We start from the raw sequence: 55,419 nt of genomic DNA, 5'->3' as shown, positions 1-55,419 counted from the left end.
GAGTGCATGCTGCCGAGCTGAACCGGCGGCACGCGTTGTGAGGAGGGACGATTGCCTCACCACAACAAAAGCAATCACCGCCTCAAAGCTCAAGGCCGGATAGTAAGGTTTTGTCGCGAGAGAGCAGACCTAGTGTCTGCAACACGTCATTGACTGCGCCGACAACGCCCACATTTTTAGGCTGGGGCTTCCCATCGACAACATCCTTCAACGCTGTCAAAAACTCCACCCGGCCCGAATCGACCTTATCGGACTTGCTGTCCTTGGATGAGATACGGCCCTGGGCAGTATTAATCTCTTTATCAAGGTAAGCGCTAAATTCAGACTTTTTCATTGTCAGTTTCCTTCTTCAACAATGCGTGAGGGCACACGCAACAGCTTAAGAAGCTCACTGCATCCTGCCTACTGTCAGAGTTCACAGGTCTGTACCAGTCGCCGGGTGTCGTTCTCACAACCAATGCTAGTGCATGTCGATCCAATTTCGCTGGGACCGAAAGACCTGACCTCTCTCCACGAATAGGGGCAGCGAACTATCAAGAGCCCACTGACACCTCAACCGGAAGCGCCCGATTTTCTCCCGCCCGTCAGATCACCTCTTATGGAGCGCCAGCCACTTCGGCGGTAACCATCCAAAGAGATCACCCACAATGAACCAAGCCACAAGCCCTGTACGTGTTTCTGTTGTGCAATTCGATCCCCAGGTCGGTGTGGACCACCGTACCGCAAACCTGCGACGTAGCCTGGAGCTGGCAGCCGCGGCAGCGAACGGCGGCGCCAATCTGATCGTGCTGCCGGAGCTTTCCAACTGCGGTTACTTCTTTTCCAGCCGCAAAGATGCGTTCGATCACGCCGAAGCGGTGCCAGACGGTCCGAGTCTGCGGGCATGGATCGACTTTGCCGGCCGGTACCAGGTCTATCTGGCGGCGGGCCTGAACGAAATCGACGGAGCGCAATTATTCAATACAGCGGTGCTGCTCGGCCCGGACGGTTTTATCGGCAAGTACCGCAAGGCCCATCTATGGAACCTGGAGAAGCTGTGGTTCACCCCGGGAAACACGGGATTTCCAGTCTTCGAGACACCGATCGGGCGGATCGGCATGCTGATCTGTTGGGACATCTGGTTTCCCGAAGTCCCGCGCATTCTCAGCCAGCAGGGTGCCGATATCATTTGCAGCCTGAACAACTGGGTCTGGACGCCGCCCCCGCTGTTCGACGACGCCGGGCGGTGCATGGCGTCCTACCTGACGATGACGGCAGCACACGTCAATAACGTGTTTATTGCCGCCGCCAGTCGAATCGGCGAAGAGCGCGATGCCCGTTACCTGGGGTGTTCGCTGATTGCCGGGACCAATGGGTGGCCTATCGGCAAGGTGGCGTCGGCCAATCGCCAGGAAATCCTGTTCGCCGATATCGACCTGAGCAGCGCGCGCAGTGCGCCCATCTGGAACAGCCTCAATGATCTGCAAAGGGATCGGCGGGTTGACCTGTACGATCAGATGCTGGGCTATATGCAGCATCGAGCATTGCCGCGTTGAGCACGAGCGGCCTCACAACCAATGCCAAAACCGGCTCCAGAACCCACGCCCCAAATCATTCTTGCAACCCGCATATTGCTGCGCATACAGCTGCGAGCGGGCCTGCACTTTGCTGGCCACGGGGGGTAGCCAGGCTTTACTGGCGTAGGTGCGCTGGCGATAGCCGCCCCAGCCTTCGTGGTAATTCAGGTATTGGCCGTAGGCGTCGTACTTGTAAACGCCGTTGATGGTGTAGGTCTTGTCCATGTACCAACCGACGAAGTCGATGGCGTCGTCGAAGTCCTGACGGCTGGCGCCGCTGCGGCCGGTGCTTTTGCGGTAGTCGTTCCACACTTCATCCTTGGCCTGGGCATAGCCGGCGGCGGTGGAGACGCGGCCCCAGGGGATGATCCACAACAGGTAGTTACGCGGAGCCTTGGCGTCCTGCCGGAAGGCCGATTCCTGGTACATGATGGCGAACGGCAACTGGATCGGCACGCCCCAGCGCTTTTGGGTGACTTGGGCGGCGTCGTACCAGTCGGCCTTTTCGCGAAAGATGCCGCAGAGGTCGTTGGGCGTGCGGGGTGGCGAGGTGCCGCAGGCCGCCAGCAGCGAAGTGAGTAATAACAAGCCGACGAATTTGCCTGCGTTCAAGATGCACCTTTGCGGGATACGCGTAAAAAGCCGGCATTTTACCCATTCAACGCGGCAGGTGAAGAAAGGAAACGCTCAGCGCCGTGCGCAACAGCAGCGTGCGCCAGATCGCACGGGGCAGTTGCGCTGCACTATCGCGCAGCCTGGGTGTCGTAACTCGCATGCGCCCATTCCCAGGAGAAACCATGAGCCAGGACGTCCTCGCCAAAGAAACCAACCGCCGCCAATTGCAGCAGATCATCTCCGGGTTGTCCGACGGGGTGATTTTGGCCGAGCTCGACCAAACCATCCTCTGGGCCAACGAGGCCGCGCTGACCATGCACGGGGTCAGCGCGGTCGAACACCTGGGCGCCAACAATCAGGCCTATGCCGAGCGGTTCGCCTTGCGCTATCGCAATAACCACCCGCTGTTGCCGGACAACTACCCGCTCAGCCGGGTGGCGGCCGGCGAAGCGTTCAGCGACGTGATCGTGGAAGTCAGCCCCACCGGCGACGACGAGCGCAGTTGGGTCCATCGCCTGCGCAGCCTGGTGCTGACCGATTCACGCGGCGAACCGGAGCTTTTGGTGTTGATCCTCAGCGACGCCACCGAATGGGCGAGTGCCGAGCAGCGCTTCGAAAAAACCTTCAACGCCAACCCCGCGCCCGCCGTGATCTGTCGCCTCAGCGACCTGCGCTATATCAAGGTCAACCAGGGCTTTCTGGAGATGACCGGCTATAACCGCGACCAAGTGATCGGCCGCTCGGTGTATGAACTGGACGTGCTGGAACACGCCGAGCGCAAGGACCTGGCCATCCAGCGCCTGGCCGAAGGCGCGACCATCCCGCAGATGCAGGCCGAATTGCGATTGCCCGAGGGCAGCAGCAAGTTGGTGATCGTGGCCGGCCAGCCGTTGGACATGAACGAGGAAGACTGCATGTTGTTTTCCTTCACCGACCTGGAACCGCGGCGCAAGGCAGAAATCGCCCTGCGCCAGAGTGAGGAGCGCTTCGCCAAGTCGTTCCGACTGACGCCGGTGCCAACCCTGGTGTGCAACGCCGACAACCGTCAGGTGGTGGATATCAACGAAGCCTTCATGAGCATTACCGGCTACACCAGTGAAGAACTGATCGGCAAAGCCATCGAAGACATCGACTTCATCGACAGCGCCCAAGCCTGTGCGCAGTTGTTCGCCACTCTGGAAAAAGCCGGCAACCTCGACGGGCTGGATCTGAAGGTGCGCAAGAAAGGCGCTGAGGTGATCGACTGCGTGGTGTCCGCCGATACCGTGAGCATCCAGGACGTGCCCTGCTACCTGCTGGTGCTGATGAACATCACCGAACGCAAGCGCTCGGAGCTGGAGCTGGTGGCGGCCATCGAAGAAGTGATGCAGGACGCCTCCTGGTTCAGCCAGACCCTGATCGAAAAGCTGGCCAACGCCAAAGGCGCCAACCGACCCAATGTGCCGGGAATTGCCTTCACCGACCTCACCACCCGCGAGCGCGATGTGCTGGGTTTGATTTGCGAAGGCCTGGCCGACAAAGAGATCGCCTCGCGCCTGAAGCTGGCGCCCAACACGGTGCGTAACCATGTGGCCACGGTGTATTCCAAACTGGGGGTGCATAGCCGTAGTGCAGCGATCGTCTGGGCCCGTGAGCGCGGGCTGTTCGCCGGTGAACTGCGTCTGAAAAACAAGCGCTGAAAGTGCAAATGCACTAGTGCGGCTAGTGCGAATTCGCCTTATTGCGCCTAGGTGTAATGCTTAACCTTCCTGAGGTGGGCACAGGCTTTCGATCCTGTGTCGTCGTATTCCACACCCGGAAGGAATTAGCATGTTTACCCTGTCTCAATTGCGAAATTGCATCGAAGAAGGCCTGTCGCCGCTGACGTGCGAATTCACCCTGTGCCGGGACGCGTCGCTGACCCTCAAAGTCTTCGACGCCGAAACCGGCCGGGTCGACCTGGTGGTCACCGGGATCAGCACCAATCGGCTGCAGACCCCGCAAGAAGTGGACAAGATGGTCGAAGAATTACGCTACGAGCTGCACAGCAACCACCTGGGCAAACTCACTCTGGATGACTTGCCTTCAGCCTCGCACCCATGAAATAGAACACCCCGCCACCGACGATAAACGCCCCCAGCATGTAGAACATGTAATGCGCCGGCAGGCTGGCCAACACCAACCCGCACAGCACCGGCCCCAGTGCGGCGCCGAGGTTGGACAGGTTTTGCGCGCCGTAATACATGCCGCGCAGGTGGTCCGGGGCAATGCGGTCGATAAACATGTACTCGGCCGGGAACACGACGATTTCCCCCACGGTAAACACCGCCATCGCCAGCACCCACCACAGTACGCTGGTGGACAGCGCAAAGCCGATCAACCCCAGCATGAACATGCTCAAGCCGAAGATCAGCCACTGGCTCAGGTAACGGTGCGAGATGCGCCGACCGATCACGTATTGCAAGGCAATCACCAACACGGCGTTCGTCGTAAGCACCGCGCTGATGACCTTGTAGGTGTATTCAGCTGTGGTGGTGGTCACCAGGTATTGCGACAGGTAAGCCGTGAACTGGCCGAACACCACCGCACTGAGCACGCCGCCAACGGTGAAGCACACCAGGCGCCGATCCTTCAACAGCACGCGGCCGACAGCCAGGAATGACACCGGCTTTTGCGTGGCATCGACAGTGGCCAGCGCACGATCACCCCAGCGCCAGTACAGCAGGAAAAAACCCGCCCCCAACAGCGCCGACAGCATAAACGGCAAGCTGATATCCAGCCTGGCCACCATCGCACCAAAGAACGGCCCCACCGCATAGCCGATATTGGTCAGGGTGTACTTGATGGAAAACACCTCACTGCGCGCGTCTTCCGGCAACAGGCTGGCAAAGCCGGCTTTGATCGCAATATCGATGACCGCGTAAGCCAGGTTGATCAGGATCAGGCAGCCATAGAACGCCCAGATAGTCTGCGCGAGCACCGTACCGATAAAGCCCACGACAAACAGCGCACTCAAGCCCAGCAGTAACCGATAGCTGCTGATGCGATCGACGAGAAACCCGCCATACACGCTGAGCAACGAACCGACGATCAGCGAACTGCCGATCACCAGGCCGACCTGGGTGATGTCCAGGGCAAAGTGCCGGGTGAGGTAGATAACCAGGTACGGAAAGGTGATCGCCTTGGCCAGCGTCAACATCAACGTGGCGGACAGCAACAGCTTCACTGTGCGGGGGTAGTGTCTTAGGGTGGCAAGCATCCTGCTCTCATTCCATGAAGGTAACGCGGCCATTGCAGCCGGTCACCTTACCTCAGTAACCCGAAAAAAAGCAGACGTTGCCAGCGGATTATCGCTTGACCGGGGTGATCTCGAGGATGGTGCCGTTAGTGGTTTTGAGCAGCACAAACCTATTGCCCTCGTGAAATTTATCCTGTAATTTTTCATGAAATTTAACGAAATAAATTTCATGAACCAACAAGAAGAACTCGAAGCCCTGGCAATCCTGATCCACGACCTGCGCAAGTACAAGAAACTCACCCTCGCGCAATTGGCGCAAAAGATCGAGCGTTCGGTGGGTTTCCTGTCTCAGGTCGAACGAGGCCTGTCACGCCCGACCGTGGCGGACCTGACCGCGATCAGCCACGCCCTTGACGTGCCCACCACCTATTTCTACAGCCTGAGCAAACCCAAGGCCATCAACTGGGTGACGCGCCCCAACGAGCGGCGCACGGTGTATTACGCCAATGGCATCACCGACATCCTGGTCTCCCCCAACATGAACGGTGCGTTTTCGATGCTCGACAGCCTGCTGGCCCCCGGAGCCAATAGCGGTGAGCAGACCATGAGCGACCGCGCCGAGCAGGCCGGGTTTGTGCTGGAGGGGGAGTTGACGCTGTGGGTGGAAGGGGAAGCCGACTCGGTCACCCTGCACCAAGGCGACAGCTTCCACCTGGCCAGTTTCGCCCGTTGCCGCTACGCCAACCTGACCGAACTGCCCGCCCGCGTGCTGTGGGTTTACAACTAGGAGCTACACCCGTGAAAAGCCATTCCTCCACGCTGCTGGCCGAAGTACGGAGCTTTCGCCAGAACCACCCCGACGTGCGTTATGTCGACCTGATCGCCCTGGACATCCCCGGGCATTTCTACGGCAAGCGCTACCCGGTGGAGATGCTGGAAAAAGTCGCCGCCGGCGGCCCCTTGAAGCTGCCGCAGAACGCCGTGCTGCTGGGGGTTCAGGGCGGGTTGTTCAAGATCGGTGATTACTGCTTCAACGACGGCGACCCCGACGCCAACCGCCGCCTGGTACCGGGCACGCTCAAGCCGGTGAGCTGGGAGTCGCAGCCGCTGGGCCAGATGCTGATCACCTCGGACGGTACGCAAGCGCCGATCGAATTCGAACCGCGGGAAGTATTGGCCAAGGTCCTGGAACGCCTGCACCACAAAGGCATTCACCCGGTGGTGGCCTTTGAACTGGAGTTTTACCTGTTCGACAAGCAGCTCGACAACGGCCTGCCGCAATTCGCCCGCGACCCGCTGAGTAACGACGCCGACGACCAGCCCAACCTGCATATCGAGCGACTGTCGCGCTTCAGCGAGGTGCTCGACGATATGGCGCAAACCGCCAAAGACCAAGGCATCGACATCACGGTGATCACCGCAGAACTCGGCCCCGGCCAGTTCGAGATCAACTTCGGCCACTTGGACGATGGCCTGCGCGCTGCCGACTGGGCCGCCCTGTTCTGCCGCAGCACCCGTGGCGTGGCGCTCAAGCACGGCTACCGCGCCAGCTTCATGGCCAAGCCCTATCTGCAATTCCCCGGCAGCGGCATGCATGTGCATGTCAGCCTGTACGACGGCGCCGGCAACAACATACTCGCGGCCCATCAACAGCAACCCCTGCGCCACGCCGTGGCCGGTTGCCTGGAGTTGCTGCCGCACTGCATGCCGATCTTCTCGCCGAACCACAACGCCTTCCGCCGCCTGGGCGGTACGGTCAACGCCGCCACCCGTGCCAGCTGGGGCTTCGAAGACCGCGATGCGTGCGTACGCATCCCCGAGTCCGACCCGCGCAACCTGCGTATCGAACACCGCCTGGCCAGCGCCGATGCCAACCCGTACCTGGTGTTGGCGGCGATTCTGGTGGGGTTGGAGCATGGGCTTGACGCCAAGCGCGAACCCATCGCCCCACTGAACGACGACCGCAACAGCGGCACCGACTTCCCCCTGGAAATGCTCGAGGCCGTGCGCGCCATGCAACATCAAGCGGTATTGCGCGATAAGCTGGGCGCGGAATTTGTCGACGTGTACTGCGAGAACAAACGCCAGGACCACTTGGCGTTTCAGCAGGAGATCAACGCGCGGGAATACCGCTGGTTTCTCTAACCCCCCCATGGAATCACCGATGACCGACCAAAGCGCCCCGGCCCTCAAGGAAATCTTCAACGCCGAACGCCTGCAACACATCGCCACCGAGACGACGGCGGTGTACCCGGCGTTCGACGCCCAGGGCTTTCTCCAGCACGCCAAGGCCGGGCTGGCCGAGTTGTCGGTGATGCAGCGCGTGGCGCGGGTCAGCGACAGCCTGCATGCGGTGATCCCGCTGGATTACCCACAGACTCTCACGCTGCTCTATGCCCTCGCGCCGCGCTTGAACAGCGGCTTTGTCAGCCTGTTCCTGCCGCACTACGTGGCGAGTCATGGCCGGGATGACTTCGAGCGCTCCATGGCCGCGCTCAAATATTTCACCACCTTTGGCTCCGCCGAATTCGCGATCCGGCACTTCTTGCTGCACGACTTCCAACGCACCCTGGCGGTGATGCAACAGTGGTCGCTGGATGACAACGAACACGTGCGCCGCCTCGCCAGCGAAGGCTCGCGACCGCGCCTGCCGTGGTCATTCCGCCTGGCCGACGTGCAGGCCACCCCCGCGCTGTGCGCGTCGATCCTCGACAACCTCAAGGCCGACAGCAGCCTCTACGTGCGCAAGTCCGTGGCCAACCACCTCAACGACATCACCAAGGACCACCCCGATTGGGTCCTCAGCCTGATCGAAGGCTGGTCGCTGGATAACCCGCACACCGCCTGGATCGCCCGCCATGCACTGCGCAGCCTGATCAAGCAGGGCAACACCCGCGCGCTGACGATCATCGGCGCGGGAGCCAAGGCCGAGGTCAAGATTCATCACCTGCGCGTCACGCCGGCGGTGATCACACTGGGGGAGCGGATCAACCTGACCTTCAGCCTCGAATCCACCGCCGCCGCACCACAAAAACTGGTGGTGGACTACGCCATCGACTACGTAAAAAGCGCCGGCCACCGTGCGGCCAAAGTGTTCAAGCTAAAGGCCTTTACCCTTGGCGCAGGCGAGCAGCAGCACATCAGCCGCGAACAACATATCCGTGAACTGACCACGCGCAAGCACTACCCGGGCAAGCACGCGGTGCATGTGCTGGTGAATGGAGAACGGCTGGGCAGCGCGGAGTTCGTCTTGCGCGATTGACTCAGTTCAAGCAACACCACAGATCCAATGTGGGAGGGGGCTTGCCCCCGATAGCGCTGCTTCAGTCATGCATGTTTGGGCTGACACACTGCTATCGGGGGCAAGCCCCCTCCCACATTTGGATCTCCATAGATCAGATAGACCCTGAGCTGCTTTTGCTCTGCTCTTGCTCTTGCTTGGCCTTATAGCCAACCTGATCTTGGAAGCTGAATCCGGTCAAAAGTGTGGGAGGGGGCTTGCCCCCGATAGCGCTGCTTCAGTCATGCATGTTTTGGCTGACACACTGCTATCGGGGGCAAGCCCCCTCCCACATTTGGATCTCCATAGATCAGATAGACCCTGAGCTGCTTTTGCTCTGCTCTTGCTCTTGCTTGGCCTTATAGCCGACCTGATCTTGGAAGCTGAATCCGGTCAAAAATGTGGGAGGGGGCTTGCCCCCGATAGCGCTGCTTCAGTCATGCATGTTTTGGCTGACACACTGCTATCGGGGGCAAGCCCCCTCCCACATTTGGATCTCCATAGATCAGATAGACCCTGAGCTGCTTTTGCTCTGCTCTTGCTCTTGCTTGGCCTTATAGCCGACCTGATCTTGGAAGCTGAATCCGGTCAAAAGTGTGGGAGGAGGCAAGCCCCCTCCCACATTTTTGATCCAGGTTCTTCAGGTGGACCCGCCGAGCAACAGTGCCTGCTCCCGCGCGCACAACTCCACCACGTAATCCCACAACACCCGCAGCCGCACCGACTTGTGCAGTTCCCGGCGCGAGCTGATCCAATAGCTGCGCTGAATCCCCTCCCCCGGCAACAACGCCACCAGGTCCGGATCACCGGCCGCCATGAAGCACGGCAACACCGCAATCCCCAGCCCGGAACGCGCCGCCTGGTGCTGGGCGATCACGCTGGTGCTGTGAAACACCACTTTGGGGTTGCGGCAGAAGCTGCTGAGCAGTTTCAGTTCCTGGCTGAACAGCAGATCGTCGACGTAATCGATCCAGGCATGGGCGGCGAGGTCTTCGCGTTTTTCAATCGGCGGGGTGCGCGCCAGATACGCGCGGCTGGCATAGAGCGCCAGGCGGTAGTCGGTGAGCTTGCGCGTGACCAGTTGATCGACGCTGGGGCGTTCGAGGTGGATGCTGATTTCGGCTTCGCGGTTGAGGATACTGACGAAACGCGGCACGGCCACCAGCTCCACTTCCAACCCCGGATAGCGCTCGAACAGCCCGCCCATGCGGCTGGCGAGGAACATCACCCCCAGCCCTTCGGCCACGCCCAGGCGGATCTTGCCCAGGGGCGCGGCGGTGTGGGTCAGTTCGTCTTCGGCCAGCAGCGCGACGTTTTCCATGGCTTCGGCGTGTTTGAGCAGGGCCTCGCCGGACGGCGTCAACTCATAGCCGTGGGCGTGCTGCACAAACAACGCGGTGCCGAGGCTTTTCTCGATCGCCTCGATATGCCGCGCCACGGTGGCGTGGGTGGTTTTCAGGCGTTGCGCGGCGGTGAGCAGGCGGCCGCTGCGCTGCAACTCAAGAAAAAACCGCAGGTCATTCCAGTCGAACATAGCGCCTCCAATCCGTGAGCCTGGGCCGCGCTGTTTAAAAACGCACAGCCGCTGGGTAAAAACTAACATTTTTAAGACGAAAACTAACAACTAGGATGGAGCCAATAAGAAAAACAAGCGAGACCTCAGATGCCCACTGCAACTGCTGAATACGATTACATCGTCGTAGGCGCCGGCCCCGCAGGCTGCCTGCTGGCCAATCGACTGTCCGCCAACCCCGCCCACCGTGTGCTGTTGCTTGAAGCCGGTGGTCGCGACAATTACCCCTGGATTCACATCCCCGTCGGCTACCTGTTCTGCATCGGCAACCCACGCACCGACTGGTGCTTCAAGACCGAAGCCCAGGCCGGCCTGCAAGGCCGCGCCCTGAGTTACCCGCGGGGCAAGGTGCTCGGCGGTTGTTCGTCGATCAACGGCATGATCTACATGCGCGGCCAGGCTCAGGACTACGACGGCTGGGCGGCGGCAGGCAACCCGGGCTGGGCGTGGGAAGACGTGCTGCCGCTGTTCAAGCACAGCGAAAACCATTTTGCTGGCGGTTCGGCATTTCACGGCGACGGCGGCGAGTGGCGCGTCGAGCAACAGCGATTGCATTGGCCGATCCTGGATGCGTTTCGCGAGGCCGCGGCGCAAAGCGGCATCGCCAACGTCAGCGACTTCAACCAGGGCGATAACGAAGGCTGCGGTTACTTTCAGGTCAACCAGAAGGCCGGCGTCCGCTGGAATGCGGCCAAGGCGTTCCTCAAACCGATCCGCCATCGGCCGAACCTGACGGTATTGACCGAAGTCGAAGTCGACCGCGTGTTGCTGGAAAACGGCCGCGCATCGGCAGTGGTCGGGCGTCAGCACGGCCAGTCGCTCCGTTGGAAGGCCCGTAAGGAAATCGTGTTGTGTGCTGGCGCCGTGGGTTCGCCCGGCATTTTGCAGCGTTCGGGGATTGGCCCCGCCAACGTGCTCAAGTCGCTCGGCATCAATGTGTTGCATGAACTGCCGGGGGTTGGCGGCAACCTGCAGGACCACCTGCAACTGCGGCTGATCTACAAGCTGGAAAACGCGCGCACCCTGAACCAGATCGCGGGCAGCGTGTGGGGCAAAATGGGCATGGGCCTGCGTTACCTGTATGACCGCAGCGGCCCGCTGTCGATGGCGCCCAGCCAGCTCGGTGCGTTTGCCCGCTCGGGCCCGGAACAAACCTCGGCCAACCTTGAATACCATGTGCAGCCGCTGTCCCTGGAGCGCTTCGGCGAGCCGTTGCACGCGTTCCCGGCGTTTACCGCGTCGGTCTGTGACCTGCGCCCGCAAAGCCGCGGGCGTATCGATATTCGCTCGGCCAACCCGGCGGATGCGCCGTTGATCCAGCCCAATTACCTCAGCCATCCGCAAGACCTGCGGGTGGCCGCCGACGCGATTCGCCTGACTCGACGGATCGTCGCCGCGCCGGCCCTGAGCCCGTTCAAACCGGTGGAATACTTGCCCGGCGATGCGCTGCAAACCGAAGAGCAACTGCACGAAGCCGCGGCGCGCATCGGCACAACGATCTTCCATCCGGTGGGCACCTGCCGCATGGGCAGTGACCAGGACGCGGTGGTCGACGCGCAGTTGCGGGTGCATGGCGTGCCGGGGCTGCGCATCGCCGATGCCTCGATCATGCCCCGCATCACATCCGGCAATACCTGCTCACCGACGCTGATGATCGCGGAGAAAGCCGCGCAACTGATCCTTTCACCGAACACTGTAGGAGCGAGCTTGCCCGCGAAAAACACAAAGGCGCCGCGTTCATCCAGATTTCCCGCGTAATCGTTGGCGATTTTCGCGAGCAAGCGCGCGCCTACAGAGGAACGGAAAACAGACCGGCGCTGAGGTTGGCGTCGACAGTGGAACAACAATAAATAATCACTGTGAGGGATACCCGATGTCAGAACATGCTCAAACCCTGGGCTCGGCGGTCAGCACGAGCACCGTCAGCGAATCGAGAAAAGTCATCTTCGCCTCGTCCCTGGGGACGGTATTCGAGTGGTATGACTTCTTCCTCTATGGCGCCCTCGCGGCGGTGATCAGCAAACAGTTCTTTGCCGGGGTCAACGACACCACGGCGTTTATCTTTGCCTTGATGGCCTTCGCGGCCGGCTTTGTGGTGCGCCCGTTCGGCGCGCTGGTGTTTGGCCGCCTGGGCGACATGATCGGGCGCAAGTACACCTTCCTCGTGACCATTATCCTGATGGGTGTGGCGACGTTCTGTGTCGGCCTGCTGCCGACGTATGCCAGCATCGGCATTGCCGCGCCGGTCATCCTGATCGCCCTGCGCATGCTGCAAGGCCTGGCGTTGGGCGGCGAGTACGGCGGCGCGGCGACCTATGTCGCCGAACACGCCCCCGCCGGCAAGCGCGGCCTGCACACCAGTTGGATTCAATCCACCGCCACCCTGGGGCTGCTGTTGTCATTGCTGGTGGTGCTGGCCTGCCGCTACTTCACTGGCGATCAGTTCGAAGTGTGGGGCTGGCGCATTCCGTTCCTGTTTTCCATCGTGCTGCTGGGCATTTCCACCTGGATCCGCATGAGCCTGCATGAATCGCCGGCGTTCCTGAAAATGAAGGAGGAAGGCAAGGCCAGCAAGGCGCCGATCCGCGAGTCCTTCGGCAAGTGGGAAAACCTCAAGGTGGTGCTGATTGCGCTGTTCAGCATCAACGGCGGGCAAGCGGTGACCTTTTACGCGGCGCAGTTCTATGTGCTGTTCTTCCTCACGCAGTTCCTGAAGATGGACCCGGCCCTGGCCAATATGCTGCTGATCATCAGCGTGGTGATTGGCGCACCGTTCTTTATCTTCTTCGGCTGGCTGTCGGACAAGATCGGGCGCAAACCGGTGCTGATGCTCGGCCTGCTGCTGGCGACCGCGCTGTACTTCCCGATCTTCAAGGGCCTGGCGCACTACACCAACCCGGCGATGGACCAGGCCAGTCGCCAGGCGCCGATCACCGTGCTGGCCGACCCGGCCACCTGCACCTTCCAGTTCGACCCGGTGGGCAAGGCGCGTTTTGACAGCCCCTGCGACAAGGTCAAGACCTTCCTGGTCAAGCAAGGCCTGCCCTACAGCAGCTCCGCCGCCCCCGCGGGCAGCCCGGTGCAGGTGAGCGTGGGCGACGTGCACATCGATGGCTTTGACGAGTCGGCCCTGCGCGCCGCCGTGACCCTGGCCGGCTACCCGACATCGGCGGATGTGGCGCAGGTCAACAAGGTGATGGTGGTGGTGCTGATCGTGGTGCTGATCCTGATCGCGGCCATGTGCTACGGCCCGCTGGCGGCGTTGATGGTGGAACTGTTCCCGACACGCATCCGCTACACCTCGATGTCCCTGCCCTATCACATCGGCAACGGCTGGTTTGGCGGCTTCCTGCCGACCGTGTCGTTTGCCCTGGTGGTGTACACCGGCGATATCTTCTATGGCTTGTGGTATCCGGTGGTCGTGACCGGGGTGAGCCTGGTTGTCGGGATGTTCTGCCTCAAGGAAACGCGGCATGTGGATATCGACAACAACTGACCCGACCACCTGAACACCGCAGGTCCCCTGTGGGAGGGAGCAAGCCCCCTCCCACATCTGCTCTGTGGCGCCACACAAATTGCTGTACATCCATACAGATAATGGTTGCTCAAATCCCTCGGACTACGCATCCTGCAAGGCATCAACCCGATCTGATGTGATGACCATGCGGCTGTTCCTCTGTGAAAAACCCTCCCAGGCCAAGGATATTGCGGCCGTGCTCGGCGCCACGCGCCGTGGCGACGGTTGCTGGCTGGGCAACGGGGTGACCGTCACCTGGTGCATCGGCCACCTGCTGGAAACCGCCCCGCCCGACGCCTACGACGCCAAGTACAAGCGCTGGGTGCTCGCCGACCTGCCGATCGTCCCGGACAAATGGAAGATGCGGGTCAAGCCCAAGACCGCCGCCCAGTTCAAGGCGGTCAAGCGCCTGCTGGGGGAAGCCTTGGAACTGGTGATCGCCACCGACGCCGACCGCGAGGGCGAAATGATCGCCCGCGAGCTGGTGGAACATTGCCGCTATCGCGGGCCGATCCAACGCCTGTGGCTGTCGGCGCTGGACGACGCCTCCATCCGCAAGGCCCTGGCCGCGCTCAAACCCGGCGCCGAGACCTTCAGCCTGTACCACTCGGCCCTCGGCCGTTCCCGCGCCGACTGGCTGATCGGCATGAACATGAGCCGCCTGTTTACCTTGCTCGGCCGCCAATCCGGTTACCAAGGCGTGCTGCCGGTGGGCCGGGTGCAAACCCCGACCCTGCGCCTGGTGGTCGACCGCGACCGCAGCATCGCCGATTTCGTACCGGTGGCCTACTGGGCCATCGACGTCGACCTGCGCCACGCGCACATGACCTTCACCGCCCAATGGCGCGCCGTCGACGATGCCTGTGACGACCAAGGCCGCTGCCTCAACCCGCAACTCGCCCGGGACGCCGCCGACGCCATGACCCACGCCGCCAGTGCGCGGCTGGTGAAGTTGCGCACCGAACGCATGCGCGAGGTCGCGCCCCTGCCCTTCGACCTGGGGACGTTGCAGGAAATCTGCTCGAAGAAGCTCGGTCTCGGCGCCCAGGAAACCCTGGACATCGCCCAATCGCTGTACGAAACCCACAAGGCCATCACCTACCCGCGCAGCGATTGCGGCTACCTGCCATTGAGTCAGCATGGCGACGCGGCGAAGATCCTTGCCGCCCTGGGCCGGGCCGACGCGGCCGTCAACGAACTGATGCCGCATCTCGATCCCCAGCGCCGCTCGCGGGCGTGGAACGACGCCAAGGTCAGCGCCCACCACGGCATCATTCCCACCGGCGCCGGCAAGGATGCCGGGCAGCTCACCGGCAAGCATCGGGCGGTCTATACACTGATTCGCGCGCGCTACCTGGCGCAGTTTCTGCCCAACCATGAATACGACCGCACCCAGGCGGATTTCGACTGCGCCGGCCAAGCGCTGCGCGCGGTGGGCAAAGTCGTCATCGAGCAGGGCTGGAAACGCGCGCTGCCCGAAGCCCTTGCACCCGCCAAAGGCCGTGAGGCGCCGGCACCGCAAGCCCTGCCGGCGTTGGTGCAGGGCCAGGATTACGCCGTTGCCAAGGTCAACCTCAAGGACCTGTGGACCCAGCCGCCCAAACCCTTCACCGAGGGTGACCTGATCAAGGCGATGAAAAACGTCGCCAAGCTGGTGGAAGACCCGTTGCTCAAGCAAAAGCTCAAGGACACCACCGGCATCGGCACCGAAGCCACCCGCGCCGGGATCATCCAGGGCCTGCTGGACCGAGGCTACCTGGTGAAAAACGGCAAGGCCCTCTCGGCCACCCCGGCGGCGTTCAGCCTGATCGATGCGGTGCCGCGCGCCATCGCCGACCCGGGCACCACGGCGATCTGGGAACAGGCGCTGGACATGGTGCAAAGCGGCGAAATGAGCCTGGAAGAATTCGTCGCCAAGCAAGCGGCCTGGATGAGCAAGCAAATCGCCCGCTGCAACGGTATGCGTATGACCATCACCGGCCCCGCCAGCCCGGCAGGCCGCGGCGCCACTCCGTGGAAGAAGAAACGCACGGCCGCGCCCCGCAAGACGGCGGCCAGCCCAAAGCGGGCGAAAAAGCCGACAAGTACCGGGTAAACCATGAATAAATCCGGCGGATGACGTTTTTCGACAGCTTTAACGCCGCTTTGGTCCTTGCTCCGGCGCCGGCCGTCTAGGATTCTGTAGGGGATTGCTGACTTCCTAACAACAACACCGGAGTGGCCACCATGAAAACCGTCTCAGAAGTACTCAAAGCCAAAGACAAGCAAAACCAGGAAGTCCACACCATTGAATGGGACCACACCGTATTCGAAGCGTTGGTGGTGATGTCATCGAAAAATGTCGGGGCCTTGCCGGTCGTCAAGCAGGGTGAGGTGGTTGGCATCATCAGCGAGCGCGATTACGCACGGAAGCTGATACTCAAAGGCCTTTCTTCCGTCACCACCAAAGTCCACGAGGTCATGAGCTCTCCAGTCATCACGGTCGATGCCCACAAGACGGTCGAAGCCTGCATGAACATCATGACCGACAGTCACCTGCGCCACTTGCCGGTGGTCGTCGACGGAAAACTGCTGGGCCTGCTCTCCATCGGTGACCTGGTCAAGGAAGCCATTGCCGAACAAGCCAACCTGATCAAGCAACTGGAGCAATACATTCGCGGCGAATAGGAGAGCCCATGCTCGACATGCTCGAACATCAAGAAGCTCACCTCGAGACCCTGCACCGGGCCATGGCCGCACGGCGTTTTCTGGTGCTGACCGGGGCGGGGATCAGCACGTCATCAGGTATCCCGGATTATCGGGACAGCGAAGGCGTGCGCCGAGGCAAGGCGCCGATGATGTACCAGGAGTTCCTGGCCACCCCGCAAGCGCGGTGCCGTTATTGGGCACGGGCGATGCTGGGCTGGCCACGGGTACGGATTGCGCAGCCGAACCAGGCCCACCTGGCGCTGGCCGCCTTGCAACATCGCCAGCGTATCAGCGGGCTGATCACACAAAACGTCGACACGCTGCATGACCAGGCCGGTAGTGAGGATGTGATCGAGCTGCATGGCAGCTTGCATCGCGTGCTATGCCTGGATTGCCATCGGCCCAGCGCACGCGATGTGATCCAACGGTTGATGGAGGCCGAGAACCCGTACCTGGCGGGCGTCGACGCCGTGCAGGCACCCGACGGCGATACGCTGCTCGACGCAGCGTTTGAACAACGTTTTCGCGTGCCCCGCTGCCCCCATTGCGACGGTGAACGGCTCAAACCGGACGTCGTGTTCTTCGGCGAAAACGTTGCCCAGGCCACCGCCGCCAGGGCGATGGCGGCGGTGGAACACGCCGAGGGGCTGTTAGTGGTGGGGTCGTCGCTGATGGCCTATTCGGCGTTTCGCCTGTGCAAGGCGATGGTCGAGCAAGGCAAACCGGTGATTGCCATCAATCTGGGCAAGACCCGTGGGGATGAGTTGTTGCAGCTGAAGATCGCGGCATCCTGCGAGCGGTTGTTGCCGCTATTGGCAGAGCACCTGGGATAGCCAGGGCACCGCCCCTCAAAAATCAGCGGGAGACCCGGGCAGGCCAACGAACTGCAGCGACCCACCGCACAAAAAATGACGCCTGAGTCACACCTCCTCGCATGCCCCCATCCCCACGGCGATTTATGTAGTGATCAAAAATAATCACTACATAACCGTTGACGTAACCTTTTTGTCCTTGCATGATCTAGACGTCTCCCGGATCGGGAGCGTTGGTAACAAGCGTTTTGAACAAGCTCGTCTGACCGCCGAGCTGTTTCTTCCGGATGTGCACTGCCCACAAGGCAGATTGATGAAGCTGACCGACCCGAAGGGTTCGGTACAAGGAGCTCAAACGCTGCTTGTCTTCGTTATGAAACCATTGCGTAGCAGTTCATCAGCAAGACTACATGCATCAGGTTCAAGACCCTGCCCGTATTCGGCAGACCGTCACTGACGCCCGGTTTTCGGAACCGGAGACAACTAAGCAGTTTTAACGAATCAATTGATAGATCGCCAACTGGTCAAGGGGCTTACACATGAATCTGAACAACCAACCAACTATCGAAGAATTGGCTGAGATGTTCGCAGCGCAGAAAGACACACTCGACGACCATATCCTGTGGATTGGCAAATCGGGCAAAGTCCAAATTGACTGCCTGGCGCCCCACACCGAAGAAGCCGAGTTCGACAAAAACAACCGTGAACTGGCGGCGCGCCTGAAGATGTACCGCCGTGGCCAGGGTTATGTCGGCAAGAAAGCGGCGGCCGATCGCAATTTCATCGAGCAAGTGTTCGACACACTTAACCACGCGTGGGAGTCTTTCAAAGACAACTCGCAAGTTAAAGTAATCGACCGCTACTACTAAGTACTTCTCAACTAATGTGGGAACTGGCTTGCCAGTTCCCACATTTTTTATGCAACTTCAAAAGTTGGGGTAACGCCCTTTCCCTGCTTCATCGCGGAAAATATCAAACAACACCTGTGCCGCCGCCGACAGTTCATGCCCCGGTTTGGTCAACACACCAATCGGCCGCTCGATCACCGGATCGGTCAAGGTGATGCAATGGGCGCCCGCCTCCTGCATCTGCTGCGCACATAATGCCGGTACGGCGCTGACCCCCAGGCCACTGGCAACCATCTTGCCCACCGTCGCCAATTGATGACTCTCCAGCGCCACCGGCAATTTCATCTGCAAGGCGCCCAGATGCTCCTCCAGCATCACCCGTACCGTCGAGGGTCGTTGCAGGGCAATGAACGGTTGTTCCAACAGGCTTTTCCAGTCGATTTCAGCGCGCAGTGCCAAGGGTGAATCCATGGGCACCACGGCAATGAAGCGGTCCAGGTATAACGGCGTAAACGCCAGCGACGACCCCTCGGACGGTTCGAACGCCACGCCCAACTCGACCTGGCGATCACGGACCATTTCCAGCACCTGTTCGTTGATCAGGTCATGCACCGTCACGTTCACATGGGGGTAACGCGCGCGGAATATCTTCAGGATCGGCGGCAGCAGGTTGCCCGCAAACGACGGCATCGCCGCCACCGTTACGCGCCCGCGCTGCAGGGTGAAGCGCTGGCGCAGTTCATCCTCGGCGTTGTCCCAATCGGCAATCAGCCGACGCGCCAGCGGCAATAAGGATTCCCCTTCAGGGGTCAGCGCGACATTCCGTGTATTGCGGCTGAACAAGCGCCCGCCCAGCCCTTCTTCCAGACCTTTGATGGTCAGGCTCAGCGCCGACTGAGAGAGGTGCAGGCGCTCGCAGGCGGCGGCAAAACTCAGGCTTTGCGCCACAGCCAAAAAGGCACGCATCTGTTTGACGGTCATAACATTACTCCGGACGACGGCTCGACTATGCAGTTTTTTAAATCAATCAACCTTAAAAAACAACTTAACAAATCAATCCGTCGGCGCAACACTCGAGGCATTGGCTGGCCCACTAACAATAAAAGAGGTGCATATGGCAGGTTTCGATAAACGCGTGGCGTCCTATGAAGAAGCCCTCGCAGGCCTGGAAGATGGCATGACCGTACTCGCTGGCGGCTTTGGCCTGTGCGGCATTCCGGAAAACCTCATCGCCGAGATCAAGCGCAAAGGCACCCGCGACCTGACCGTGGTTTCCAATAACTGCGGCGTCGACGGCTTTGGCCTGGGCGTGCTGCTGGAACAAAAGCAGATCCGCAAAGTGATCGCGTCTTATGTGGGCGAAAACGCCCTGTTCGAGAAGCAACTGCTCAGCGGCGAAATCGAAGTGGTGCTCACCCCCCAAGGCACCCTGGCGGAAAAAATGCGCGCCGGCGGTGCTGGCATTCCGGCCTTCTTCACCGCCACCGGCGTCGGCACCCCGGTGGCCGAAGGCAAGGAAACCCGCGAATTCAACGGTCGCCCGTACCTGATGGAAGAATCCATCACCGGTGACTTCGCCATCGTCAAAGGCTGGAAAGCCGACCACTTCGGCAACGTCATCTACCGCCACACCGCCCAGAACTTCAACCCGCTGGCCGCCACCGCCGGCAAGATCACCGTGGTCGAAGTCGAGGAAATCGTCGAACCGGGCGAGCTGGAACCGTCGCAGATCCACACCCCTGGCATCTACGTCGACCGGATCATCTGCGGCACCTTCGAGAAGCGCATCGAACAGCGCACCGTCCGCAAATAATCCCTCCAGCCCGAAGAGAACAAGAGGAACAGCACAATGGCTCTCACCCGCGAACAAATGGCTCAACGCGTCGCCCGCGAAATGCAGGACGGTTTCTACGTCAACCTGGGCATCGGCATTCCGACCCTGGTGGCCAACTACATCCCGGAAGGCATGGAAGTGATGCTGCAATCGGAAAACGGCCTGCTCGGCATGGGCCCGTTTCCCACCGAAGACACCATCGATGCCGACATGATCAACGCCGGCAAACAAACCGTGACCGCGCGCATCGGCGCCTCGATCTTCTCCTCCGCCGAGTCCTTCGCAATGATTCGCGGCGGCCATGTCGACCTCACCGTGCTCGGCGCGTTTGAAGTGGACGTACAGGGCAACATCGCCTCGTGGATGATCCCGGGCAAGCTGGTCAAGGGCATGGGCGGCGCCATGGACCTGGTGGCCGGCGCGGAAAACATCATCGTGATCATGACCCACGCCTCCAAGGACGGTGAGTCCAAATTGCTCAGCCAATGCACCCTGCCGCTGACCGGTGCCCACTGCATCAAGCGTGTGCTGACGGACCTTGCATACCTGGAAATCGACAACGGCGCCTTTATCCTAAAGGAGCGTGCCCCAGGGGTCAGTATTGAAGAGATTGTCAGCAAGACAGCCGGTAAACTAATCGTCCCCGACCACGTTCCAGAAATGCAATTCCAGTGAGGACACATTCCATGCAAGACGTTGTGATTGTTGCTGCCACACGTACCGCCGTAGGCAGTTTTCAAGGATCGCTCGCGAGCATCCCGGCACCGGAGTTGGGCGCTGCCGTAATCCGTCGCCTGCTGGAGCAGACCGGCCTCGACCCGGCCCAGGTGGATGAAGTGATCCTCGGCCACGTACTCACCGCAGGCTCAGGCCAGAACCCGGCGCGCCAGGCGTCGATCCTCGCCGGCTTGCCCCATGCCGTACCCGCGATGACCTTGAACAAGGTCTGCGGTTCGGGCCTCAAGGCCCTGCACCTGGGCGCCCAGGCCATCCGTTGTGGCGATGCCGACGTGATCATCGCCGGCGGCATGGAGAACATGAGCCTGGCCCCCTACGTATTACCTGGTGCGCGCACCGGTTTGCGCATGGGCCACGCCAAGATGATCGACAGCATGATCACCGACGGCCTGTGGGATGCATTCAATGACTACCACATGGGCATCACCGCCGAGAACCTGGTGGACAAGTACGGCATCAGCCGTGAAGCCCAGGACGCCTTCGCCGCCGCGTCCCAGCAAAAAGCCGCCGCCGCCATCGAAGCCGGCCGCTTTGCCGATGAGATCACGCCGATTCTGATCCCGCAGCGCAAGGGCGACCCGGTGGCCTTCGCCGTGGATGAACAACCGCGCGCCGGCACCACCGCCGAGTCGTTGGCCAAACTCAAACCCGCGTTCAAGAAAGACGGCAGCGTCACTGCGGGCAACGCGTCCAGCCTCAACGACGGCGCCGCCGCGGTGCTGCTGATGAGCGCCGACAAGGCCAAGGCCCTTGGCCTGCCCGTTCTGGCGCGTATCGCCAGCTACGCCAATGCCGGCGTCGACCCGGCCATCATGGGCATCGGCCCGGTCGCGGCCACCCGCCGCTGCCTGGACAAAGCCGGCTGGAGCGTCGGCGACCTGGACCTGGTCGAAGCCAACGAAGCCTTTGCCGCGCAATCCCTGGCGGTGGCCAAAGAGCTGGAATGGGACGCCGACAAAGTCAACGTCAACGGCGGCGCGATTGCCATTGGCCACCCGATCGGCGCATCAGGCTGCCGCATACTGGTGACCCTGCTGCACGAAATGATCAAGCGCGACGCCAAAAAAGGCCTGGCGACACTGTGCATCGGTGGCGGCCAAGGCGTAGCCCTGGCCCTTGAGCGCAGCTGATTCAAGAGCAACACACGAAAAGGCCCGGTTCCACGAAAAACCGGGCTTTTTTTCGTCTGTCAGTCCGCACGCGGCACCGCAAACACCGCGTTCGCCCGCGCCACGACTTTCTCCCCCACCTGCAGACTCACCGTGGCAAACGCCATTTGCCGGCCACGCTTGTGATGCTCCAGTCGTACCACGATCCACTCCCCCACTTGCACCGCGCCCAGGTAATCGACAGTCATGCTCGCGGTAATCAACGGCAATGGCGGCTCACTGGAAAACGCCATCGCGTAGCCCATGCCGATATCCGCCAGAGTCGCCAACACCCCGCCATGCACCGTGCCGCGGCCATTGGCATGACGGTTGTCGGCGCGCAGGCCGATTTCCAGTTGCAGACCTTCACCCCGGCAATACGCCGGGCCCAACAAGTCGAGCAGCGGGCTGCTGCGCGGCAGTGAGACAAAACCTTCGGGCACGGCGTGAGCAATCATCGCGGAGTCTTCCTTGGAGTCAGGCATGAGGTGTACCCCAGGCCCCACACGGCGACCATTACCATCAGCCGCACATATCCTCTGCAATGCCTGGGGCTGATTCGCCAACCCCGCTCAGGACCGGCCTCAGCGCTTCATACAGCGCTGATAACGCTCATCCACCCGCTGGGCGAACCAGGCAGTGGTCAGGTTGCGGGTGATCTTCGGACTCTTGAGCACGATGCCCGGCAGGATCGCCCGCGGCAGCGGTTTGCCGGCCGCCGTGTCGGCCAGGGCAAACACGCGTGTGTAGAGCGTGGTCTGCTCAAAATCCAACTGTTCGCCCTGCTCCAGCTGACTGCGGATGCTGGGGTTGCGCATGTCCAGCCGGGCGCCGAGGGAACGCACTGCCAATTCGGTGCTGCCGGGCAGCAGCGAGCCGTAGCGGATCAAATCCCCGTCCAGCGCCAACTCGGTGCCTGAGACGCGGCTGACGGCGGCCTGGAACGCGGCGTTGCGGCTGGCGTACCAACCGGCGTTGAAGTCGGCAAACCGGTACAGCGGCCGGTCATAACTCACTGGGTAACCAAGCAAATGGGCGATGCCAAAGTACATGCCGCCACGTCGCGTGAACACTTCCCGACGGATCGTGCCGTCTACCGTGTAGGGATAACCCCGCGCCTGCTTCTGCGCAAAGTCGATGCTGACTTGCATCGGGCCGGCGGTGTGTACCGGGTTGAAGCCGCCAAACAGCGTATTGCCCAAGGGCACCATGCTGATGAAGTCATCGAAGATCCCGCTCAAGTCTTTCTCCGTGCGGGCGGCATTCAAGCGATCGGCGTAGGACTTACCAGTGGGCGAACGCAGTTGCAGTGCCGTGCGGACCAACACCGCCGGCACATGCACCTTACCGGCACGGCGCAGGATTTCATCCTGGGCGATCTTGCCCATGTTCGGCACAGGTGGGTCGACCTGGTAAGTGGACTCTTGCTCAGTCACCGCCAGCACGGCGCAGATGTTTTCGGTACTCGGGTAGATGTGCTGGGTGTCGAAAGCGGTGTAGATATCCTGGGCCCAACCGTTGCGATCGGCGACCTTGGCGGGCAGCAAACGCACGATCTGCGCCTTGACCTCAGCTTCACTGCGCTCCGGCTGTTGCGGGCCACGTGCGGTCGAGCAACCGGCCAGCACCAGCAAGGGCGTGAGACACAGGATCAGGCGGCGTAGGTGCATGGGCTTCCTTGAGGGGCGATGGGCCGGGCGATGCAGATATCGACCGATAAGTCTAACGCGGGTTCGCCCTGTGGCCCCCTCGCCAACACAATGCGAATATGACAGGATCTTTCACCGACCATTCGTACAAGGAGTTTGAATGCCATGCTCAGCATGAACTTTCTCATCACCTGCCTGATCGTTGTGCTGATTCCCGGCACCGGCGTGATCTTTACCGTGTCCACGGGGCTCATGGCCGGCAAGCGCGCCAGCGTGTTCGCCGCGCTGGGCTGTACCGCTGGGATCATCCCGCACTTATTGGCATCCATACTCGGCCTTTCCGCCCTGCTGCACACCAGCGCATTGGCATTCGAAGCGCTGAAATTCGCCGGAGCCGCCTACTTGCTGTACCTGGCCTACGCCACTTGGCGCGATCGTTCGGCCTTCGCGGTGAATGACACACCAACGGCAACCACGGCCCGGGGCCTGATGCTGCGCGGTTTTTTGCTGAATATTCTCAACCCCAAGCTGACGATTTTCTTCCTGGCCTTCCTGCCTCAGTTCGTCACACCGGCCAGCACGGCGCCGGCCTTGCAAATGCTGGTGCTGAGCGGCGTGTTCATGGCCATGACGTTTGCGGTGTTTGTGGTGTATGGCCTGCTGGCCAATGTGTTTCGCCGCGCAGTGATCGAGTCACCACGGGTACAGAACTGGCTGCGGCGCAGTTTTGCGGCGGCCTTTGCGGGGTTGGGCTTGAACCTGGCGCTCGCACAGCGCTGAAAAACGCTGCAACCCACTGTGGGGACGGGCTTACCCGCCCCACAGGTTGGGCGCTTTAGATCCCTGCCAGCGCCAGGTCCATGGCGAAGTAAGTGAAGATCAGGTCCGCGCCGGCGCGCTTGATCGAACCCAGGGTTTCCCGCACCACGCGGTCCTCATCGATCGCGCCTGCCTGAGCACCGAATTTGATCATCGCGTACTCGCCGCTGACCTGATACGCCGCCACCGGCAGGCGCGAGGCTTCGCGGATGTCGCGGATGATGTCGAGGTAGGCACCGGCCGGTTTGACCATCAGCGCATCCGCGCCTTCCTGCTCGTCCAGCAGCGATTCACGCACGGCTTCGCGGCGGTTCATCGGGTTCATCTGATAGCTTTTGCGGTCTCCCTTGAGCGCGCTGCCACCCGCTTCACGGAACGGGCCGTAGAGGGCCGAAGCGAATTTGGTGGAGTAGGCCATGATCGGAATATGGGTAAAACCGGCGTCATCCAACGCCCGGCGAATCGCCTGAACCTGGCCGTCCATCGCCGCCGACGGCGCGATCACATCGGCACCGGCACGAGCCGCCGCCACGGCTTGCTTGCCGAGGTTGACCAAGGTCGCGTCGTTGTCGACATGGGCGCCATGCATCACACCGCAATGGCCATGATCGGTGTATTCGCAGAAACAGGTGTCGGACATCACGATCATTTCCGGCACGGCATCCTTGATGATCGAGGACATGCGCGAGACCAGGCCGCGCTCCTTCCAGGTGTCGCTGCCACTGGCGTCCAGGTGGTGGGACACGCCAAAGGTCATCACCGATTTGATCCCGGCGCGGGCATAGCGCTCGATTTCCCCGGCCAGCTTTTTCTCAGGGATGCGCAACACACCCGGCATGCTGGTGATCGGTACGAAGTCGTCGATTTCTTCTTCGACGAAAATCGGCAGCACCAGATCGTTGAGGGTGAACTCGGTTTCCTGGAACAAGCTACGCAACTCCGGGGAGCGGCGCAGACGGCGTGGGCGGGCTTGAGGGAACTGGCTGGTCATGGCTGTCCTGAATAAGGCTAAAAACGTTGGGGCGAAAGCGTATGCCCCCCGACCCCGGCAGCGCAAATGCCAGGCAGGCAATAGTTTATGGCAAGGCCCACAACAATTGCATTGATCTAGAGCTGTAGACGCCCTTCGATGCACACCGCCACAGCACCGCCGACCCAGATCTCATCGCCCTGGCGCTCGATGCGGATACGCCCCGCGCGCCCCATGGCCGTGCCCTGGCTGACCACGTAACAGTTCGGTGCCAGGCCTTCGCCCAACAACCATTGGGCCACCCCGGCATTCAAGCTGCCGGTGGCCGGGTCTTCCGGGGACCCGTCGCCGGCGATGAACGCGCGCACTTCAAAGTGCGTGTCTACAGCGTCGCGTTCGGGATCGCAGGGGGCAATCACGCCCACCGCCAGACCGAGCAACTGCGAGTAATCGGGCTGCAGATCGAGCACCGCCTGGCGGTCGGCCAGCATCACCGCCAGCCAACCTGCGCCGTTGTCCACCCACTGACTGCGCACAATAGCCTCCGGCGCCAGGCCCAACCCCAGCCGCACGCGCTCCAGCAACGCCGCCTCCAGCGGGCCCGAGCGCAACAACGGCGGCGCGATGAACGCCAGCTCATCGCCTTGGCGACGGATACGCACCAGGCCGATTTCGCACTCCTGGATAATTTCCTCCCCTCGCGCAATGCCCCCCGCCTGCAACCATGCATGGCAACTGCCCAGCGTCGGGTGCCCGGCGAACGGTAGCTCCTGCAAGGTGGTGAAGATTCTTACCCGGTAGTCAGCCCGTGGATCGCGGGGCGTGAGTAAAAACGTGGTTTCGCTGAGGTTGGTCCATTTGGCGAAGTCGGCCATCTGTTGCTCGCTGAGGCTGTCGGCCCCCAGCACTACTGCCAGCGGGTTGCCTTTGAGCGACACACTGCTGAAGACATCCAGTTGTTTGAAATCGAAAGTCGGCATGGGCTCAGCTCGGAATGTTCAGGCCACGGATCACTGCCGGACGTGCGACAAAGCCGTCCAGCGCGCGCAGCACATTGGGGAAATCGGCGATGCCGACCAAGTCACCGGATTCGTAGAAACCGATCAGGTTACGGATCCACGGAAACGTCGCGATGTCCGCGATGCTGTAGTCGTCGCCCATGATCCAGGTGCGGCCCAGCAGGCGTTTTTCCAAGACTTCCAGCAAGCGCCGCGACTCGGCGACGTAGCGGTCACGCGGGCGCTTGTCTTCGTAGGCCTTGCCGGCGAACTTGTTGAAGAACCCCACCTGGCCAAACATCGGGCCGATGCCGGACATCTGGAACATCAGCCACTGAATGGTTTCATAACGTGTCGCCGGGTCTTCGGAAAGCAACTGGCTGGTTTTTTCCGCCAGGTACAGCAGGATCGCACCGGACTCGAACAGCGCCAACGGCTGACCGCCGGGGCCGTTAGGGTCGATGATCGCGGGAATCTTGTTGTTGGGGTTCAGCGACAGGAACTCGGGCGACAGCTGGTCCTGGGTCTCGAAGCTGACTTTGTGCGCCTCGTAGGGCAGGCCCAGCTCTTCGAGCATGATCGAGACTTTTACCCCGTTGGGCGTGGGCAGCGAATACAGTTGCAGGCGTTCCGGATGCTGGGCGGGCCATTTGCGGTTGATCGGGAAAGCGGCGAGTGAATTCATCGGGATATCCCTCGGCGGAAACCCCCATGATAATCATCTGTCCGGCATCCTGCATGGGTCATCATTGCGCAACATGCCCTCGCTACTCTCCCCCACGAGCGAACCAAAGTGGCCGAGTGGACTCTTAAGTGCGCTGAACGGTGAATGGAGGCACCCTGTTAATAAGACACGGAACCCGCAGGACGCCGCGTGTGTCACTGGGGCCGGGCTTGTCCGCCTTAATCCGATGCACTGAAGACTCGAGCCCAATGACAATAAAGCCTCTGTGCCTTGCGCAACGCCTCAAACGATATTCATACATCATATTACCGCTGTTGCTGGTCGGCGGCGCCCTCGACCTGACCCTGCAATCGCGCATCAGCCGCGCCGAATCGGTGGACGGCGTGCAAACCCTGGTGTTCCTGCGCCACGGCGAAAAACCCGTCGGCGGCCTGGGCCAACTCAATTGCCAGGGCCTGAACCGTGCGATGAACCTGGCCACCGTGCTGCCGGAAAAGTTCGGCAAGGCCAACTTCGTCTTCGCCGCCAACCCGACGCGCAATGTCGAGGAAGGCGAAAAAGATAATTCCTACAGCTACATTCGCCCACTGATGACCATCAGCCCCAGCGCGATCAAGCTCGGCTTGCCGGTGAACATCAAGTTTTCGGCGAATGACACCAGCGCCCTCGCCGACGAACTGGTGGAAAACAAGTACCACAACGCCATCATCTACACCGCCTGGTCCCACGGCTATCTGCCGGAATTGATCAACAAGGTGGCCAGCGAAGCGGTGGGCGAAAAGCACACCATCACCCAAGACTGGTCCGGCAATGACTACGACACGTTGTATGTGTTGACGCTCACCTGGCATAACGGCAAGGCCTCGCTGCTGAGCCGCAACTACAAGCAGGGCCTGAACAACGGCGAACAAACCTGCCCACCGGCGACGCAGGTCAGCGCAGACCTCTGAAGCCTGAGCAATAGAGGCGTATGATGCGCGGCTATTGACTCATCTGCGGATCAACACCATGTCCAACCTCGTCTCCACCCAGCCCAACCGGGGCTGGTCGTTCTGGTGGAAACCAGCGCTGTTCCTGCTGGTCGCCTGCATCGGCCTCTACTACGTGAAGTGGTCGCCCTACTACTTCAAGGCGTTCGTCGCCGCCGACAACCACAGCATCGGCGCGTCGATTCTCAATGACCAGCAAACCTCGCCACTGGCCGCGGCGCTGGCCTACGCCCAGGTGTATTTCCTGGCGATCTGGAAAGCCGCCGTTTTGGCGGTGATCTTGGGCTCGTTGCTGCAAGTGTTGATCCCCCGCGACTGGCTGCTGCGCCTGTTCGGGCGTGCCGGGCTGGGTTCGACCCTGCGCGGCGGGCTGTTCGCGCTGCCCGGAATGATGTGCAGTTGCTGCGCGGCACCGGTGGCGGCAGGCATGCGCCGGCAGCAAGTGTCGGTGGGCGCGGCGCTGGCGTTCTGGATCGCCAACCCGGTGCTGAACCCGGCCACCCTGGTATTCATGGGGTTTGTGCTGGGCTGGGGCTTCACGGCGTTAAGGCTGGTGGCGGGGATTGTGCTGGTGGTGGGCGTGTCCCTGGTGGCCCAGCGCATCGCGCGCCCGGAACAAGTGCCGGAAGCGGCGCTGGGCGCGGTGGCCGAGGCCAGCGTGATCGAGTCGCAACCGTTTTTCAGCCGCTGGTTGCGCACCCTGTGGCAACTGTTCTGGAGCACGATCCCGGTGTATATCCTGGCAGTGCTGGTGTTGGGCGCGGCGCGGGTCTGGCTGTTTCCCCATGTGGATGGGGCGATGGCCGACAGCCTGCTGTGGCTGGTGCCGCTGGCGATTGTCGGCACGCTGTTCGTGATTCCGACCGCCGCGGAGATTCCTATCGTACAAACCATGATGACGCTGGGCATGGGCAGCGGCCCGGCCGTGGCCCTGTTGATGACCCTGCCGAGCGTGAGCCTGCCTTCGCTGCTGATGTTGCGCAAGGATTTCGACGCGCGGGTGCTGGTCACCGTGGCCGGCTTGACCATGCTGGTAGGCGTGGTCTGCGGCTTGATTGGAGCGGCGATTCTGTAAGTGGCAGGCGGGGTTGAGGGCCTTATTGCAGGCAGGCATCAACCTCGCAACGCACCACGCTCGCGCAAATATTCCACCACCGCTGCCTGCTCCCCGACAAACTCGATGCGCGCGCCTTTGCTTTCACGCTGGAAGGCGTACATCGGGTCGTAGTACTCGCGCAGCAACCCTTCGATCCACACCCGGTGCAGGTCCACAGCGCCGCTGCGGGTCTGTTCCGCCAGGGCGTCCTGCAGAATCGCCTGCAACCGCTGGAAACGCTCGCCGCCCAGGCGCTTGTGGATATTGGCCAGGCTCTGGGTCAGGCGCTCGCCAAACAGGACGTAGCCGGTTTCGCCAAATACCGCGATGAATTCAGCGCAAAGGTCGACCACGTAATCGCGCAGGATACGTTCGACCCGGCCTTCGACAGTGTCTTCCAGCCACACCATCGCAAAGGTCTGCATGCCCTTGTGCAACGGCAACGGCAGCGCACAACTGCCGATCATGCGGCTCTCATCCTCGACCACAAACTGCTCGACGCCGCCCGCGCGTTTTTTCAGCAGGTCCACCGCCAGGCGGTTCTCGAAGTCGATGTTGGACGGTTGCACTGTGGCCCGCTTGCCGAAGCTGGAACCGCGATGGTTGGCGTGGCCCTCCAGGTCCAGGGCGTTGCGCAGTTGGCCGAGCACTTCGGTCTTGCCAGTGCCGGTCATGCCGCCCAGCAACACGAAATCACACTCGGCGACCGCCTGTTCGACGGTCTCCAGCAAAAAACCACGCATGGCTTTGTAGCCGCCGCCGACGCGGGGGTACTCGATACCGGCTTCGGTTTTCAGCCATTGCTGCACGATCTGCGAGCGCAGCCCGCCACGAAAACAGTACAGGTAGCCATCGGGATTGGCCTGGGCGAACCGCGCCCATTGCTCGATACGCCCGGCCTTGATCGCCCCGGACACCAGTTCGTGCCCGAGCACGATAGCCGCTTGCTGGCCCTGCTGTTTGTAGCAAGTGCCGACCCGCTGACGCTCGTCATCGGTCATCAGTGGCAGGTTGACCACGCCCGGGAACGCGCCCTTGGCGAACTCGACCGGCGCGCGGGTATCCATCATCGGCCGGTCGTTGAGGAAGATGTCGCGGTAGTCGGTGATGTCAGTCGCCATCAAAACACCTCTACCGCGTGGGTCTGTCGCTCAACCAATTCACCGATGGGCTCAAGGGTCAGGCCCAGTTCGCTGGCGACCGCGTGAAACTCGGCGTCGCCCGCGGGCGTAACGGCGATCAGCAGGCCGCCGCTGGTCTGCGGGTCACACAGCACGCGCTTGTGCAGCTCCTGCAGGCGCCCGAGCTTGCTCGCGTAGCTGTCGAAGTTGCGCAAGGTGCCGCCCGGCATGCAGCCCTGGTCCAGGTAGTCCTCGATCCCGGGCAGGCGTGGGACTTTGTCGTATTCGATGCGTGCCGTCACGCCGCTGCCGTCAGCCATTTCCACCAAGTGGCCCAAAAGCCCGAAGCCGGTGACGTCGGTCATTGCCGTGACGCCGGCCAGTTTGCCGAAGCGGCTGCCAGGCTTGTTGAGGGTACACATCCAGTCACGAGCCAGGCCGATATCCGCCTCGCGCAATTTGCCCTTCTTTTCGGCAGTGGTCAGGATGCCGATGCCCAGGGGCTTGGTCAGGTACAAACGGCAGCCGACGGTGGCGGTGTCGTTGCGCTTCATATGGCGCTTTTGCACGATGCCGGTCACGGCCAGGCCGAAGATGGGCTCCGGCGCATCGATGGAGTGGCCACCGGCCAGGGGAATGCCAGCCTCGTCGCACACGGAGCGGCCGCCACGGATCACTTCGCGGGCAACCTCAGGCGCCAGGACATTCACCGGCCAGCCCAGAATGGCGATGGCCATCAACGGGTCGCCGCCCATGGCGTAGATGTCGCTGATCGCGTTGGTGGCGGCGATCCGGCCGAAGTCGAACGGGTCATCGACAATCGGCATGAAAAAATCAGTGGTGGAGACCACGCCGCGCTCGTCGTCGATGGCGTACACCGCCGCATCGTCCCGCGAGGCGTTGCCCACCCACAGGTTGGGGTCAAGGTTCTGTGCGCCGCTGCCGGCGAGGATCACTTCCAATACCTGGGGCGAAATCTTGCAGCCACACCCCGCGCCATGGCTGTACTGGGTAAGGCGAATCGGCTCGTTCATGGTGGACCTCAAGCTATCAAGTGCGCGGATTCTAACAGACGGCAAAAAGCCGGCGGGGCTCTTACGAGCACAGCCGGCCTTTTTGGGTTGCTGCGATTACTGGCGGGCGGCCAGCAACCGCTTGTGGCGGTTGCGCCGGGCGATGTTCAAGCACTCGATCGCCGCCGAGAACGCCATGGCCGCATACACGTAGCCTTTTGGCACATGGGCACCGAAGCCTTCGGCGATCAGGGTCATGCCGATCATGATCAGGAAGCCCAGGGCCAGCATCACCACGGTCGGGTTGTCGTGGATGAACTTGGCCAGCGGTTCAGCCGCCACCAGCATCACGATGACCGAGGTCACCACGGCAACGATCATGATCGGCAAATGCTCGGTCATGCCCACGGCGGTGATGATGCTGTCGATGGAGAACACCAGGTCGAGCATCAGGATCTGGCCGATGGCCGCAGCAAAGCCGATGGACACGACATTGCCGCTGCTGGCCTTCTCTTCAGGCTCCGGGTCCATGCTTTGATGGATCTCGGTGGTTGCCTTCCAGACCAGGAACAGGCCGCCGGCGATGAGGATCATGTCCTTCCACGAAAACGCCTGGCCGAGGATCTCAAACACCGGCGTGGTCAACTGCACGATGAACGCAATGGTGCTCAACAGGCCCAGGCGCAACACCAACGCCATGCTGATGCCGATGCGCCGCGCCTTGGCCCGGTGCTGCTCGGGCAATTTGTTGGTGAGGATCGAGATAAAGATCAGGTTATCGATGCCCAGCACGATTTCCATCACGATCAAGGTCGCCAGTGCGACCCAGGCGGTGGGGCTGGCGGCCAGTTGTACAAGGTAGTCCATAGATCAATCCTGACGTTGTGCTGGGAAATTAGGCTTCTTTACGCGTCGATTCAGACTCGTTTTGCGGCTGATCGTCTTTTTTCTGCGGACTGATCAGGCCTTGGGTCGCTTCACTCAATGCCTGCTCGGCGGCCTTGTGGGTGTCATCGATCACTTGCTTGGCCGATTCGCTGGCCTTGCCCATCACCTGCTGTGCGCTTTTTTCGACCTGATCACAACCGCTGACCACTACTAATGAAAGCGCAAGCAACGATGCCGCGCCCAGAGAATTGAGTTTCATGATGTTTTCCTCATTAGAACCATTGGGTCCAAATAGTGGCCCCTCGATAGCGATGCATTCTATGCAGGGGAACACTTCAGGAAAATTCGTATTTTTCTCGCGTATACTTCGGTTTTAACGAAGTGTAGGCCGGCATGCTCAATTACCGACAATTGCATTACTTCTGGGTGGTGGCCAAGACCGGCAGCATCGTGCGCGCCTGTGAGCAACTGAACCTCACCCCCCAGACCATCAGCGGGCAGATCAGTCTGCTCGAGCAAACCTTCGGTATCGCCCTGTTTCAGCGGGTCGGCCGTCAGCTCGAGCTGACCGAAGCCGGGCGCCAGGCGTTGCCCTATGCCGAGCAGATGTTCCAGACCGGCAACGAGTTGGAGGCGATGTTGCGCGCCCAGCCGAATGAGCAGCAGATTCTGTTTCGGGTCGGGGTGGCGGATGTGGTGCCCAAATCCATCGTCTACCGGCTGATCGCGCCGACCATGGAGCTCAGCGAGCCGATCCGCATCACCTGCCGCGAAGACAAACTCGAACGCCTGCTCGCCGACCTGGCGATCCAGCGCCTCGACCTGGTGATTTCCGACAGCCCCATGCCCACGCATCTGGACATCAAAGGCTACAGCCAGAAGTTGGGCGAATGCGGCATCAGTTTTTTCGCTACCCAAGCACTGGCTGACCGACACCGCGGCGTTTTCCCACAGTGTTTACAGGGCGCGCCGCTATTGATTCCGGGGGCGGAGACCGTGGTGCGCAGCCGCTTGCTGCGCTGGTTTGCCGAGCAACAGATCCAACCGAAGATCATCGGCGAGTTCGACGACAGTGCCTTGATGCAGGCATTCGGCCAATCCGGCAGCGGGATCTTTATCGCCCCCAGCGTGATCGCCGATGAGGTGGTGCGCCAGTACGGCGTCGCGCTGATTGGCCAGACCGAGGCAGTGACCGAATCGTTCTATGCGATTTCGGTGGAACGCAAGGTCAAGCACCCCGGCATCGTGGCGATTACCGAAGGCGCCAGGCGAGAACTGTTCACCGCCCTGCCCTGAGGGTTCAAGCGCCAGTCGGCAGCGGTTTGGCGCTCATCAGCCACAGCGCCAGCAGCATCGACACCAGGATGAACCCGGACGCAGCCAGGCCCAGGCTGGCCAGGCCGAGGGTGTCGATCACATGCCCACCGACCAAGGCGCCGAGACCGATACCGAGGTTTCCACCGGCAATATTCAGCGACGCGGCAAACGCCGGCGCATGCGGCGCAGCCTTCATCAGCCGCACATGGCTGACCAGGAACATCGCCGCCTGGGTCACGCCCCACACGGCCATCGCCGCCGCCAGGCCGATGGTGGAGTGAATCGCCGGCACCAACGCGACCATGCCGCCGATCATGAACCCGCAGAACACCATCGACGCAATCAAGGGGTGGCGATCCACCGCACGGCCGCCCAGGGAGTTGCCGATCAACCCGACCGCGCCAAAGCCCATCAGGCACCAGCCGACCAGCGTGCCGTCGAAGCCGGCCAGGCGCTCAAGGATGTCGGCCAGGTAGGTGTAGGCGGTGAACATGCCGCTGAAGACCAGGATCGACAGCAGGATATGCCCCTGCATCAACGGGCTGCGCAGCAGCTTGAATTGCGAGCGCAACGTCACCTGCGCGTTCTTCGCCTGTGTCACCGGCAGGTAGACAAACAGCAGCAGCGCCTTGGCCAAGGCAATCACCGCGAGGACCGCAAACGCGCTGCGCCAGCCGAACATATCGGAAATCAACGTGCCCACCGGAATGCCGAAGACGGTGGCGCAGACGATCCCGAAGCCGATCTTCTCGATGGCGCGACCGGCGTATGCCGGGCCGACGATGTCCACCGCCGTTTCACTGGCCAGCGCCCAGAACACCGGCAAACCCAACGCCGGAATCAAGCGCGCGAGGGACATCACCCAGATATTCGGCGCCAGCGCCGCCACGCCATTGGCCACGGCGAACATGATCAAAATCGTGATGAACAGGCGCTTGCGCTGGAACCGCGCGCAGTAGGCCGTGAGAAACGGGCCGAACGCCGCCACGGTGAACGCAAACAGGGTCACCAGCAGGCCGGCCTGGGACACGCTGACGTTCAGGTCCCGGGCAATCGACGGCAACAGGCCGACGATAATGAATTCTGTGGTCAGCACGGTAAAACCGGCGGCCGACAGCAGCAGGATGGGAAACAGCATGAAAACTCCAGAAACGACAACATCAACGAAAGCCCGGAGGCCCGCTGACGAAGAGGAAAGATGAGAGACGGCGATATTAACAGGATCTGTGCGAATTGGCCGCAAATGGGTGACGGAATGCCGCATCAACAGGGACATTTCCTACAGCATGATAGACTCCGCGCCCGCTTCCTACAGCGCGCTCCACCTGCAATGCTGCGTCCTACTAAAAAAACCAGAGACAACCGTTTATGACTGCTGCCCCTTCCCTTTTCCAACGACTCACGCGCGTCAGCCTGGTCACGCAAATCGTCATCGGCCTGATCGCCGGTATTCTGCTGGCCTTCGTGTTGCCCGACGCCGCCAGGGCCACCGGTTTCATTGGCAAAGTGTTTGTCACCGCGCTGAAGGCCGTGGCGCCGATCCTGGTGTTCGTGCTGGTGATGGCGTCGATCGCCAACCACAAACACGGCCAGGAAACCCACATCAAGCCGATCCTGTTCCTCTACCTGCTGGGCACCTTCGCGGCCGCCGTGGTTGCAGTGATCGCCAGCACGCTGTTTCCCTCGCCGCTGGTGCTCGCCACCCACGACGCCACCGTGAGCGCCCCCGGCGGCATCGTCGAGGTGTTGCAGAGCCTGTTGCTGAGCGTGGTGGACAACCCGGTGAGCGCGCTGATGAACGCCAACTTTATCGGCATTCTGGCCTGGGCCATCGGCATGGGCATCGCGATTCGCCATGCCGGCGAAACCACCCGCACGGTGCTCGATGACCTGTCCAACGGCGTGACCTTGATCGTGCGCGTGGTGATCCGCTTCGCGCCCCTGGGGATTTTCGGCCTGGTGGCCTCGACCCTGGCCACCTCCGGCTTCGGCGCCCTGCTCGGTTACGCCCACCTGTTGGTGGTGCTGATCGGCTGTATGCTGTTCGTGGCGCTGGTGATCAACCCGGCCATCGTATTCTGGAAACTGCGCCGCAACCCCTACCCACTGGTATTGATGTGCCTGCGCGAAAGCGGCATCACGGCATTCTTCACCCGCAGTTCGGCGGCGAACATTCCGGTGAACCTGGCGTTGAGCAAACGCCTGGGCCTGCATGAAGACACCTACTCGGTGTCGATCCCGCTGGGCGCCACCATCAACATGGCGGGTGCGGCGATCACCATCACCGTGTTGACCCTGGCCGCCGTACACACCCTGGGCATCATCGTAGACCTGCCCACCGCCGTGCTGCTCAGCGTGGTCGCCGCCATTTGCGCGTGCGGTGCGTCGGGCGTGGCCGGCGGTTCGCTACTGCTGATCCCGCTGGCGTGCAGCCTGTTCGGCATCTCCAGCGATATCGCCATGCAGGTGGTGGCCGTAGGTTTCATCATCGGTGTGTTGCAGGACTCGGCGGAAACCGCGCTCAACTCGTCCACCGATGTGCTGTTTACTGCGGCGGCGTGCCTGGGCAAGGAAGAGCAGCCGGTTTAAACAGCGCTCGCAAAAAAGCCCGGGGCCGTTCACAGCGGAACGACCCCGGGCTTTTTTATTTTATGCGCTCAGTACACGGTTATTCAGAAAGCGCCCATGTAATCACGCTTGCCCACTTCCACACCGTTGTGACGCAACAGCGCGTAGGCGGTGGTGACGTGGAAGAAGAACTGCGGCAGGCCGTAGGTCAGCAGGTAGGACTGGCCGCTGAAGCGCTTCTCTTTCGGCGTGCCTGGGCGAGTGATGATCTCGATGCCTTCTTTGCCGTCGATTTGCTCGGGCTTGATGCTGTCCATAAACGCCAGGACCTTGGCGATCAGCGCTTGCAGGTCGGCGAAGGTCACTTCGTTGTCTTCGTATTTCGGCACTTCGATCTCGGCCAGGCGCGCGGAAACGCCCTTGGCGAAGTCGACGGCGATCTGCACCTGGCGCACCAGTTGGAACATGTCCGGGAACAGGCGCGCTTGCAGCAAGGCGTTGGGTTCGATGTTCTTCGCGGTGGCGTGGGCTTCGGCTTTGTCCAGCACACCGCTCAGGGCGGTGAGCATTTGCTTGAAGACTGGGACGGAAGCGGCGTACAGGGAAATAGTCATGACAGTCTCATCGGTAAGGGCTGGGTTGGAACCAGCTGCGATTATAGCCATGCCGGCCGCTTGTCTTTTATTTTTTCGGGATTAGGCTAGTGCGTTCACTGCATAGGGAAAGCGCGATGACCGCTGAACACGATATCGACACCCCTGAGCCGCGCCTGAACAGCACGGAAATCCGCATCCTAGGCTGCCTGATCGAAAAACAGGCGACCAACCCGGAAACCTACCCCCTGACCCTCAACGCGCTGGTGCTGGCGTGCAACCAGAAGACCAGCCGCGAGCCGGTGATGAACCTCAGTCAAGGCCAGGTCGGCCAAAGCCTGCGCGTGCTGGAAGGCCAGGGTTTCACCCGCCTGGTCATGGGCAGCCGCGCCGACCGCTGGGAACACCGGGTCGACAAGGCCCTGGAATTGGTGCCGGCCCAGGTGATCCTGACCGGGCTGCTGTTTCTGCGTGGGCCGCAGACGGTCAACGAACTGCTGACCCGCAGCGGGCGCATGCATGACTTCGAAGACGCCGACCAGGTCGTACACCAGTTGGAACGCCTGATTGCGCGGGGGCTGGCCGTGCTGGTGCCGCGCCAGGCGGGGCAACGCGAGGATCGCTATACCCACGCGCTGGGCGACCCGGCGGATATCGAGGCGATTATCGCGGCGCGCGGCAACCCGGTGGAACGCGGGGCCGGCGGGGTCTCAGTCGAGCGCATCGAAGAGCTGGAAGCGCGGATTGCCGCGCTCGAAGAACGGCTGGCACAGCTGGAACAGGCCTGACACGCTCAACCCCCTGTAGGAGCCGGCTTGCCTGCTCCTACAGGTGATTGGCCGCGCTGTTCAGCCTCGCGCAAACGCGACGGCGCTTTCGAACTGCTCCTGGGTCGGCCGCACCCCGGTGTACAACACAAACTGCTCCAGCGCCTGGATCGCGATCACTTCCAGCCCGGTGATCACGCGCTTGCCTTGGGCACGTGCGCGCACGATCAACGGTGTTTCCGCCGGGATCGCCACCACATCGAACACAGTCTGCGCCTGGTCCACCGCGTCAGCCTCGAAAGCCAACTGATCGGCCTCGGCCCCGCCGGTCATGCCGATCGGCGTGACGTTGATCAACATCTGCGGGCGCAGATCGCCCAATTGCGCCTGCCATTGATAACCCAGGCTCTGCGCCAGCGCCCTGCCCGCCGCTTCGTTACGCGCCACGATCACGCCATTGGCATACCCGCCGTCGCGCAGGGCGCTGGCCACGGCTTTGGCCATGCCGCCGCTGCCGCGCAGGGCAAAGGTCGAATCTGTCGGCACTGCATGCTTTTTCAACAGTTGCGCGATGGCGATGTAGTCGGTGTTGTAGGCCTTGAGATGGCCGGCCGTGTTGACGATGGTGTTCAGGGACGCGATGGCTTTGACCGAACTGTCCAGTTCGTCCACCAGGGCAATACTGGCCTCCTTGAACGGCATCGACACCCCGCAACCGCGAATCCCCAACGCCCGGATACCGCCGATCGCGCCGGCTAAATCCTGGCTGCTGAAGGCTTTATAGTAGAAATTCAGACCCAGTTGTTCATACAAATGGTTATGAAATCGCAGGCCGAAATTCCCGGGACGCGCCGACAGTGACATGCACAGTTGGGTATCCTTGTTGGGGTGCATCTGCATGGGTAACTCCTTGAAGTAAGCAAATCGGTACAGACCTTACACAATCTTTACCAATCGGCCGTGCTGTTTTTCAGAAATACGTTGTCTTAAAAGTATCCCCGCGACATTACTTGAGCCAATTGATTGCAGGCCACAAGCGCAGGGGCTAACCGAGGAATGACCATGATTCGTAAAATCCCCAAGATCGCCTTGCTTATCGGTGCACTCGCTATGGCAGGCCAAGCCTCCGCCCACGGTGGTGGATGGGGTGGTCCGGCCGTCTTGGGTGCGTTAGTCGGCGCCGCCGTCGTAGGCTCCGTGGTTGCCAGCCAACCCCGTGAAGTCTATGTGCAGCAGCCGGTGTATGTGCAACCGCAACCGGTTTACGCCGCACCGCCGCCTGTGTACTACGCACCACCGCCGCCGGTGTATGTGCAACAAGAAGTCTATTACCGCCCGGCGCCGGTGTATTACGGGCCACCGCGTGGCTATTACGGCCACCCCCACGGCTACTATGGTCGCGGTTGGTAAGCTTGAACCGATCTGCCTGAACCGGCCTCGCCCACCCGCGGGGCCTTTTTTTGCATGGCGTTTTATCGCACCTCGCGCGGATTGATCGTACCAAGGTCGTTATAAGGACAATGGCCGAGTCGTAATCCCACATCATCGAAGCCGAAAGTCTACTTGCCCGACCGGGTCTCGCGCTGTCATGTTTGTGTCACGACTCACTTTCACTATCCCACCTCTGAACCCGATAACAACAAGGACGGCTGACCATGCCCACGCAAAACCCACACCACGTAGCCGGACTCTGTACGTCCAGCAAGGTCTACAGCGCACTGACCGAACTCAAGCACCTGGAAGGCCACCGCAGCGCAAAATTCCTCGCACTGCTGACCGAAAGCCTGGTGCGCAAAGGCCTGCTCAATGAGCAAGAAGTGGTACACATGCTCGATCAAGTGGTGGAGTGACGCCTGGCGTTGATGTCGACTATCAAGCCGGGTGATTTTTCCTCGACGCTGGCACCCCGTAAGGTGACCCCCATAGCGATTGGAGGTTCATATGCCCACTATTCAGATCATGTCCGTCATCGGCAGCGCCGTTCCTGCCCCCCTGCGCAAGCTGGGTGTACTCGCCTGCTGGTACCTGATGCACGATGGCGAACCCGTCAGCGGCCCGCTCACGTCGTTATCGGCTGCCGAGCAACAAGCGGCAACCTTCAGGCTGCGCGCCTGAGGCCTAGGGCAACGGCAACTTGAGCCGCGGCTTGCTTTCGACAAACAACGCCCAGCTGGACATGAACAACGCCGCCACCAGCGGCCCGATCACAAAGCCGTTGAGGCCGAACACCGACAGGCCGCCCAGGGTCGAGATCAGAATCAGGTAGTCCGGCATCTTGGTGTCCTTGCCCACCAGGATCGGGCGCAGCACGTTATCCACCAGGCCGATGACGAACACACCAAACAGGCTCAGCACCACGCCTTGCCAGATCGCCCCACTCAGCAGGAAGTACGCCGCCACCGGCCCCCACACGATCCCCGCGCCCACCGCCGGCAGCAGCGACAAAAACGCCATCAGCACCGCCCAGAGCAACGCGCTGGGAATGTCCAGAAACCAGAAGATCAAACCGCCCAACGCGCCTTGGGTCACGGCAACCAACACGTTGCCCTTGACCGTGGCGCGCACCACGCGGTTGAACTTGAGTTGCAGGCGGCGCTTTTGCGGCTCGGCCAGCGGCACCGCCGTGCGGACTTTTCGCACCAGCTCCGGGCCGTCACGCAGCAGGAAAAACAGCAGATACAGCATGATGAAAAAACTCACCAGGAAATCGAACGTGCCCTGGCCAAAGCTGAACGCCTGACTGGCGAAGAACTGGCTGCCCTGCATCGCACTCTTGACGATTTTCTCGCGCAGGCTTTCCAGGTTGCCCATGCCGAAGCGGTCCAGAAGGTGCTGAAAATAAGGTGGCAGGAAGTTCTTGAACTGTTCGATATACCCGGCCACGTCCAGCTTGCCGCTTTCGACATTTTTGTACAGCGTGGCCCCCTCCTGCACCAGCAAGGCGCTGGTGATGATCACCGGCAGAATCGCAATCACCAGGCACACCGTCAGGGTGGCCAGGGAGGTCAGGTTGCGGTTCCAGCCTGATTTCACCTGCAGGCGCCGCTGCATCGGGGCAAAGATGATGCCCAGGATGACCGCCCAGAACACCGCGCCGTAAAACGGCAGCAATATCCAGATAAAGGCAACGGTCACCAGGGCCAGCAGTAACAGCAGAGTCTTGAATTGCAGATTGGTTTGATTCATGTCCGATCCAGGTCAAAAAGCCGGGCGCGCGCTTGCGTCCACGTGCTTAGTCCGTCGCAAATCCCGGGAGTGCCTTTTTTGTTGCAGCAAGCGTAGACCTGGATCAATAAATCCCTGCACGCGTTCGGCTACGCTCGCGGCCTTTTGGGCCCACTCCCCATGTCTCTCGTCCTTGCACCCGAACTGCTCGCCCCCGCCGGCACCCTGAAAAACATGCGCTACGCCTTCGCCTACGGCGCCGATGCGGTATACGCCGGCCAGCCGCGCTACAGCCTGCGCGTGCGCAACAACGAATTCGACCACGCCAACCTGGCCCTGGGCATCGAGGAAGCCCATGCACTGGGCAAGCGTTTCTACGTGGTGGTCAACATCGCGCCGCACAACGCCAAGCTGAAGACCTTCCTCAAGGACCTGGCCCCGGTGATCGCAATGGGCCCGGATGCGTTGATCATGTCCGACCCCGGGCTGATCATGCTGGTGCGTCGCCACTTCCCGATGATGCCCATCCACTTGTCGGTGCAGGCCAATACCGTGAACTGGGCCAGTGTGGAATTCTGGCAACAGCAGGGCATCTGCCGGGTGATCCTGTCGCGGGAATTGTCCTTGGAAGAGATCGGCGAAATCCGCGAGCAAGTGCCGGCCATGGAGCTGGAAGTGTTTGTCCATGGCGCGTTGTGCATGGCCTATTCCGGGCGCTGCCTGCTCTCCGGCTATATGAACAAGCGCGACGCCAACCAAGGCACCTGCACCAACGCCTGCCGCTGGAAATACCAGGCCACGCCGGCGGTGGAAAACGCCACCGGCGATATCGTCCAGGAATATCAGCCGGAACCCACACTGGGCATTGGCGCGCCGACCGATCAGGTGTTCCTGTTGCAGGAGGCCAACCGCCCGGATGAACAGATGCCCGCCTTCGAAGACGAGCACGGCACCTACATCATGAACGCCAAGGACCTGCGCGCGGTGCAGCATGTGGAGCGCCTGACCCGCATGGGCGTGCATTCGTTGAAGATCGAAGGCCGCACCAAGTCCCACTTCTACTGCGCGCGCACCACCCAGGTGTATCGCCAGGCCATCGATGACGCCGTGGCCGGTCGCGAATTTGACCGCAACCTGATGACCAACCTGGAGTCACTGGCCCAACGCGGCTACACCGAAGGTTTCCTGCGTCGCCATGTACACGACGAGTACCAGAACTACCAGAACGGCAGTTCGGTGTCGGAACGTCAGCAGTTCGTCGGCGAATTGACCGGCGAGCGCCGGGGCGAGCTGGCGGAGGTCAAGGTGAAGAACCGCTTTGCGGTGGGCAATCACCTGGAACTGATGACCCCCGCCGGCAACTTTCACTTCGACCTGGCCACCCTGCACAACGCCAAGGGCGAAGCCATCGAGGTGGCGCCGGGGGATGGGCACACGGTGTATGTGCCCTTGCCGGCGCAGATGGATCTGCGTTTCGGCCTGTTGATGCGCGACGTCGAGTAACCCCGTTCAGATCCTGAACTGAGCCACCAGTTGGCCCAAGCGCTGGCCGAGGTCGGCCAGGCTGCGCGACGTCTGGGCGCCCAACTGGGTTTCATCGGCCACGCTGTCGACCGCCACGGCAATCTGATGCACGCTGCGGTTGATCTCTTCGGCGACCGCGGTCTGTTCTTCGGCGGCGCTGGCAATTTGCGCGTTCATCGAGTTGATGGTGCCGATCAACTGCGCCATGGTGTCCAGCGACGCCCCGGCTTCGTTGGCTTGGGCCGAGGTGCCGTCCCCGGCATCGCTGGAGCGGCGCATGGCCTCCACGGCGGCGACCGTGCCTTTTTGCAGGCGATCGATCATGCCCTGGATTTCCTGGGTGCTGGTCTGGGTACGACTGGCCAGGGCACGCACTTCGTCGGCGACCACGGCAAAGCCGCGACCGGCCTCCCCCGCCCGCGCCGCTTCGATCGCGGCGTTAAGGGCCAACAGGTTGGTCTGCTCGGCAATCGAGCGGATAACGCCGAGCACGCTGACAATCGACGACACATCCTGCTGCAAGCTGTCGAGGGACACGCCGCTGCTGCGGATATCGTTCACCAACGCATGGATCTGCGCGATGCTGCCGTCCACCACGCGCTTGGCAGCCTGGCCCTCGGCGTCGGTCTGTTGCGCAGCCACGGAAGCGCCTTGGGCACTGCGCGCAACCTCCTGGGCGGCGGAAGACATTTGATTGATCGCGGTGGCCACCTGGTCGGTCTCGTGACGCTGACGCTCCATGGCCTGCTCCGAACGCTGCGCCTGGTCGGACACCTGGCCCACCAGCCCGGTGAGTTGCGCGGTCATTTCGGTGATCTGGCGCACCAAACCGTGGATCTTTTCGACAAACCGGTTGAAGGCCCCGGCCAGATCGCCCAGCTCATCCTGGCTGGTGATAGCCAGGCGCCGCGTCAGGTCGCCCTCACCGGCAGCGATGTCGTCGAGGTTGGCTTTCATCAGGTGCAGCGGACGCAGGATGGTATTGGCCAGGACCATGCCCGCCGCCGCAATCACCAGCAGCACCAGCACGGCCACACCGAAGATACTCAGCAATACGCCCTCCATGCGCTTCTTGACCTTGGCCTCGACCACCGCCACCTGGGCATCGATGCCATCCAGGTTGACCGAGGTGCCGAATACCATGTCCCACTTGGGCAGGTATTCGGTGTAGCCAAGCTTGGGCACCAGTTCGGTCTGGCCGGGCTGGGTCGAGCTGTATTGCAGGTAGTGGGTGCCGTCCTTGCCGACCTTGACCAGGTCGCGGTTGACGTAGACGCCATTGGGGTCGCGGTTGTCCTTGAAGCTCTTGCCCACGCCGTCCGGGCTGTTGCCCTTGAACAGGCGGATGGTTTCGGAGTCGTAGCCGAAGAAGTAGCCATCCTTGCCGTAGCTGGTATTGGACAGCAGCTTGACCACCTCGGCACGCGCCGCCGTATCGCCCGGGGCGGCGGCGTCGTAGAGCGGCTTGATGGTGGTCATGGCCACTTCCACATAACTCTGCAGAGTGGCCTTGGCGGCGTCGAGCAAGTGCTGGCGGGTCTCATCCACCTCGTTGCGCGCTTGCCCCTTGAGGATCCACACCGTGGTCAGGCTGATCACCAACGCAAACAACAGCACCGGCACGATGGCCAGGCACAGGACTTTGACCTTCAGGCTCAGACGCATGGCTTTTCTCTCTTATTAGTGGCGGCTTAAGAGGTTAACGGCCAGTTGCGCAGATTCTGTAGGACGACCCCGTCAGAGCGTCATCGCCGCCACCCAGCCGAACACCAGCAGCGGGATGTTGTAATGCAGGAACGTCGGCACCACGGTGTCCCAGATATGGTGGTGCTGGCCGTCGATATTCAGGCCGGAGGTCGGGCCCAGGGTCGAGTCCGACGCTGGCGAACCGGCATCGCCCAAGGCGCCGGCCGTGCCGACGATGCACACAATGGCCAGCGGGCTGAAGCCCAGTTGCACACACAGCGGCACGAAAATCGCGGCCAGGATCGGCACCGTGGAAAACGACGAACCGATGCCCATGGTCACCAGCAGCCCCACCAGTAACATCAGCAACGCCCCGATCCCACGGCTATGGCCGATGAACGCCGCCGACGTTTCCACCAGCGAGCGCACGTCACCGGTGGCCTTGAGCACTTCGGCGAAGCCTGAAGCGGCAATCATGATGAAGCCGATCATCGCCATCATCTTCATGCCTTCGGTGAACAGGTCGTCGGTCTCGCGCCAGCGCACAATGCCCGATACCGAGAAAATCAAAAACCCGGCCAGGGCGCCGATGATCATCGAGTCCAACCACAACTGAATGATGAACGCCGAGGCGATCGCCAGGCCGGCCACCAGCAGGGTCAGTGGGTTGTATTGCACCGCGACCTGTTCGACCCGCTCGATTTTCTCCAGGTCGTACACGCGCTTTTTACGGTAGCTGACAAACACCGCCACCAGCAGGCCGACCACCATGCCCAGCGCCGGCAGGCCCATGGCGTGGGTCACGTTGACCTGGCTGATGTCCACGCCGCTCTTGGCCACGTTGGCCAGCAGGATCTGGTTGAGAAAGATGTTGCCGAAGCCCACCGGCAGGAACATGTAGGGCGTGATCAAACCGAAGGTCATCACGCAGGCGATCAGGCGACGGTCCAGTTGCAGTTTGGTCAGCACGTACAGCAACGGCGGCACCAGCAGCGGGATAAACGCGATATGAATCGGCAGGATGTTTTGCGAGGCGATCGCCACCCCCCACAGCAGGCCGATCAGTAGCCATTTGACATGGCTGCCGCCGCTGGCTTCCTGGCGATCGACCAGCAGCAACGCCTTGTCCGCCAGGGCATGGGCCAGGCCGGACTTGGCAATCGCCACCGCGAAAGCGCCGAGCAATGCGTAGGACAAAGCCACTGTCGCGCCACCACCCAGCCCACCGTTGAAGGCCTGGAGCGTGGCGTCGATGCCCAGGCCACCGGTCAGCCCGCCCACCAGGGCGCCGACGATGATGGCGATGACCACATGCACGCGGGACAAGCTGAGCACCAGCATGGTGCCGACCGCGGCGATGACTGCGTTAATCATGGTTACCTCAAGCAAAAAACAAAATACAGGCATGCCCGCACCGGCATGACTGCCGGTGTGCAGGCTGGAAGGAGGTCTTATTAGAGGGCGCGCACTTTGCAGCAGGCGCGGTCGCATGTCAAAAAACGACGTCGCTTTCAAATTTAAATTGAACGTTTGAATAAAGAAAAAAATACAGCCGCCGATATAAAGGCTCTCTATGTTTTCAGGTAAAGGATGCTCCGCGATGTCCCTCAGACAGCTGTCCATTCAATGGAAAATCACCCTGCTCGCCGGCCTCTGCCTGCTGGGGATCGTGACCCTGCTGGTGGGTCTGTCGCTGTATCGCATGGAACAGAGTTCGCAGCAGGTCAAAGCCTCCAGCATGCACATGCTCGACGAAGCGGCCCGGGCGCGTATCGAAGCCCAGGGCGAAGCGCAGGCGCTGGGCATCCGCCAGCAGTTCATGGATGCCTATCAATACGGTCACGGGTTTTCCCGCCAGGTGCTGTTCCTGCGCGAACAGGCAGAAAAGCGCTTCCTTGACGCCTTCGACACCCGTGAAGACTTGACCCGCCAGGTCAAGGCCGCCTTGCAGGCCAACCCCGACCTGCTCGGCTTGTCCCTGGTGTTCGAAGCCAATGCCCTGGACGGCAAGGACGAGCTGTTCGTCAACCAGCCAGAGCTGGGCAGCAACGACAAAGGCCGATTCGCCCTCTATTGGTCACAGCCGACGCCCGGCAAACTCACCGCCATGTCGCTGCCCGAAAGCGACATGTCCGACACCAGCATCGGCCCGAGTGGAGAAAAGGCCAACGCCTGGTTCACCTGCCCGCGCACCACCCTCAAACCGTGTGTGATCGAACCGTACTTCTATGTCATCGACGGCCAAAACGTACTGATGACCAGCCTCGTGTTCCCGCTGATAGTGAATGGCAAAGTCATCGCCTCGCTGTCGGTGGACATCAACCTCAACAGCCTGCAGGCGGTGAGCCAGCAGGCGAGCCACACGCTGTATGACGGCCAGACCCAGGTCAGCATTCTCAGCGCCACCGGCTTGCTGGCCGGCTACAGCCCGGATGCGAGCAAGCTCAGCCAGCGCCTGGACCAGGTCGACACCGCCAGCGGCGCGCAATTGCTCAGCGCCCTGGCCGGCAGTACGCGGATCAGCAGCCTGCGTGCCGACCATCGACTCAAGGTCCTGGCACCGTTCACGCCGATCCCCGGCGGCAAGCCGTGGGGCGTGTTGCTGGATGTGCCGGAAAAAATCCTGGTGGGCCCGGCCGAAGCGCTCAAGGCGCAACTGGACGCCGACAACGCCCGTGGCACCCTGCTCGAGTTGAGCCTGGGCCTGCTCGCCGCCGTGATCGGCCTGGGACTGGTGTGGCTGATGGCGCGCAGCGTGACCCGGCCGATCCTGAGCGTGGCGCACATGCTCGAAGACATCGCCAGCGGCGAAGGCGACCTGACCCGCCGCCTGGACTACGCCAAACAGGACGAACTGGGGCAACTGGCCGGCTGGTTCAACCGCTTCCTCGACAAACTGCAGCCGATCATCGCCGAGGTCAAACGCTCGGTGCAGGACGCCCGCGGCACCGCCGACCAATCCGCCGCGATCGCCAGCGAAACCAGCGCCGGCATGGAGCAGCAATACCGCCAGGTCGACCAGGTGGCCACCGCCTCCCATGAAATGAGCGCCACCGCCCAGGACGTCGCCCGCAGTGCGGCCCAGGCCGCCCAAGCCGCGCGCGATGCCGACCAGGCCACCCGTGACGGCCTGCAGGTGATCGACCGCACCACCACCAACATCGGCCATCTGGCGGCGGACATGAGCACCGCCATGACCCAGGTTGAAGGCCTCGCGACCAACAGTGCGCAGATCGGCTCGGTGCTCGAAGTGATTCGCGGCATCGCCGAGCAGACCAACCTGCTGGCCCTCAACGCCGCCATCGAAGCGGCCCGGGCCGGTGAGGCCGGCCGTGGGTTTGCCGTGGTCGCCGACGAAGTGCGCAACCTGGCGCGTCGTACCCAGGAGTCGGTGGAAGAAACCCGCCTGGTGATCGAGCAACTGCAAAGCGGCACCACCGATGTGGTCGGCGCCATGGGCAACAGCTATCGCCAGGCCCAGAGCAGCGTCGAACAAGTCGGCGAGGCGGTCACCGCCCTGCGCCAGATCGGCGCCGCGGTCACAGTGATCAGCGACATGAACCTACAGATCGCCAGCGCCGCCGAAGAGCAAAGCGCAGTGGCCGAGGAGATCAACAGCAACGTGGCGACAATCCGCGATGTCACCGAGTCGCTGTCGGAACAGGCCAACGAATCGGCGCGCGTCAGCCAGGCGTTGAACCACCTGGCCAATCAGCAACAGGGGTTGATGGATCATTTCCAGGTGTGAGTGACCGACACCGACTCTGAAGGAAATCCAATGTGGGAGGGGGCTTGCCCCCGATTGCAGTGGGTCAGTCAAAGGCTACATCGACTGATTCACCGCTATCGGGGGCAAGCCCCCTCCCACACTTTTGATCGGCTGGTCATCGCCTGGCCATGATTAATACATGTAAACGATGTCTCCGGTTTCAAACGTAAAGGATGTCTCCGGTCTGTACCGGGGTAAGCCCCCTCCCCCCCATTTTTGAACGACCTCAGCGTTTGGGCAGTTCGATCAGCACCTTGAGCCCGCCCAGTTGGCTTTCCTGCAACTGCAACACCCCGCCCCACACCTCGACGATATCGCGCACGATTCCCAGGCCCAGGCCATGGCCGTCGGTCTGCTCGTCCAGGCGCGTACCACGGCTGAACACCCGGTCGTGTTGGGCTTCGGGAATGCCGGGGCCGTCGTCTTCCACCGCCAGCAGGTAACTGTGCGGCGTCTCGCCGATGCTCAGGCGCACCTGCGCATCCGCCCATTTGCAGGCGTTATCCAGCAGGTTGCCGAGCAGCTCCAGCAGGTCTTCGCGGTCCCAGGGCAATTGCAGGCCAGGGACGGCGTGGTGGCTCAAGTCCAGGTGGTCGCCGTGGACCATGTTCAGGGTCGCCAGCAGGCCCGGCAGTTCGTTCGCGCAATCAAACAAGGCGCCCGGCAGGGTGTCGCCGGCCAGGCGTGCGCGGTTGAGTTCGCGGTCGAGGCGCTGTTGCACCTGTTCAAGCTGTTCGCGCAGCAGCGTGCGCAAGCGCGGCTGATCCTTGAGCGCTTCGCTCGACGCCGCGCTCAACAGCACCGACAGCGGGGTTTTCAGCGCGTGGCCGAGGTTGCCCAGGGCATTGCGTGAACGCTTGAGGCTGTCTTCAGTGTGAGCCAGCAGGTGGTTGATCTGCGCCACCAGCGGTTCCAGCTCCTGCGGCACCTGGGTGTCGAGTTGCGAGCGCTGGCCCTGTTGCAGCTGGGCGATCTGGTTGCGCGCAACTTCCAGCGGGCGCAAGGCACGACGGACCGTGACCCGTTGCAGGATCAACACCAGCAACAGGGCCGCCACCCCCAGCACCAGGCCGATCTGACGCATCAGCCGAAAGCTTTCACGCACGGGCGTGTAGTCCTGGGCCACGCTGATGGAAATCAATTGGCCGAAGCGCTTGTAGTCCGAACGCAGTACCAACAGTTGCTGGCCTTCCGGCCCCAGTTGCAGATTGCCCTTGAGCCCGGCCGCGGGCAGGCGTGGCAGCTCCTGGTCCCACAACGAGCGGGAGCGCCAGTGGATGTCGGCGAAATCGATACGGAAATAATGCCCCGAGAACGGCCGCTGATAGGCCGGCGCCAGGCGTTGCTCGTCGAGTTGCACGCCATTCGGCCCGCGCACCAGCGCCACCAGCAGGTTCTCGCTGTCGTTGCGCAGGCCGGCCTCCAAATAGCGCTGCAAACCGGCTTCGAACAACCACAGGCTGGTTTGCGCCAGCACCACGCCGACCACCACCATCACGCTGATCAGCCCCAGGCTCAGGTGCCGCTGGATCGACTTCATGCAGGACTGGCGCCGAACCGGTAACCCTGGCCGCGCCGGGTTTCGATCACGCTGCGGCCCAATTTGCGGCGCAGGTGGTTGACGTGGACTTCGAGCACATTCGAATCGCGCTCGGTCTCACCGTCATATAAATGCTCGGCCAGATGGCTTTTCGACAGGATCTGTTGCGGGTGCAACATGAAATAGCGCAGCAAGCGAAACTCGGCGGCGGTCAGCTGGATTTCGTCGCCGTCGCGCAGCACGCATTGGCGCCCTTCATCCAGGTGCAGGCCGGCCGCTTGCAAGGTCGGCTGGTTGGCCTGGCCATGGGAACGGCGCAACAGCGCCTGGACACGCAGGTGCAGTTCTTCGGGGTGAAACGGTTTGCTCAGGTAATCATCGGCCCCGGCCTTGAGCCCTTCGATGCGCTCGGCCCAGGAATCGCGCGCGGTGAGGATCAGCACCGGGGTGGCCAGTGCGGCCGCGCGCCATTGCGCCAACACCTCGAGCCCGGGCAAGCCGGGCAGGCCGAGGTCGAGGATGATCAAGTCATAGGGTTCGCTGCGGCCCTGGTACGCGGCATCGCGCCCATCGGCCAGCCAATCGACGGCATAGCCCTGGCGCTGCAGGCCGGCCAGCAGTTCATCGGCCAGCGGTACGTTATCTTCCACCAACAGCAGGCGCATCAGTCTTCCTCGTCTTTGATCAGCGCACCGCTGGTGGCGTCGAGTTTGATCTCGCGCACCACACCGTCGGTCGTCACCAGTTCCACTTCATAGGCATATTGCTCGTCCTTTTTCTCAAGCTCGGCCTCCAGCAGCCGCGAGCCGGGGTGGCGCGCCATGGCCTGCTGCAACAGTTGCTCGAGCGGCAGGATCACCCCCTGCTGGCGCAGTGCCAAGGCTTCGTCCTGGTTGAGGTCGCGGGCTGACAGGCTTGAGCAAAACGCCAGGAGCACCAGCCCCGCCCAGCCAGCGGCGCGTCGATATACCTTCATTACGTATCCTGATGATTCTTGAGCACATGCCCGGTGAGCGCGTCCAATTCAACCTCCCATTCGATGCCGTCGACATCCTCCAGTTCGACCTCGTAGAGGTACTTGCCGTAGACCTCGTCCAGGTCGGTGTCCAGCAGGGTCGAACCGGGATGCAAGGCCAGGGCCGTGGCGTCCAGCTGATCGAAGGCGACAATAGTAACAGTGCCGGGCCCGCGGAGTGACTTGTCAGGGTCGGCTGCCAGGGCCTGTGCCGCCAAAGAGGCCGCGCACCCGGCGGCGACCAGCATTGTGAGACGCTTCATGCTGAGTCTCCGTTTCACGATATTTGTCCTACACCCGCCAGCGTATCCGCGGCAACTTAACTGAAACTGAATTGCCACCATGGCAATTCGCGTCACCCGCATTTTCCTTCACCCGGCGAGATTTTCTATACTGCCCCGCTCGCTTCAACAGAGACCGGTATGACAGCCATCCACATCAAGTTTCCCGCCCTGACCCTCAAGGCCGGCAAACGCGCCTTTGCGCGCATTCGCGAGCAAGGCCTCAAGCCTGCCGATGTCGGTATCCTTCCCGGTGCGGCAGGCGGGCCCAAGGCCTTGGGCATCCAGGGCCTGGACCTGGCGCTGTTCGGCGAGTGGCTGCCCCGCGCGCCACGCGAACGTGCGCTGATCGGTGCCTCCATCGGTTCCTGGCGGTTTGCCAGCGCCTGCCTGCCCGACCCGGTGCAAGGCCTGCTCGACCTCGGCCGTCTGTACAACGAACAACGCTTCGCCAAAGGCGTGACCATGGCCGAGGTCAGCCAGAGCTGCCGGCGCATGCTCGATGACCTGCTGGCCGGGCGCGATGCGCGGGTGCTGGACAACCCCGGCTATCGGCTGAACATCATGGTGGTCAAGAGCCACGGCCTGCTCGCCGATGACCACCGCGGGCGGCTGGGCCTGGGCCTGTCGTCGGTGATTGCCGACAACCTGCGCGGCCGCGCGCGGCTGGCGCGGCATTTCGAGCGGCTGATCATCCATGACCCGCGCCAGGCGCCGCCAGTGCATGCGCTGCGGGATTTTCCGTCGCGCTTCCTCGACCTGAACCTGGGCAACCTGCGCCAGGCGCTGCTGGCGTCCGGCTCGATTCCCCTGGTGATGCAAGGCGTGCGCGACCTGCCTGGCGCCGGTGCCGGCACCTACCGCGACGGCGGCCTGCTGGATTACCACCTCGACCTGCCCTACCACGGCGATGACATCGTGCTGTACCCGCACTTCACCGACCGCGTCATCCCCGGCTGGTTCGACAAGGGCCTGCCGTGGCGACGCAGCAATCAACAAGGCTTGCAGGACGTGTTGCTGCTGGCGCCGTCGAAGGACTACCTGGCCCGCCTGCCCCACGGCAAACTGCCGGACCGCAGCGACTTCAAGCGCTTTCTGGGCGATGACGCGACTCGCAACAAATACTGGCAAACCGCAATGAGCGAGAGCCGGCGCCTGGGCGATGAGTTTCTGCATCTGGCCGACCAGGGTGGCCTGGGCGAGCGCTTGCAGGCGCTTTGACCCAGCGGTATGCGCGAGGCGCGATGTAGCTGTTAAACTCGCCGCCTGCCAGAAACCTGACCGAGCTGAAAAATACTGTGGAAATCTTCAAGGAATTTACATTCGAATCCGCCCACCGCCTGCCCCACGTGCCAGACGGCCACAAATGCGGGCGCCTGCATGGGCATTCGTTCAAGGTGGCGATCCACCTGAGCGGCGACCTGGACCCCCATACCGGCTGGATTCGCGACTTCTCGGAGATCAAGGCGATTTTCAAGCCGCTCTATGAACGCCTCGACCACAACTACCTGAACGACATCCCCGGCCTGGAAAACCCCACCAGCGAAGTACTGGCCAAGTGGATTTGGACCGAATTGAAACCCCTGCTGCCCGAACTCAGCGCGATTCGCATCCATGAAACCTGCACCAGCGGCTGCATCTATCGCGGCGAGTAACCCTCACGTCAACGCCCTGCGGGAGCGCCCCATGGAAAACACCTGGCTGGCCCAGGCCAAACGCTTGCAGGCATTGGCTTCCACGGGGCTGCACTTTTGCACCGACGACTTCGAACGCGAGCGCCTGGAAGAAATTGCCGAGATCGCCCACAGCATGCTCGCGCAATTGGGCAATGTGCCGCTGGAGCGCATCAGCGGGCTGGTCCCGGATTTCGCCCAGCGCTATTCGACGCCGATGATCGATGTCCGCGGCGCGGTGATCGACGGCGAGCGCATTCTGCTGGTGCGCGAGGCGACCGATGGTTGCTGGGCGCTGCCGGGGGGCTATGCCGATATCGGTCTGTCGGCCGCAGAAAACATCGTCAAGGAGATCCGCGAGGAAGCCGGGCTGACCGTGACGGCGCGGGCGCTCTACAGCGTCACGCACAAGGCCAAGGGCTTGTATCGCCCGGATGTGCGGGACTTCTACAAGCTGTATTTCCTGTGTGAACGGGTCGACCAACTGGCGCCGACGGCCGGGTTCGAAACCACCGAGGTGGGCTTTTTCACCCTCGACGACCTGCCGCCGCTGTCCCGTGGGCGCACCATCGAAAGCGATCTCGAGGCGGCCTTTGCGTTTCATCGCGGCGAAACCACGCTGACGCTGTTCGACTGATCCAATTTGTATCACCGCTGCACCGCTTTCGTGCCCGATTGGGCACCGCGACCACTCCCGCCCGCGTTCCGCGCCTGTCTGGCGATAAATCCTGTGCATACTGCACAACACCCACCGTGCGCCCGTCACTGCTGCTCAATTGGCACGCGCGGTGCAATAGGCCTGCGTCACTCATTCAGGGAGCAAGGCACATGACGCAGCAAGAACCGGGCAACGATTACCCCCTCAGCGAAGTCCCGATGCACGCACGCAAGGGCCTGGCGTCCACCGCCATGGTGCTGCTGGGCTTCACCTTTTTCACCGCGACCATGTTTGCCGGCGGCAAGCTGGGCGTGGCGTTCAGTTTCGTCGACATGCTCGGCGTCGTGGCCTTGGGTAACCTGCTGTTGGGCATTTATGCCGCAGGCTTGGGTTACATCGCGTTCAAGAGCGGCCTGAACTCGGTGCTGATGGGGCGCTTCTGTTTTGGCGAAGTCGGCAGCAAGCTCAGTGATTTGATCCTCGGTTTCACCCAGATCGGCTGGTACGCCTGGGGCACCGCCACCGCCGCCGTGGTGCTGGGCAAATATTTCGAGCTGAGCCAGGGCAACGTGCTGGTGCTGATGGTGCTGTTTGGCCTGCTGTTCTGCGCCACGGCCTACGTGGGCTATCGCGGGTTGGAGATTCTGTCCTACATCGCGGTGCCGGCCATGGGCATTCTGTTGTGCCTGTCGATGTGGGTCGCCACGGTGAAAGTCGGCGGGCTGCAAGGCTTGCTGGCGGTGGTGCCGACGTCGGAACTGGACTTGTCGACGGCGATCACCCTGGTGTTCGGCACCTTTGTCAGCGGCGCGACCCAGGCCACCAACTGGACGCGCTTTTCGCGCTCGGCCAAGGTCGCGGTGCTCGCCAGCCTGATCGGTTTCTTTGTCGGCAATGGCTTGATGGTGCTGATCGGGGCTTATGGCGCCATCGTCTATCAACAGCCCGACGTGGTGGAGGTGTTGCTGCTGCAAGGCTTTGCCACGGCCGCGATGGCGATGTTGCTGCTCAATATCTGGAGCACGCAGGACAACACCATCTACAACTTCGCCGTGGCCGGTTGCAACCTGCTGCGCACCCGCCGCCGCAAGACGGTGACCCTGGCAGGTGCGGTGATCGGCACGCTGCTGGCGCTGCTCGGCATGTACGACATGCTGGTGCCGTACCTGATCCTGCTGGGCACGGTGATTCCACCGATTGGCGGGGTGATCATGGCGGACTTTTTCTATCGCTACCGCGGCCGCTATCCGCGCCTGGCCGATGCGCGCCTGCCGGCGTTCAACTGGCCGGGGCTGACCGCCTACGCCGTGGGCACCGTACTGGCGTTCAATTCGCCCTGGGTGGCGCCGTTGGTGGGGATCGTCGCCGCGTCGCTGACCTACATGCTACTCAGCGCCGTACTGCGCGTGCGGGCACCGTTGGCTGACGCACAGGCATGAGCCTGACCATTGCCGATGTGCTCGCCCTGCCGGGGCTGGATTCCCTGTGCCTGCGCGCCGGGGCGGCGGGCCTGGAGAATGCCGTGCGCTGGCCGTATGTCGCAGAGAACAGCGGCATCGCCGAGTGGGTGCTGGGGGGCGAACTGGTGTTCGTCACCGGTATCAATCACCCACGGGACGAAGCGAATTTGCTGCAACTGCTGGAGGAAGCCTGCCTGCGTCAGGTGGCCGGGTTGGTGATTCTCACCGGGCCGGCCTACATCCAGGCGATTCCCCAGCGCTTGCTGGACGCCGCCGAAGCCGCCGACATGCCGCTGATCGAACAGCCTTACTCACTGAAAATGGTGCTGGTGACCCAGGCGATCGGTTCGGCGTTGATCCAGTCCGAACAATTGGGCCGCTCGCGGCACGATGTGCTGGAGCGGTTGCTGGCCGGTGACTATCAATCGTTGGATCTGCTGCTGCACCGCGCCGCCCAGTTGGGCATGCCCCTGGCCGGCCATTGGCAAATCGTGCAGTTGCAGTTGGAGGGCAGCGACGCGTTATTTGCCCAGGGTGAGGCCGCGCAGATGGAAGCGCAGTTGGCGCGGCAACACGACAGCATTACCCGGCGCTTGCGGCAGTTGTCGGCCGCGGTGCCGGTACTCGGGCGCGCCGGCCAATGGACGTTGCTGCTGCCGGCCGCCGATGCCGTCGCGGCGCTGGCTAACCGGGAGCAACTGGCCAATTGGTTGAAGCCGCTGAACCTGCGTCTGGCGCCGCTGAAACTGTTCATCGGCCTGAGCGCCGCCGCCCACCCGCCGGCGCGCCTGGCCCAGGCGCAGGATGAAGCGCGCCAGGCATTGGCCGCCGCGCGGCGCTTCAGCGAACGCGCCGGGCTCTGCGTGTATGACGAACTGGGCGTATTGAAGCTGCTCAGCGGCGTGCGCGATCGTGCGCTGCTCGACCAGTTTCTCAATGACCGCCTGGGCCCGTTGCTGCGCCACGACCTGCACCATGGCCCAAGCCTGCTGCCGACCCTCGAAGCCTGGTTCCACGAGAATGGTAACCTGGTGGCCGCCGCGCAGCGCCTGGCCGTCCACCGCAATACCCTGACGCACCGCGTCCAGCGCATCGAAGCCCTGTGCGGGCTGAGGCTGGATAATTCGTATGACCGCCTGGACATCGGCATCGCGCTGATGATCTGGCGGCTGTCTGCCTGATTGTTTTTAGCCAAGAGGAACTTGCCCATGCACATCATCAACGCCCGCCTGCGCAACCGTGAAGGCCTGCATGATCTGCACCTGGAACACGGCCGGATCGCCAGCATCACGCCGCAAACCACAGCCCCCACGGCGGGGCCCGACGACCTCGACGCGGCCGGCAACCTG

General features: G+C 62.0%; 56 protein-coding genes and 2 pseudogenes (1 of these 58 cut by a window edge). 33 read left to right on the top strand and 25 right to left on the bottom strand.

From position 1 onward, the window contains the following. Positions 1-82: 82 nt before the first annotated feature. A complete protein-coding gene (locus TU80_RS16135; RefSeq protein ID WP_046384010.1) occupies positions 83-334 on the bottom strand; it encodes a hypothetical protein in 252 nt (83 codons plus the stop codon). A 313-nt stretch (positions 335-647) separates the two neighbouring features. Between TU80_RS16135 and TU80_RS16130 the strand changes: the two genes are divergently transcribed. After that, the gene (locus TU80_RS16130; protein ID WP_057004913.1) at positions 648-1,535 is read left to right on the top strand and encodes a nitrilase family protein; all 888 of its coding nucleotides are present in this window, start codon (positions 648-650) and stop codon (positions 1,533-1,535) included. A gap of 12 nt (positions 1,536-1,547) precedes the next feature. On the opposite strand, the gene TU80_RS16125 is transcribed toward TU80_RS16130, so the two are convergent. Further along, a complete protein-coding gene (locus TU80_RS16125; RefSeq protein WP_057004912.1) occupies positions 1,548-2,168 on the bottom strand; it encodes a transglycosylase SLT domain-containing protein in 621 nt (206 codons plus the stop codon). 185 nt (positions 2,169-2,353) lie between these two features. Here TU80_RS16125 and TU80_RS16120 point away from each other — a divergent pair, with 185 nt between their 5' ends. Further along, entirely contained in the window at positions 2,354-3,850 is a 1,497-nt protein-coding gene (locus tag TU80_RS16120; RefSeq protein ID WP_057004911.1) for a helix-turn-helix transcriptional regulator, read from the top strand. Positions 3,851-3,980: 130 nt separating this feature from the next. After that, positions 3,981-4,253: a DUF1652 domain-containing protein gene (locus tag TU80_RS16115; RefSeq protein ID WP_017847058.1), complete on the top strand. Its 273-nt coding sequence runs from the start codon at positions 3,981-3,983 to the stop codon at positions 4,251-4,253. Here the strand turns inward: TU80_RS16115 and TU80_RS16110 are convergent. Further along, positions 4,216-5,409 carry an MFS transporter gene (locus TU80_RS16110; RefSeq protein WP_026140037.1) on the bottom strand — a complete coding sequence of 398 codons (1,194 nt, stop codon included), beginning with the start codon at positions 5,407-5,409 and terminating at the stop codon, positions 4,216-4,218. The genes TU80_RS16115 and TU80_RS16110 overlap by 38 nt on opposite strands. A gap of 208 nt (positions 5,410-5,617) precedes the next feature. On the opposite strand from TU80_RS16110, the gene TU80_RS16105 reads away from it, so the two are divergent. The 3 genes from TU80_RS16105 to TU80_RS16095 are packed head-to-tail and all read left to right on the top strand — an operon-like array spanning position 5,618 to position 8,650. Next, complete coding sequence (locus TU80_RS16105) at positions 5,618-6,175, top strand: helix-turn-helix domain-containing protein (protein WP_017847055.1); 558 nt, start codon at positions 5,618-5,620, stop codon at positions 6,173-6,175. 11 nt (positions 6,176-6,186) lie between these two features. Continuing rightward, positions 6,187-7,533 carry a glutamine synthetase family protein gene (locus tag TU80_RS16100; protein WP_057004910.1) on the top strand — a complete coding sequence of 449 codons (1,347 nt, stop codon included), beginning with the start codon at positions 6,187-6,189 and terminating at the stop codon, positions 7,531-7,533. 19 nt (positions 7,534-7,552) lie between these two features. After that, a complete protein-coding gene (locus tag TU80_RS16095; RefSeq protein ID WP_057004909.1) occupies positions 7,553-8,650 on the top strand; it encodes a DNA alkylation repair protein in 1,098 nt (365 codons plus the stop codon). A 658-nt stretch (positions 8,651-9,308) separates the two neighbouring features. Here TU80_RS16095 and TU80_RS16090 read toward each other — a convergent pair. Next, entirely contained in the window at positions 9,309-10,202 is an 894-nt protein-coding gene (locus tag TU80_RS16090) for a LysR family transcriptional regulator (protein ID WP_017847052.1), read from the bottom strand. Between the two features lie 129 nt (positions 10,203-10,331). Between TU80_RS16090 and TU80_RS16085 the strand changes: the two genes are divergently transcribed. From TU80_RS16085 to TU80_RS16060, 6 genes are all read left to right on the top strand, one after another. Continuing rightward, positions 10,332-11,999, top strand: a complete 1,668-nt coding sequence (locus TU80_RS16085) for a GMC family oxidoreductase (RefSeq protein WP_057004908.1) — start codon at positions 10,332-10,334, stop codon at positions 11,997-11,999. 115 nt (positions 12,000-12,114) lie between these two features. Beyond that, on the top strand, positions 12,115-13,737 hold the full coding sequence (locus TU80_RS16080; protein WP_057004907.1) for an MFS transporter: 1,623 nt from the start codon (positions 12,115-12,117) through the stop codon (positions 13,735-13,737). A gap of 166 nt (positions 13,738-13,903) precedes the next feature. Further along, positions 13,904-15,853, top strand: coding sequence for a DNA topoisomerase III (locus TU80_RS16075; RefSeq protein ID WP_057004916.1), 1,950 nt, complete (start codon positions 13,904-13,906; stop codon positions 15,851-15,853). Positions 15,854-15,984: 131 nt separating this feature from the next. Then, positions 15,985-16,425: a CBS domain-containing protein gene (locus TU80_RS16070; RefSeq protein ID WP_017847048.1), complete on the top strand. Its 441-nt coding sequence runs from the start codon at positions 15,985-15,987 to the stop codon at positions 16,423-16,425. A gap of 8 nt (positions 16,426-16,433) precedes the next feature. Beyond that, a complete protein-coding gene (locus tag TU80_RS16065; protein WP_057004906.1) occupies positions 16,434-17,279 on the top strand; it encodes an NAD-dependent protein deacetylase in 846 nt (281 codons plus the stop codon). Positions 17,280-17,797: 518 nt separating this feature from the next. After that, positions 17,798-18,127, top strand: coding sequence for a hypothetical protein (locus TU80_RS16060; RefSeq protein ID WP_017847046.1), 330 nt, complete (start codon positions 17,798-17,800; stop codon positions 18,125-18,127). 57 nt (positions 18,128-18,184) lie between these two features. Here TU80_RS16060 and TU80_RS16055 read toward each other — a convergent pair whose 3' ends face one another. Next, entirely contained in the window at positions 18,185-19,087 is a 903-nt protein-coding gene (locus TU80_RS16055; RefSeq protein ID WP_046384021.1) for a LysR family transcriptional regulator, read from the bottom strand. Positions 19,088-19,220: 133 nt separating this feature from the next. Here TU80_RS16055 and TU80_RS16050 point away from each other — a divergent pair, with 133 nt between their 5' ends. The 3 genes from TU80_RS16050 to TU80_RS16040 are packed head-to-tail and all read left to right on the top strand — an operon-like array spanning position 19,221 to position 21,808. Continuing rightward, positions 19,221-19,919: a CoA transferase subunit A gene (locus TU80_RS16050; RefSeq protein ID WP_017847044.1), complete on the top strand. Its 699-nt coding sequence runs from the start codon at positions 19,221-19,223 to the stop codon at positions 19,917-19,919. Positions 19,920-19,955: 36 nt separating this feature from the next. Continuing rightward, complete coding sequence (locus tag TU80_RS16045; RefSeq protein WP_010566045.1) at positions 19,956-20,615, top strand: CoA transferase subunit B; 660 nt, start codon at positions 19,956-19,958, stop codon at positions 20,613-20,615. A gap of 11 nt (positions 20,616-20,626) precedes the next feature. Then, positions 20,627-21,808, top strand: coding sequence for an acetyl-CoA C-acetyltransferase (locus TU80_RS16040; RefSeq protein ID WP_046384023.1), 1,182 nt, complete (start codon positions 20,627-20,629; stop codon positions 21,806-21,808). 59 nt (positions 21,809-21,867) lie between these two features. Here the strand turns inward: TU80_RS16040 and TU80_RS16035 are convergent, their stop codons facing one another. After that, positions 21,868-22,284: a PaaI family thioesterase gene (locus tag TU80_RS16035; protein WP_017847042.1), complete on the bottom strand. Its 417-nt coding sequence runs from the start codon at positions 22,282-22,284 to the stop codon at positions 21,868-21,870. 126 nt (positions 22,285-22,410) lie between these two features. Beyond that, complete coding sequence (locus TU80_RS16030) at positions 22,411-23,496, bottom strand: DUF1615 domain-containing protein (RefSeq protein ID WP_057004905.1); 1,086 nt, start codon at positions 23,494-23,496, stop codon at positions 22,411-22,413. A 144-nt stretch (positions 23,497-23,640) separates the two neighbouring features. Here TU80_RS16030 and TU80_RS16025 point away from each other — a divergent pair, with 144 nt between their 5' ends. After that, positions 23,641-24,255 carry a LysE family translocator gene (locus TU80_RS16025; RefSeq protein WP_046384025.1) on the top strand — a complete coding sequence of 205 codons (615 nt, stop codon included), beginning with the start codon at positions 23,641-23,643 and terminating at the stop codon, positions 24,253-24,255. Between the two features lie 55 nt (positions 24,256-24,310). Here TU80_RS16025 and hemB read toward each other — a convergent pair whose 3' ends face one another. From hemB to TU80_RS16010, 3 genes are all read right to left on the bottom strand, one after another. Continuing rightward, a complete protein-coding gene (hemB, locus tag TU80_RS16020; protein WP_017847039.1) occupies positions 24,311-25,285 on the bottom strand; it encodes a porphobilinogen synthase in 975 nt (324 codons plus the stop codon). A 116-nt stretch (positions 25,286-25,401) separates the two neighbouring features. Next, positions 25,402-26,244 carry a PhzF family phenazine biosynthesis protein gene (locus tag TU80_RS16015; protein WP_057004904.1) on the bottom strand — a complete coding sequence of 281 codons (843 nt, stop codon included), beginning with the start codon at positions 26,242-26,244 and terminating at the stop codon, positions 25,402-25,404. A 4-nt stretch (positions 26,245-26,248) separates the two neighbouring features. Beyond that, positions 26,249-26,947, bottom strand: coding sequence for a glutathione S-transferase N-terminal domain-containing protein (locus TU80_RS16010; RefSeq protein ID WP_017847037.1), 699 nt, complete (start codon positions 26,945-26,947; stop codon positions 26,249-26,251). Positions 26,948-27,195: 248 nt separating this feature from the next. On the opposite strand from TU80_RS16010, the gene TU80_RS16005 reads away from it, so the two are divergent. Together TU80_RS16005 and TU80_RS16000 are read left to right on the top strand one after the other, a co-directional pair. Further along, positions 27,196-27,897, top strand: coding sequence for a hypothetical protein (locus tag TU80_RS16005; protein ID WP_046384028.1), 702 nt, complete (start codon positions 27,196-27,198; stop codon positions 27,895-27,897). Between the two features lie 58 nt (positions 27,898-27,955). Continuing rightward, positions 27,956-29,011 carry a permease gene (locus TU80_RS16000; RefSeq protein ID WP_026140034.1) on the top strand — a complete coding sequence of 352 codons (1,056 nt, stop codon included), beginning with the start codon at positions 27,956-27,958 and terminating at the stop codon, positions 29,009-29,011. A 38-nt stretch (positions 29,012-29,049) separates the two neighbouring features. Here TU80_RS16000 and mnmH read toward each other — a convergent pair whose 3' ends face one another. The 4 genes from mnmH to TU80_RS15980 all read right to left on the bottom strand — a co-directional run bounded on the left by mnmH (position 29,050) and on the right by TU80_RS15980 (position 32,313). Then, positions 29,050-30,153: a tRNA 2-selenouridine(34) synthase MnmH gene (gene mnmH, locus TU80_RS15995; RefSeq protein WP_017847034.1), complete on the bottom strand. Its 1,104-nt coding sequence runs from the start codon at positions 30,151-30,153 to the stop codon at positions 29,050-29,052. Further along, positions 30,153-31,187, bottom strand: coding sequence for a selenide, water dikinase SelD (gene selD / locus TU80_RS15990; RefSeq protein ID WP_057004903.1), 1,035 nt, complete (start codon positions 31,185-31,187; stop codon positions 30,153-30,155). The genes mnmH and selD overlap by 1 nt, the downstream gene beginning before the upstream one ends. A gap of 96 nt (positions 31,188-31,283) precedes the next feature. Next, positions 31,284-32,033 (bottom strand): TerC family protein, encoded by a 750-nt coding sequence (locus tag TU80_RS15985; RefSeq protein WP_057004902.1) that lies wholly within the window; start codon positions 32,031-32,033, stop codon positions 31,284-31,286. Positions 32,034-32,061: 28 nt separating this feature from the next. Next, on the bottom strand, positions 32,062-32,313 hold the full coding sequence (locus tag TU80_RS15980) for a hypothetical protein (protein ID WP_017847031.1): 252 nt from the start codon (positions 32,311-32,313) through the stop codon (positions 32,062-32,064). A 134-nt stretch (positions 32,314-32,447) separates the two neighbouring features. On the opposite strand from TU80_RS15980, the gene nhaR reads away from it, so the two are divergent. Continuing rightward, complete coding sequence (gene nhaR / locus TU80_RS15975) at positions 32,448-33,350, top strand: transcriptional activator NhaR (protein WP_017847030.1); 903 nt, start codon at positions 32,448-32,450, stop codon at positions 33,348-33,350. Between the two features lie 4 nt (positions 33,351-33,354). On the opposite strand, the gene TU80_RS15970 is transcribed toward nhaR, so the two are convergent. Next, a complete protein-coding gene (locus tag TU80_RS15970) occupies positions 33,355-34,509 on the bottom strand; it encodes an MFS transporter (RefSeq protein WP_046483161.1) in 1,155 nt (384 codons plus the stop codon). 230 nt (positions 34,510-34,739) lie between these two features. Here TU80_RS15970 and sstT point away from each other — a divergent pair, with 230 nt between their 5' ends. Then, positions 34,740-35,960 (top strand): serine/threonine transporter SstT, encoded by a 1,221-nt coding sequence (gene sstT / locus TU80_RS15965; protein WP_057004901.1) that lies wholly within the window; start codon positions 34,740-34,742, stop codon positions 35,958-35,960. Between the two features lie 83 nt (positions 35,961-36,043). On the opposite strand, the gene TU80_RS15960 is transcribed toward sstT, so the two are convergent. Further along, on the bottom strand, positions 36,044-36,553 hold the full coding sequence (locus tag TU80_RS15960) for a DUF1993 domain-containing protein (protein ID WP_017847025.1): 510 nt from the start codon (positions 36,551-36,553) through the stop codon (positions 36,044-36,046). Positions 36,554-36,669: 116 nt separating this feature from the next. On the opposite strand from TU80_RS15960, the gene TU80_RS15955 reads away from it, so the two are divergent. Then, the gene (locus tag TU80_RS15955; protein ID WP_046384033.1) at positions 36,670-37,320 is read left to right on the top strand and encodes a YceH family protein; all 651 of its coding nucleotides are present in this window, start codon (positions 36,670-36,672) and stop codon (positions 37,318-37,320) included. Positions 37,321-37,380: 60 nt separating this feature from the next. On the opposite strand, the gene TU80_RS15950 is transcribed toward TU80_RS15955, so the two are convergent. Then, the gene (locus tag TU80_RS15950) at positions 37,381-38,199 is read right to left on the bottom strand and encodes a shikimate 5-dehydrogenase (protein WP_046384034.1); all 819 of its coding nucleotides are present in this window, start codon (positions 38,197-38,199) and stop codon (positions 37,381-37,383) included. Between the two features lie 156 nt (positions 38,200-38,355). Here TU80_RS15950 and TU80_RS15945 point away from each other — a divergent pair, with 156 nt between their 5' ends. The 3 genes from TU80_RS15945 to TU80_RS33080 all read left to right on the top strand — a co-directional run bounded on the left by TU80_RS15945 (position 38,356) and on the right by TU80_RS33080 (position 39,414). Beyond that, complete coding sequence (locus TU80_RS15945) at positions 38,356-38,709, top strand: hypothetical protein (RefSeq protein ID WP_046384035.1); 354 nt, start codon at positions 38,356-38,358, stop codon at positions 38,707-38,709. 245 nt (positions 38,710-38,954) lie between these two features. Beyond that, positions 38,955-39,149 carry a hypothetical protein gene (locus tag TU80_RS15940; protein WP_017847021.1) on the top strand — a complete coding sequence of 65 codons (195 nt, stop codon included), beginning with the start codon at positions 38,955-38,957 and terminating at the stop codon, positions 39,147-39,149. Positions 39,150-39,240: 91 nt separating this feature from the next. Beyond that, positions 39,241-39,414 carry a hypothetical protein gene (locus TU80_RS33080; RefSeq protein WP_017847020.1) on the top strand — a complete coding sequence of 58 codons (174 nt, stop codon included), beginning with the start codon at positions 39,241-39,243 and terminating at the stop codon, positions 39,412-39,414. A gap of 3 nt (positions 39,415-39,417) precedes the next feature. Here TU80_RS33080 and TU80_RS15930 read toward each other — a convergent pair whose 3' ends face one another. Further along, positions 39,418-40,485 carry an AI-2E family transporter gene (locus tag TU80_RS15930; RefSeq protein WP_017847019.1) on the bottom strand — a complete coding sequence of 356 codons (1,068 nt, stop codon included), beginning with the start codon at positions 40,483-40,485 and terminating at the stop codon, positions 39,418-39,420. A 159-nt stretch (positions 40,486-40,644) separates the two neighbouring features. On the opposite strand from TU80_RS15930, the gene trhP reads away from it, so the two are divergent. Continuing rightward, on the top strand, positions 40,645-41,967 hold the full coding sequence (trhP, locus tag TU80_RS15925; protein ID WP_046384037.1) for a prephenate-dependent tRNA uridine(34) hydroxylase TrhP: 1,323 nt from the start codon (positions 40,645-40,647) through the stop codon (positions 41,965-41,967). A gap of 6 nt (positions 41,968-41,973) precedes the next feature. Here the strand turns inward: trhP and TU80_RS33995 are convergent, their stop codons facing one another. The 3 genes and pseudogenes from TU80_RS33995 to TU80_RS15915 all read right to left on the bottom strand — a co-directional run bounded on the left by TU80_RS33995 (position 41,974) and on the right by TU80_RS15915 (position 45,045). After that, complete coding sequence (locus TU80_RS33995) at positions 41,974-42,729, bottom strand: methyl-accepting chemotaxis protein (RefSeq protein ID WP_371918425.1); 756 nt, start codon at positions 42,727-42,729, stop codon at positions 41,974-41,976. 102 nt (positions 42,730-42,831) lie between these two features. Continuing rightward, positions 42,832-43,653 (bottom strand): annotated as a pseudogene (locus tag TU80_RS33990) (cache domain-containing protein); the annotation flags it as partial. A 72-nt stretch (positions 43,654-43,725) separates the two neighbouring features. Beyond that, the gene (locus TU80_RS15915; RefSeq protein ID WP_169796387.1) at positions 43,726-45,045 is read right to left on the bottom strand and encodes a Na+/H+ antiporter family protein; all 1,320 of its coding nucleotides are present in this window, start codon (positions 45,043-45,045) and stop codon (positions 43,726-43,728) included. 202 nt (positions 45,046-45,247) lie between these two features. Between TU80_RS15915 and TU80_RS33985 the strand changes: the two are divergent. Next, a pseudogene (locus tag TU80_RS33985) lies at positions 45,248-46,564 on the top strand (PDC sensor domain-containing protein); the annotation flags it as partial. Between the two features lie 102 nt (positions 46,565-46,666). Continuing rightward, positions 46,667-47,422, top strand: a complete 756-nt coding sequence (locus TU80_RS33980; RefSeq protein WP_376740623.1) for a methyl-accepting chemotaxis protein — start codon at positions 46,667-46,669, stop codon at positions 47,420-47,422. 247 nt (positions 47,423-47,669) lie between these two features. Here TU80_RS33980 and TU80_RS15905 read toward each other — a convergent pair whose 3' ends face one another. From TU80_RS15905 to TU80_RS15890, 4 genes are read right to left on the bottom strand one after another with little or no spacing between them, the layout of a single operon-like run. Further along, complete coding sequence (locus tag TU80_RS15905; protein ID WP_046384041.1) at positions 47,670-48,983, bottom strand: sensor histidine kinase; 1,314 nt, start codon at positions 48,981-48,983, stop codon at positions 47,670-47,672. Then, positions 48,980-49,648 carry a response regulator transcription factor gene (locus TU80_RS15900; RefSeq protein WP_046384042.1) on the bottom strand — a complete coding sequence of 223 codons (669 nt, stop codon included), beginning with the start codon at positions 49,646-49,648 and terminating at the stop codon, positions 48,980-48,982. Before TU80_RS15900 ends, TU80_RS15905 begins: the two co-directional genes overlap by 4 nt. Beyond that, positions 49,648-49,959 (bottom strand): PepSY domain-containing protein, encoded by a 312-nt coding sequence (locus tag TU80_RS15895; RefSeq protein WP_017847012.1) that lies wholly within the window; start codon positions 49,957-49,959, stop codon positions 49,648-49,650. The genes TU80_RS15900 and TU80_RS15895 overlap by 1 nt, the downstream gene beginning before the upstream one ends. Next, a complete protein-coding gene (locus TU80_RS15890) occupies positions 49,959-50,261 on the bottom strand; it encodes a PepSY domain-containing protein (RefSeq protein ID WP_057004898.1) in 303 nt (100 codons plus the stop codon). Before TU80_RS15890 ends, TU80_RS15895 begins: the two co-directional genes overlap by 1 nt. 159 nt (positions 50,262-50,420) lie before the next feature. Between TU80_RS15890 and TU80_RS15885 the strand changes: the two genes are divergently transcribed. From TU80_RS15885 to codA, 6 genes are all read left to right on the top strand, one after another. Then, the gene (locus TU80_RS15885; RefSeq protein WP_057004897.1) at positions 50,421-51,500 is read left to right on the top strand and encodes a patatin-like phospholipase domain-containing protein; all 1,080 of its coding nucleotides are present in this window, start codon (positions 50,421-50,423) and stop codon (positions 51,498-51,500) included. A gap of 77 nt (positions 51,501-51,577) precedes the next feature. Next, a complete protein-coding gene (queD, locus tag TU80_RS15880; protein ID WP_017736453.1) occupies positions 51,578-51,934 on the top strand; it encodes a 6-carboxytetrahydropterin synthase QueD in 357 nt (118 codons plus the stop codon). A gap of 31 nt (positions 51,935-51,965) precedes the next feature. Beyond that, positions 51,966-52,589, top strand: coding sequence for an NUDIX hydrolase (locus TU80_RS15875; protein ID WP_057004896.1), 624 nt, complete (start codon positions 51,966-51,968; stop codon positions 52,587-52,589). Between the two features lie 191 nt (positions 52,590-52,780). Further along, positions 52,781-54,049: a cytosine permease gene (codB, locus tag TU80_RS15870; RefSeq protein WP_057004895.1), complete on the top strand. Its 1,269-nt coding sequence runs from the start codon at positions 52,781-52,783 to the stop codon at positions 54,047-54,049. Continuing rightward, positions 54,046-55,251, top strand: coding sequence for a PucR family transcriptional regulator (locus TU80_RS15865; protein WP_046384045.1), 1,206 nt, complete (start codon positions 54,046-54,048; stop codon positions 55,249-55,251). The genes codB and TU80_RS15865 overlap by 4 nt, the downstream gene beginning before the upstream one ends. A gap of 27 nt (positions 55,252-55,278) precedes the next feature. Then, a protein-coding gene (gene codA, locus TU80_RS15860; protein WP_046384046.1) for a cytosine deaminase crosses the window boundary here: on the top strand, positions 55,279-55,419 show its 5' portion. It continues 1,095 nt past the right edge of the window; only the first 141 of its 1,236 coding nucleotides appear in the window; it begins with the start codon at positions 55,279-55,281; the stop codon falls past the right edge of the window.

Origin of the sequence: Pseudomonas veronii (assembly GCF_001439695.1) — a bacterium.
Classification (GTDB): domain Bacteria; phylum Pseudomonadota; class Gammaproteobacteria; order Pseudomonadales; family Pseudomonadaceae; genus Aquipseudomonas; species Aquipseudomonas veronii.
This window is presented reverse-complemented; position numbering and strand designations above follow the sequence as displayed.

Bases quoted from the DNA above. Each gene is read 5' to 3' on its own strand.
- sstT (WP_057004901.1), top strand. From the start codon at position 34,740: ATGACTGCTGCCCCTTCCCTTTTCCAACGACTCACGCGCGTCAGCCTG.
- TU80_RS16040 (WP_046384023.1), top strand. From the start codon at position 20,627: ATGCAAGACGTTGTGATTGTTGCTGCCACACGTACCGCCGTAGGCAGT.
- TU80_RS15930 (WP_017847019.1), bottom strand. From the start codon at position 40,485: ATGAATCAAACCAATCTGCAATTCAAGACTCTGCTGTTACTGCTGGCC.
- TU80_RS33980 (WP_376740623.1), top strand. From the start codon at position 46,667: ATGGAGCAGCAATACCGCCAGGTCGACCAGGTGGCCACCGCCTCCCAT.
- TU80_RS16080 (WP_057004907.1), top strand. From the start codon at position 12,115: ATGTCAGAACATGCTCAAACCCTGGGCTCGGCGGTCAGCACGAGCACC.
- TU80_RS16075 (WP_057004916.1), top strand. From the start codon at position 13,904: ATGCGGCTGTTCCTCTGTGAAAAACCCTCCCAGGCCAAGGATATTGCG.
- TU80_RS15960 (WP_017847025.1), bottom strand. From the start codon at position 36,553: ATGACTATTTCCCTGTACGCCGCTTCCGTCCCAGTCTTCAAGCAAATG.
- TU80_RS16035 (WP_017847042.1), bottom strand. From the start codon at position 22,284: ATGATTGCTCACGCCGTGCCCGAAGGTTTTGTCTCACTGCCGCGCAGC.
- TU80_RS15945 (WP_046384035.1), top strand. From the start codon at position 38,356: ATGACCATGATTCGTAAAATCCCCAAGATCGCCTTGCTTATCGGTGCA.
- TU80_RS16135 (WP_046384010.1), bottom strand. From the start codon at position 334: ATGAAAAAGTCTGAATTTAGCGCTTACCTTGATAAAGAGATTAATACT.
- TU80_RS16025 (WP_046384025.1), top strand. From the start codon at position 23,641: ATGCTCAGCATGAACTTTCTCATCACCTGCCTGATCGTTGTGCTGATT.
- TU80_RS15970 (WP_046483161.1), bottom strand. From the start codon at position 34,509: ATGCTGTTTCCCATCCTGCTGCTGTCGGCCGCCGGTTTTACCGTGCTG.
- TU80_RS15865 (WP_046384045.1), top strand. From the start codon at position 54,046: ATGAGCCTGACCATTGCCGATGTGCTCGCCCTGCCGGGGCTGGATTCC.
- TU80_RS16095 (WP_057004909.1), top strand. From the start codon at position 7,553: ATGACCGACCAAAGCGCCCCGGCCCTCAAGGAAATCTTCAACGCCGAA.
- TU80_RS33080 (WP_017847020.1), top strand. From the start codon at position 39,241: ATGCCCACTATTCAGATCATGTCCGTCATCGGCAGCGCCGTTCCTGCC.
- selD (WP_057004903.1), bottom strand. From the start codon at position 31,187: ATGAACGAGCCGATTCGCCTTACCCAGTACAGCCATGGCGCGGGGTGT.
- TU80_RS16050 (WP_017847044.1), top strand. From the start codon at position 19,221: ATGGCAGGTTTCGATAAACGCGTGGCGTCCTATGAAGAAGCCCTCGCA.
- TU80_RS16115 (WP_017847058.1), top strand. From the start codon at position 3,981: ATGTTTACCCTGTCTCAATTGCGAAATTGCATCGAAGAAGGCCTGTCG.
- TU80_RS16005 (WP_046384028.1), top strand. From the start codon at position 27,196: ATGACAATAAAGCCTCTGTGCCTTGCGCAACGCCTCAAACGATATTCA.
- TU80_RS16060 (WP_017847046.1), top strand. From the start codon at position 17,798: ATGAATCTGAACAACCAACCAACTATCGAAGAATTGGCTGAGATGTTC.
- TU80_RS15890 (WP_057004898.1), bottom strand. From the start codon at position 50,261: ATGAAGCGTCTCACAATGCTGGTCGCCGCCGGGTGCGCGGCCTCTTTG.
- TU80_RS16030 (WP_057004905.1), bottom strand. From the start codon at position 23,496: ATGCACCTACGCCGCCTGATCCTGTGTCTCACGCCCTTGCTGGTGCTG.
- TU80_RS16130 (WP_057004913.1), top strand. From the start codon at position 648: ATGAACCAAGCCACAAGCCCTGTACGTGTTTCTGTTGTGCAATTCGAT.
- trhP (WP_046384037.1), top strand. From the start codon at position 40,645: ATGTCTCTCGTCCTTGCACCCGAACTGCTCGCCCCCGCCGGCACCCTG.
- TU80_RS16015 (WP_057004904.1), bottom strand. From the start codon at position 26,244: ATGCCGACTTTCGATTTCAAACAACTGGATGTCTTCAGCAGTGTGTCG.
- TU80_RS16090 (WP_017847052.1), bottom strand. From the start codon at position 10,202: ATGTTCGACTGGAATGACCTGCGGTTTTTTCTTGAGTTGCAGCGCAGC.
- TU80_RS16000 (WP_026140034.1), top strand. From the start codon at position 27,956: ATGTCCAACCTCGTCTCCACCCAGCCCAACCGGGGCTGGTCGTTCTGG.
- TU80_RS15875 (WP_057004896.1), top strand. From the start codon at position 51,966: ATGGAAAACACCTGGCTGGCCCAGGCCAAACGCTTGCAGGCATTGGCT.
- TU80_RS15940 (WP_017847021.1), top strand. From the start codon at position 38,955: ATGCCCACGCAAAACCCACACCACGTAGCCGGACTCTGTACGTCCAGC.
- TU80_RS15950 (WP_046384034.1), bottom strand. From the start codon at position 38,199: ATGCAGATGCACCCCAACAAGGATACCCAACTGTGCATGTCACTGTCG.
- TU80_RS15900 (WP_046384042.1), bottom strand. From the start codon at position 49,648: ATGCGCCTGCTGTTGGTGGAAGATAACGTACCGCTGGCCGATGAACTG.
- TU80_RS16045 (WP_010566045.1), top strand. From the start codon at position 19,956: ATGGCTCTCACCCGCGAACAAATGGCTCAACGCGTCGCCCGCGAAATG.
- TU80_RS16120 (WP_057004911.1), top strand. From the start codon at position 2,354: ATGAGCCAGGACGTCCTCGCCAAAGAAACCAACCGCCGCCAATTGCAG.
- TU80_RS16070 (WP_017847048.1), top strand. From the start codon at position 15,985: ATGAAAACCGTCTCAGAAGTACTCAAAGCCAAAGACAAGCAAAACCAG.
- TU80_RS15980 (WP_017847031.1), bottom strand. From the start codon at position 32,313: ATGAAACTCAATTCTCTGGGCGCGGCATCGTTGCTTGCGCTTTCATTA.
- TU80_RS16065 (WP_057004906.1), top strand. From the start codon at position 16,434: ATGCTCGACATGCTCGAACATCAAGAAGCTCACCTCGAGACCCTGCAC.
- nhaR (WP_017847030.1), top strand. From the start codon at position 32,448: ATGCTCAATTACCGACAATTGCATTACTTCTGGGTGGTGGCCAAGACC.
- codB (WP_057004895.1), top strand. From the start codon at position 52,781: ATGACGCAGCAAGAACCGGGCAACGATTACCCCCTCAGCGAAGTCCCG.
- TU80_RS16055 (WP_046384021.1), bottom strand. From the start codon at position 19,087: ATGACCGTCAAACAGATGCGTGCCTTTTTGGCTGTGGCGCAAAGCCTG.
- TU80_RS15955 (WP_046384033.1), top strand. From the start codon at position 36,670: ATGACCGCTGAACACGATATCGACACCCCTGAGCCGCGCCTGAACAGC.
- TU80_RS16085 (WP_057004908.1), top strand. From the start codon at position 10,332: ATGCCCACTGCAACTGCTGAATACGATTACATCGTCGTAGGCGCCGGC.
- TU80_RS33995 (WP_371918425.1), bottom strand. From the start codon at position 42,729: ATGGAGCGTCAGCGTCACGAGACCGACCAGGTGGCCACCGCGATCAAT.
- hemB (WP_017847039.1), bottom strand. From the start codon at position 25,285: ATGACCAGCCAGTTCCCTCAAGCCCGCCCACGCCGTCTGCGCCGCTCC.
- TU80_RS15985 (WP_057004902.1), bottom strand. From the start codon at position 32,033: ATGGACTACCTTGTACAACTGGCCGCCAGCCCCACCGCCTGGGTCGCA.
- mnmH (WP_017847034.1), bottom strand. From the start codon at position 30,153: ATGGCGACTGACATCACCGACTACCGCGACATCTTCCTCAACGACCGG.
- TU80_RS16110 (WP_026140037.1), bottom strand. From the start codon at position 5,409: ATGCTTGCCACCCTAAGACACTACCCCCGCACAGTGAAGCTGTTGCTG.
- TU80_RS15905 (WP_046384041.1), bottom strand. From the start codon at position 48,983: ATGAAGTCGATCCAGCGGCACCTGAGCCTGGGGCTGATCAGCGTGATG.
- TU80_RS16010 (WP_017847037.1), bottom strand. From the start codon at position 26,947: ATGAATTCACTCGCCGCTTTCCCGATCAACCGCAAATGGCCCGCCCAG.
- TU80_RS16105 (WP_017847055.1), top strand. From the start codon at position 5,618: ATGAACCAACAAGAAGAACTCGAAGCCCTGGCAATCCTGATCCACGAC.
- TU80_RS15895 (WP_017847012.1), bottom strand. From the start codon at position 49,959: ATGAAGGTATATCGACGCGCCGCTGGCTGGGCGGGGCTGGTGCTCCTG.
- TU80_RS15885 (WP_057004897.1), top strand. From the start codon at position 50,421: ATGACAGCCATCCACATCAAGTTTCCCGCCCTGACCCTCAAGGCCGGC.